General features: G+C 52.5%; 34 protein-coding genes (2 of these 34 cut by a window edge). 15 read left to right on the top strand and 19 right to left on the bottom strand.

The window, feature by feature from the left end:
* The 3 genes from speA to topA all read right to left on the bottom strand — a co-directional run.
* On the bottom strand, positions 1-1799 hold the 5' portion of the coding sequence (gene speA, locus BN4609_RS15305; RefSeq protein ID WP_068857360.1) for a biosynthetic arginine decarboxylase. The gene continues 94 nt to the left of window position 1, outside the view; only the first 1799 of its 1893 coding nucleotides appear in the window; it begins with the start codon at positions 1797-1799; the stop codon falls past the left edge of the window.
* Between the two features lie 101 nt (positions 1800-1900).
* Positions 1901-2431: a shikimate kinase gene (locus BN4609_RS15300; RefSeq protein WP_021992627.1), complete on the bottom strand. Its 531-nt coding sequence runs from the start codon at positions 2429-2431 to the stop codon at positions 1901-1903.
* Positions 2428-4764, bottom strand: a complete 2337-nt coding sequence (gene topA / locus BN4609_RS15295) for a type I DNA topoisomerase (RefSeq protein ID WP_068857359.1) — start codon at positions 4762-4764, stop codon at positions 2428-2430. Before topA ends, BN4609_RS15300 begins: the two co-directional genes overlap by 4 nt.
* A 1487-nt stretch (positions 4765-6251) precedes the next feature.
* Here topA and BN4609_RS16685 point away from each other — a divergent pair.
* The gene (locus BN4609_RS16685) at positions 6252-6500 is read left to right on the top strand and encodes a hypothetical protein (RefSeq protein WP_164071714.1); all 249 of its coding nucleotides are present in this window, start codon (positions 6252-6254) and stop codon (positions 6498-6500) included.
* Here the strand turns inward: BN4609_RS16685 and BN4609_RS17200 are convergent.
* The 3 genes from BN4609_RS17200 to BN4609_RS15280 form a co-directional block, all read right to left on the bottom strand.
* On the bottom strand, positions 6421-6603 hold the full coding sequence (locus tag BN4609_RS17200; RefSeq protein WP_438501692.1) for a transposase: 183 nt from the start codon (positions 6601-6603) through the stop codon (positions 6421-6423). The genes BN4609_RS16685 and BN4609_RS17200 overlap by 80 nt on opposite strands.
* 39 nt (positions 6604-6642) lie before the next feature.
* A complete protein-coding gene (locus BN4609_RS15285; RefSeq protein ID WP_068857357.1) occupies positions 6643-7635 on the bottom strand; it encodes an ISAon1 family transposase in 993 nt (330 codons plus the stop codon).
* Positions 7601-7990: an ISAon1 family transposase N-terminal region protein gene (locus tag BN4609_RS15280; protein WP_068857374.1), complete on the bottom strand. Its 390-nt coding sequence runs from the start codon at positions 7988-7990 to the stop codon at positions 7601-7603. The genes BN4609_RS15285 and BN4609_RS15280 overlap by 35 nt, the downstream gene beginning before the upstream one ends.
* 89 nt (positions 7991-8079) lie before the next feature.
* On the opposite strand from BN4609_RS15280, the gene BN4609_RS15275 reads away from it, so the two are divergent.
* The 8 genes from BN4609_RS15275 to BN4609_RS15240 all read left to right on the top strand — a co-directional run bounded on the left by BN4609_RS15275 (position 8080) and on the right by BN4609_RS15240 (position 27242).
* Positions 8080-9837: an exo-alpha-sialidase gene (locus BN4609_RS15275; RefSeq protein ID WP_068857356.1), complete on the top strand. Its 1758-nt coding sequence runs from the start codon at positions 8080-8082 to the stop codon at positions 9835-9837.
* A 927-nt stretch (positions 9838-10764) separates the two neighbouring features.
* Positions 10765-12567 (top strand): hypothetical protein, encoded by a 1803-nt coding sequence (locus BN4609_RS15270; RefSeq protein ID WP_068857355.1) that lies wholly within the window; start codon positions 10765-10767, stop codon positions 12565-12567.
* A 170-nt stretch (positions 12568-12737) separates the two neighbouring features.
* Entirely contained in the window at positions 12738-15875 is a 3138-nt protein-coding gene (locus BN4609_RS15265; protein WP_068857354.1) for a SusC/RagA family TonB-linked outer membrane protein, read from the top strand.
* Positions 15876-15893: 18 nt separating this feature from the next.
* On the top strand, positions 15894-17582 hold the full coding sequence (locus BN4609_RS15260) for a RagB/SusD family nutrient uptake outer membrane protein (RefSeq protein ID WP_068857353.1): 1689 nt from the start codon (positions 15894-15896) through the stop codon (positions 17580-17582).
* A gap of 47 nt (positions 17583-17629) precedes the next feature.
* Positions 17630-18613, top strand: a complete 984-nt coding sequence (locus BN4609_RS15255; RefSeq protein WP_068857373.1) for a hypothetical protein — start codon at positions 17630-17632, stop codon at positions 18611-18613.
* Positions 18614-18645: 32 nt separating this feature from the next.
* Positions 18646-20577 carry an exo-alpha-sialidase gene (locus BN4609_RS15250; RefSeq protein ID WP_068857352.1) on the top strand — a complete coding sequence of 644 codons (1932 nt, stop codon included), beginning with the start codon at positions 18646-18648 and terminating at the stop codon, positions 20575-20577.
* 111 nt (positions 20578-20688) lie between these two features.
* On the top strand, positions 20689-24735 hold the full coding sequence (locus tag BN4609_RS15245; protein ID WP_068857351.1) for a hybrid sensor histidine kinase/response regulator transcription factor: 4047 nt from the start codon (positions 20689-20691) through the stop codon (positions 24733-24735).
* A gap of 56 nt (positions 24736-24791) precedes the next feature.
* The gene (locus tag BN4609_RS15240) at positions 24792-27242 is read left to right on the top strand and encodes a family 43 glycosylhydrolase (RefSeq protein WP_068857350.1); all 2451 of its coding nucleotides are present in this window, start codon (positions 24792-24794) and stop codon (positions 27240-27242) included.
* 294 nt (positions 27243-27536) lie between these two features.
* On the opposite strand, the gene BN4609_RS15235 is transcribed toward BN4609_RS15240, so the two are convergent.
* Both BN4609_RS15235 and BN4609_RS15230 read right to left on the bottom strand, forming a co-directional pair.
* Positions 27537-29525, bottom strand: a complete 1989-nt coding sequence (locus BN4609_RS15235; RefSeq protein ID WP_021992640.1) for a glucosamine-6-phosphate deaminase — start codon at positions 29523-29525, stop codon at positions 27537-27539.
* Positions 29526-29584: 59 nt separating this feature from the next.
* Positions 29585-31753 carry a GH92 family glycosyl hydrolase gene (locus BN4609_RS15230; protein ID WP_068857349.1) on the bottom strand — a complete coding sequence of 723 codons (2169 nt, stop codon included), beginning with the start codon at positions 31751-31753 and terminating at the stop codon, positions 29585-29587.
* Positions 31754-32413: 660 nt separating this feature from the next.
* Here BN4609_RS15230 and BN4609_RS15225 point away from each other — a divergent pair.
* Positions 32414-32806, top strand: a complete 393-nt coding sequence (locus tag BN4609_RS15225) for a winged helix-turn-helix transcriptional regulator (protein WP_068857348.1) — start codon at positions 32414-32416, stop codon at positions 32804-32806.
* Positions 32807-33091: 285 nt separating this feature from the next.
* Positions 33092-33442 carry a cupin domain-containing protein gene (locus BN4609_RS15215; RefSeq protein WP_021992082.1) on the top strand — a complete coding sequence of 117 codons (351 nt, stop codon included), beginning with the start codon at positions 33092-33094 and terminating at the stop codon, positions 33440-33442.
* A gap of 90 nt (positions 33443-33532) precedes the next feature.
* On the opposite strand, the gene BN4609_RS15210 is transcribed toward BN4609_RS15215, so the two are convergent.
* From BN4609_RS15210 to ahpC, 5 genes are all read right to left on the bottom strand, one after another.
* Positions 33533-34912, bottom strand: coding sequence for an SGNH/GDSL hydrolase family protein (locus BN4609_RS15210; protein ID WP_068857346.1), 1380 nt, complete (start codon positions 34910-34912; stop codon positions 33533-33535).
* A 1862-nt stretch (positions 34913-36774) separates the two neighbouring features.
* Entirely contained in the window at positions 36775-39972 is a 3198-nt protein-coding gene (locus BN4609_RS15205) for a discoidin domain-containing protein (RefSeq protein ID WP_068857345.1), read from the bottom strand.
* 10 nt (positions 39973-39982) lie between these two features.
* On the bottom strand, positions 39983-40921 hold the full coding sequence (locus BN4609_RS15200; RefSeq protein ID WP_438501691.1) for an endo-beta-N-acetylglucosaminidase: 939 nt from the start codon (positions 40919-40921) through the stop codon (positions 39983-39985).
* A 724-nt stretch (positions 40922-41645) separates the two neighbouring features.
* Entirely contained in the window at positions 41646-43214 is a 1569-nt protein-coding gene (gene ahpF, locus BN4609_RS15195) for an alkyl hydroperoxide reductase subunit F (RefSeq protein ID WP_068857343.1), read from the bottom strand.
* 468 nt (positions 43215-43682) lie between these two features.
* Positions 43683-44249, bottom strand: a complete 567-nt coding sequence (gene ahpC / locus BN4609_RS15185) for an alkyl hydroperoxide reductase subunit C (RefSeq protein ID WP_068857341.1) — start codon at positions 44247-44249, stop codon at positions 43683-43685.
* 451 nt (positions 44250-44700) lie between these two features.
* On the opposite strand from ahpC, the gene BN4609_RS15180 reads away from it, so the two are divergent.
* Positions 44701-45627, top strand: coding sequence for a hydrogen peroxide-inducible genes activator (locus BN4609_RS15180; protein ID WP_068857340.1), 927 nt, complete (start codon positions 44701-44703; stop codon positions 45625-45627).
* A 19-nt stretch (positions 45628-45646) separates the two neighbouring features.
* A complete protein-coding gene (locus BN4609_RS16680; RefSeq protein WP_164071713.1) occupies positions 45647-45871 on the top strand; it encodes a hypothetical protein in 225 nt (74 codons plus the stop codon).
* A 68-nt stretch (positions 45872-45939) separates the two neighbouring features.
* Here BN4609_RS16680 and BN4609_RS15175 read toward each other — a convergent pair whose 3' ends face one another.
* From BN4609_RS15175 to BN4609_RS15160, 4 genes are all read right to left on the bottom strand, one after another.
* Entirely contained in the window at positions 45940-47811 is a 1872-nt protein-coding gene (locus BN4609_RS15175; protein WP_068857339.1) for a SusD/RagB family nutrient-binding outer membrane lipoprotein, read from the bottom strand.
* 88 nt (positions 47812-47899) lie between these two features.
* The gene (locus BN4609_RS15170) at positions 47900-51373 is read right to left on the bottom strand and encodes a SusC/RagA family TonB-linked outer membrane protein (RefSeq protein WP_068857338.1); all 3474 of its coding nucleotides are present in this window, start codon (positions 51371-51373) and stop codon (positions 47900-47902) included.
* 425 nt (positions 51374-51798) lie between these two features.
* Entirely contained in the window at positions 51799-52785 is a 987-nt protein-coding gene (locus tag BN4609_RS15165; protein ID WP_068857337.1) for a FecR family protein, read from the bottom strand.
* A 60-nt stretch (positions 52786-52845) separates the two neighbouring features.
* Positions 52846-53424, bottom strand: a complete 579-nt coding sequence (locus BN4609_RS15160) for an RNA polymerase sigma-70 factor (protein ID WP_068857336.1) — start codon at positions 53422-53424, stop codon at positions 52846-52848.
* Between the two features lie 1364 nt (positions 53425-54788).
* Between BN4609_RS15160 and BN4609_RS15150 the strand changes: the two genes are divergently transcribed.
* Complete coding sequence (locus tag BN4609_RS15150) at positions 54789-55349, top strand: sigma-70 family RNA polymerase sigma factor (protein WP_068857334.1); 561 nt, start codon at positions 54789-54791, stop codon at positions 55347-55349.
* A gap of 587 nt (positions 55350-55936) precedes the next feature.
* On the top strand, positions 55937-56164 hold the full coding sequence (locus tag BN4609_RS15145; RefSeq protein ID WP_164071712.1) for a hypothetical protein: 228 nt from the start codon (positions 55937-55939) through the stop codon (positions 56162-56164).
* Positions 56165-56417: 253 nt separating this feature from the next.
* Here BN4609_RS15145 and BN4609_RS15135 read toward each other — a convergent pair whose 3' ends face one another.
* A complete protein-coding gene (locus BN4609_RS15135; RefSeq protein ID WP_068857331.1) occupies positions 56418-57341 on the bottom strand; it encodes an endonuclease/exonuclease/phosphatase family protein in 924 nt (307 codons plus the stop codon).
* A 40-nt stretch (positions 57342-57381) separates the two neighbouring features.
* Positions 57382-57671 carry the final stretch of a GH92 family glycosyl hydrolase gene (locus BN4609_RS15130; RefSeq protein ID WP_068857330.1) on the bottom strand. Its footprint extends 1987 nt past the window's final position, so 290 of the gene's 2277 nt are visible here — the last part of the coding sequence; its start codon lies beyond the right edge, outside the window; the stop codon is at positions 57382-57384.

The raw sequence follows: 57671 nt of genomic DNA, 5'->3' as shown, positions 1-57671 counted from the left end.
TTCGTCACCCACGTCTCAAGCTGCCTCACCAGTTTCTTGGGATTGTACTGAACATAGTCGAGCACCTCCTCCACGGTCTCTCCGTCGAATATCTGGTCGATGTGATAGCCTTTGTCGTTCACGCTGATGTGCACCGCGTTAGTGTCACCGAAGAGATTGTGCAGGTCGCCGAGTATCTCCTGATAGGCTCCGATGAGGAAAACCCCGAGATAATAGCCCTCGTTTTTCTTCAGCACATGCACCGGGAGCACGTTAGATATGCTGCGGTTGGTCACGAAGTTGGCAATCTTTCCGTCAGAGTCGCACGTGATGTCCTGCAGCGTGGCGTTGCGTGTAGGACGCTCGTCGAGCCTCTGTATAGGCATGATGGGGAACAGCTGGTCTATCGCCCAAGAGTCAGGCAGCGACTGGAAGAGCGAGAAGTTGCAGAAATACTTGTCCGCAAGAATCTTGTCAAGACGCTTAAGCTCCTCCGGCATATGCTTGAGCGACTTTGAGATATTGTTCACCTCACGGCACACACTCCAGTACATGCTCTCTATCTCGGCACGTGTTCTCAGGTCGACAATGCCGTGCGAGAAGAGGTCGAGAGCCTCCTCGCGTATCTGTTCGGCATCGTGCCAGTCCTCAAGCATGGTACGGGGATTGAGGTTGTCCCATATTTCGTACAGGTCCTTCACAAGCTGATGGTCCTTCTCTCCCGGTTCGAAGTCATCCGACATTTCCGGAAGCGACGCCGTCTCGAGTACGTCTATGACGAGCACCGAGTGGTGCGCGGTGAGCGACCGACCGCTTTCGGTGATGATGTTGGGATGGTCTATGCCGTTCTTGTTTGCCGCATCGACAAACGTATATATACAGTCGTTGACATATTCCTGAATGGAATAATTGACCGAACTCTCGCTGCTGGGCGACCGTGTGCCGTCATAGTCCACCCCGAGACCGCCTCCGCAGTCCACGAAGTCGACGTTGTAGCCCATCTTATGCAGCTGCACATAGAACTGGGCAGCCTCGCGCAGAGCCGTCTGAATGTGCCTTATCTTGGTTATCTGACTGCCTATGTGGAAGTGTATGAGCCTCAGCGAGTCGTGCAGGTTCTTCTCGTCGAGAATCGTGAGAGCCTTGAGCAGCTCGCTCGACGTGAGTCCGAACTTGCTCGCGTCACCTCCGCTGTCCTCCCATTTGCCCGATCCGCTCGAGGCGAGTTTTATCCTTATGCCGAGGTTAGGCTTGACATTGAACTTCCGCGCCGCCTTGGCAATGATCTCGAGTTCGTTGAGTTTCTCGACGACAATGAAAATTCTCTTGCCCATCTTCTGCGCCAGCAGAGCCAGCTCTATGTAGTTCTGGTCCTTGTATCCGTTGCATATGATGAGCGAGTCGCACTGACACTGCAGCGCGATGACGGCATGCAGCTCAGGCTTCGAGCCCGCCTCGAGTCCCAGGTTGAACTTTCTTCCGTGCGAGATTATCTCCTCCACCACGGGCTGCATCTGGTTCACCTTTATCGGATAGATGATAAAGTTCTCTCCTTTGTAGTCATATTCCTTTGCGGCAATATTGAAGCAGTTCGCCGTTTTCTCGATTCTGTTGTCCAGGATGTCGGGAAAACGCAGCAACACAGGTGTCGTCACGTCGCGCAATGCAAGCTCGTCCATCACATCACGCAGGTCAATCTGCGTGTCGTCCTTGCACGGTGTGACGTAAACATCACCCTTTTCGTTGATGCCAAAATAAGACGTACCCCATCCGTTGATGTTGTACAACTCCTTCGCGTCTTCAATTGTCCATTTCTTCATTGCTGTCGTTTTTTTTCGTAATTCGGCTTTAGGATTATATCATTAATATTGTCTGTTATGTTCCGGCAGTCATTTCCGGCATGCCGTCACCAGCCCTCATGTCACATGCCAAGCATCTCACGAAGGCTTGCGACGGTGCTTTTTATCTTGTCAAAGCTGTCGAGCAGGCTCACGTCGAACGTATGCCTTGCCTGATTGTAGAACGGCTCTCGCTTTTCGAGCTGTTCTCTCACGAACACCCTAACCTCCTCCGGCGACTTGCCGAGGAGCAGCGGTCTGACGGTGCGTCCCATCTTCAGATGTTCGAAGAGCACCTCCGGCGTGGCTTTGAGATACACTGTCTCCGCGCGGCTGTTCATATATCCGATGTTGTCGAAGAAGCATGGCGTGCCACCGCCGCAGCTCACCACCACGTTCTCAAACTCCGCCACCTCATGCAGCATGTTGCGCTCTATGCGGCGGAATCCCTCCTCTCCCGACTCGTCAAATATTTGTCTGACGGTGCGGTGCATGCGTGTCTCGATGTACCAGTCAAGGTCGTAGAACCTTTTCCCTGTGTCCTGCGCGAACGCTTTTCCCACAGTGGTCTTGCCGGCACCCATGTATCCCAGGAATATAACGGGTCTGCTCATTTCCTGCGTCGTGTTGCCGGCTTCTTCTTCTCCGGTGTTGCGTTCACTATCTCCATACATTTCTCATACGTAAGTTCGGCAGCCTTGGGGTGCAGTTCCTTCGGAATGCGGTAGTTGTTGCCGTTGTATGATATGTACGGACCATATTTCCCGTTGCGCAGCTCGAGGTTGCCGTCCTCCTCAAACGACTTGATGTGCCTCTGCTCCTCCTGCTTTCTCTTCTCCTCTATCAGTCTGACGGCTGTCTCGAGCGTGACAGTGAGCGGATTCTCATCCTTCGGCAGCGACACATATTTCCTGTTGTGCATGACGTAAGGACCGAATCTGCCGCTTCCGATAACCACGGGCGAGCCCTCATACTCTCCCACCTCGCGCGGCAGTCTGAACAGTTCGAGAGCCTCCTCGAGCGTTATTGTCTCCATGCTCTTGTCGGCGGGGAGCTGCGCGAAGAGCGGTTTCTCCGAGTCAGCCGCCTGTCCTATCTGTATCACAGGACCGTATCTGCCTATCTTTACGAACACCGGATGCCCCGTTTTCGGGTCAGTCCCTATCTGTCTCTCGCCCGCCTTGTGCTCGCTGCGTGCGTTCATCACCTTCTCCACCGTAGGCTCGAACTCCTTGTCGAAGCGGTGCATCACATCCGTCCACATCACCTTGCCCTCGGCAATGCGGTCGAACTCCTGCTCCACTTTAGCCGTGAAGTTGTAGTCCATTATCACGGGGAAGTTGTCCATAAGGAAGTCGTTGACCACCATTCCTATGTCGGTGGGCAGCAGCTTGCCCTTGTCGTTGCCCGCCATCTCGGTCTTGCGCGTTGTGTTTACGACGAGTCCGCGCAGCGTGTCCACCGTGTATGGGCGTTCCTCACCCTTCTTGTCGCCCTTCACCACATAGTCGCGCTGCTGTATGGTGCTTATTGTGGGGGCATATGTGGACGGGCGTCCGATGCCCAGTTCCTCCAGTTTGTGTACGAGGCTCGCCTCAGTGTATCGCGCCGGACCCTGCGAATAACGCTCCGTGGAGGTTATCTCGCGCCGTGTGAGCACGCTTCCCTCCGTCAGTTCCGGCAGGGTGTGCTGTCCCTCTTCCTGACGGTTGTCATCGTCGTCAGCCGATTCGCGGTACACTTTAAGGAATCCGTCGAACTTCACAACCTCTCCGTTTGCCACGAACTTCTCCTCCGTTCCGCCCACACTTATCGTCGCTGTGGTCTTCTCTATGAGCGCGTCAGCCATCTGGCAAGCCGCCGTGCGCTTCCATATAAGGTCATACAGCCTGCGTTCCTGCATTGTCCCGTCCACCGTAGTGTTGTTCATATATGTGGGGCGGATGGCCTCATGAGCCTCCTGCGCGCCTTTTGAGTGCACGTGATACTGCCTCGGCTTGCTGTATTCCCCGCCATACTGCCGCGTTATCTCCTCCTTCGCGGCGTTTATGCACAGTGCCGAGAGGTTCACACTGTCGGTACGCATGTATGTGATATATCCGTTTTCGTAAAGCCGCTGTGCCACCATCATGGTCTGCGACACAGAGAATCCGAGCTTTCTGGCAGCCTCCTGCTGAAGCGTCGATGTGGTGAACGGAGCGGCTGGAGCGCGCTTGAGGGGCTTCTTTGCCACCGACTCCACCTTGAACTCCGCCTTTTTGCATATCTCGAGAAATGCCAACGCCTCGTCGCGTGTGGCGAACCGCTTGTCCAGCTCTGCCTTTACCTCCGACGCCGAACCGTCGGCATTGGTAGTGGCGAATATGGCGTTGACGCGATAGTAAGGCTCGCTCTTGAACCTGTGTATCTCACGCTCGCGCTCCACAATCAGCCTCACGGCGACGCTCTGCACACGTCCTGCCGAAAGCGCGGGCTTCACCTTGCGCCACAGCACGGGCGAGAGCTTGAAGCCGACGAGCCTGTCGAGCACGCGGCGCGCCTGCTGTGCGTTCACCAGATTCATGTCTATGCGCCTCGGCGACTTTATTGCCGCGAGTATGGCGGGCTTTGTTATCTCATGGAACACTATGCGGTTGGTCTCGTCCCTGTCCAGTCCGAGCACCTCACAAAGGTGCCACGAGATGGCTTCTCCCTCACGGTCTTCATCGGAAGCGAGCCACACCTTGCCTGCCGCCAAGGCGTTTTCTCTCAGTTTCCTGACAATCTCCTGCTTGTCCTTAGGTATCACGTAGTCGGGCGTAAGCGTCTTGTCGTCGATGCTCAGTTCCTTCTTCTTCAGGTCGCGGATGTGTCCGTAGGATGACATCACCTTATAATCCGAACCCAGAAACTTCTCTATCGTCTTCGCCTTTGCCGGGCTCTCCACAATGACTAAATTCTCTTGCATATCTTGGCTTTACACTTTATATATGGTGCAAAATTAGACAGAACTTTCTCTTATACCTTTTTATATGCCTAAAAAAATAGCTCATTTTTACAGATTTTAATTTTATTACATTTAATTTTAAATATTTTACCATTCCCGAGATACCAACATCATTTATCAACACACCACATGCCACACTCCCGCGCCCCACCGGCTCCGTCGCAGCCACACGTTTGCAGGAAAGCGTCTCGACCGCATCGCGCCTTTTACTCCATCCGAATGTCATGCGGACGCGGGGCACACCGGTCTGTGTTTTCTTCGGGGATGCGGCAAGCCACACCGTAAGAAAGCGTGAAAGAATATGACGCCGACCCATCGGAAGACAGATAAACAGCTGATGTAAAAGTGCGACCGGGCGACGCGCCCTCCGATGACGGACCCGCGGAAAAACGTTTTGCATATTTATACACAATCGTGCGAACAAATGCATATGCACCGGGTGTCAACTCCGCGAGAACGCTCTCCTGCCAAGCAAGGGCGCATTTGAAGGCAAATACGCGAGTTTTCGGGAGTTATTATAAGACATTGGTAATTAACAGGTTATACAAAACGACAAGTCTGGACATCCTTTTCCACATCACCGGAAAGCCCGTTCCGCATGTCCGAAAAGGCTTTTCCGCGACGCCATACAGGCTTTTCCGTGACCTGACAAAGGCTTTTCCGCAGTGCGAAAACTGCTTTTTAGAAGCGTAATACTCCTCACTCTACCCCGAAAAACAGTTTCTGTGGTGTCGTGAATGGCATTTTTCCGCATTTCATGACGCCTATATCAGACATTCCGTTTTCTGTTTCACGATTTTCAACTGTCAAGATTTTTTACTTCCGTTTTTGTATTTTTATGCATAAAACGGATTGCGCCCGGCTGCCTGAAAACAGGTTTTCATTGCCATAGCCTGCGTCGTTTCACACATGACATAATGTTGTATTATACGTGTACAATCCAAAGTAGAGACGCAAAATCTTGCGTCTCACAAGCAAGGATGTGCAATGAATTGGGATGGGTATATACCTGCCGTTGCTGCGTTTTTCCCTCGGGAGACGCAAAATTTTGCGTCTCTACAGGGCTGACGCCATTGATATGGCATGATGGATATGTTCGTTTTATATCTCTGCATGCAAAAAGTAGAGACGCAAAATCTTGCGTCTCACAAGCAACGAGGCGCAATGAATTGGGATAAGGATATGCCTGCCGTTGTTGCGTTTTTTCCTCGGGAGACGCAAGATTTTGCGTCTCTACTGGGCTGACGCCAGCATTGATTTGATATAAAAAACGCCAAATGACAAAATATAAATGACATTTTTCCGTTATTTTATCATATATATCCCGTCACCCGACGGATTATATACCGCACCCCACCGAAGCGATTACCACCACCGGCAAGCCCTATGGGCATGACAGCCGCACTCACACCGCAACTTAATACATAACTCATAAACAACCGTACACAATGCAAAAACTGTTACTTATCGTCTTTTTCATTCTTTCATCCACCTTATCCGCAGTGGCAGACAACGTGGCTCCATACAGCGGGTCGCGCATATTCTGGGACCAGTCCACACGCAAGACCGTTTTCCGTTCGGGCGGATACTCACGCATCATACAGGGTCAGTGGAAATTTAGTGGGGATAAGCATAAATCTTTGCAAGTCGATACAGAAAGAACTTTTCATCAACGATACCCCTTAGTGATGCTCTGAAGGCTTTGATTTTCGCATTAAAGGATTCAGCTGCAGCATTAGATGATCTATTTTTATAAAAGTTAAGAATATCATCGTAATGTTCATAGAATGTTGCAGCAATAACATTGAAAGAACGGAAGCCAGCNGGGTCAGTGGAAATTTAGTGGGGATAAGCATAAATCTTTGCAAGTCGATACAGAAAGAACTTTTCATCAACGATACCCCTTAGTGATGCTCTGAAGGCTTTGATTTTCGCATTAAAGGATTCAGCTGCAGCATTAGATGATCTATTTTTATAAAAGTTAAGAATATCATCGTAATGTTCATAGAATGTTGCAGCAATAACATTGAAAGAACGGAAGCCAGCTTCTTCCACTTTGTTGTACCATTTAGCCATAGAAAGTCTTGCGGCATCCTTAACTGTATTTTTTGAGAAAATCATTCTCAAAGAATGCGAGAGTCCATAAGCTGTCTTCAAATCTGGATATTCTCTAAATAGAATCTCTGCTCTCTTGCTTTGTGATAGTGTCCATTTCTCTCCTGATTTGAAAAGAAGATATCTACTCCTTGCTAGCAATTCCTTTTTCGTATCTCCGTTCTCATATCGATAAGGCACATATTCGCGTCCTTCAAGTTTTGCATTCTCCATGTCGTCATTGGCCTCTTGTATAGCATCCCAACGATGCTTAATGCGCATTTCCTGCACAGCATCGCAAGCAAGCTTCTGTATGTGAAATCTATCAATTACTCTCATTGCTTTTGGAAAGCATGTGCGAACAATCTTTCTCATGGAGTCTGACAAATCTAATGTAACCTCCTCAACGATATTCAGAAGTACTTCCGGTATATGCTTCAAGGCATTGATAACGTCCTCTGACTTAACACCCTTGACAATTGCAACCAGACATTGATCTTTTCCGTGTCTGTCCCTGTTGGTGACGATTGTGCGCAATTCACCGTTAGACATAGAGGTCTCGTCTATTGCCAAATTACGACCTACGTTGTCAGGAAAGACAAGCCATTCATCGGCATGTTCTAGTTCTGACCAGGTACGATAGTCACTCAAGACATCCTTGTATTGTTTATCCAACGTATTGGAGTTTACATGGTAATATAGCTCAAGCGTACGGCAGGTCGTCGGGGATATGTCCATACGTCTCTTTTAAAAAAGCCGCAAACTCTTTCGAGTAGCGGGTTCCTGATTCGGTAACACTAATACGGTCGACAAATGTTTCTCCTGTTTCTTTGTTTTTCCATCTACGACGACGAAGTACAAGAATCACTTTATGGTCACGAATCGGAAAATCAGTTATGCGTACAGCATCCATAAAACCTTTGGATTCGTAGTCCTCAGATTTTTGGAGATAAGCATTCATACGCTCGTCTAGATAGATGGTCATACTCATTGAGTCAATATCAGACTCATCTGTTTCTATCTTGACGATATCGAAATTGTCCAGTATTTCTTTGGGAAGAACTATACGGGCTAATTGTTCAAGCATGTTCATAATGCAAAGATACAAAATACTATGAAACAAAAAAAACATCCCCAGTACTTTTCCACTGAGCCATCATACAGCTGCACGACGGACGGCTGATGGCGGTTTGCGAGAGCAACGGCATCAACATAGCGTTCAGCGGCAATCTCGGAGCCACATGGAGCAGTCCGGTGAAGATTGTGACAAACACAAACAACACGCCCAACTGCGTGCCCGACCTCATACAGCTTGCAGACGGCACCATAATCGTGGCGTACAACCCGCGACCGGCGGAGCCTTACACGCAAGACCGCAAGTTCGGCATAAGATGCAAGCGCAGCACCGACAACGGTGTCACATGGAGCGACGAGATATTCATCTACGACGCCAAGCACACCTTTGCCGACGGATGCTGGGAGCCGTCAATGCTCGAGCTGCCCTCCGGCGAGCTACAGGTCTATTTCGCGGACGAGGGTCCCTACACCACCAGCAACGAACAGCAGATATCCATGTGCCGCTCGTACGACGGAGGACTCACGTGGAGCGGCACCAACCGCATATCGTTCCGCGCGGGCTACAGGGACGGCATGCCCTCGCCGGTGCTGCTCAACGACCGGCAGACCATAGTGGTGGCGATAGAGGACAACGGCTGGCAGGGCTACAACGACTTCTTCCCCACCACGGTGAGATGCACTCTGGAGCGCAACTGGAAACGCTTCTGCGTGACGGGCGACAGCGAGAACCGCGACCGCACGCTCGACCTGTCGTTCTGTCCTCCTGCCATCGGCGGCGCGCCTTACCTTAGGGTGCTGCCGTGGGGAGAGACGGTGCTGTCGTGGCAGTCGAAGTATAACCACGGCTCCACCAACACCATGTTCACCGCTGTGGGCGACGAACAGGCGCGCGGCTTCAAGGCAATGTCCAACCCGTTTGTGACGTCTCTCACCGACCAGGCACTGTGGAACTCGGTCGCAGTGATAGATACCGGCGTGGTGGTAGCCGTGGGCGGCATCAACGGACGGGTGGAGATGATTAAAGGTTATCCCGTACGCCTGTTGCAGGCTGCCTGTGGCAAGCCCGTCGTCGACGGTGTGGCGACAGAGGGCGAGGGCTACACGAGGAGCGACCCGTCGCAGATAATGCTCGGCACACAGACCGGCACGCAGACTCTGGCAGACTTCGCCTACGACGAGGACTCGCTCTACTTCATAGCGCGGACGGCAGACCCGACATTCGTAAGCAGGAGAGGCACGACGGACAACGTGAGGCTCATGATAGACGCAGACAACGTATCGTCAACCTCACCGCAGGAAGGCATGTACTGTTTCTCGTTCCGCCGCGACGCCGTGTGCAGGGCGTGGCACGGCGAGGACGGCAGCTGGAATGAGACAGACGCATCCATGATAAACATGAAAGTGACGTCCGGAGAGCAGTCATACACCGTGGAGGCTGCCATACCATGGAGCGCGCTGGGCAAGAGCGAGCCTCCTGTAGGGCAGCGCATGGCGGCTACGGTGGAGATAGAGAACGTGGGCGAGGATGCCACCACCACCGAACGCATACCCGACGCGCAGCGCAACGCGTCGTGGACATACATGGAGTTCCGTCTGGCAGGAGGCACCGTGACCGACGGCATAGACAAGACCACCGCGCAGGATGGCGACGGTGTGGACATGCGGGTGAGCGGCGGCACGCTCTACATAAGCAGTTCCAAGGCTGTGAGAGAGATGACCGTGTGCTCCGCCGACGGCAGGATAGTGGCAAGAAAGGAGAATCCCGGCACGCGCTTCAGCACGAGAATAGCACACAAGGGAATCGCCGTCATAAGGCTTACCCTCTCCGACGGCAGGAGCGTCAGCAGGAAAACGGCATTCTGAGAAATCCTGTCCGCAAAACAGTTATTATAGAATAGCCACGGCACTCACCACATGCCGTGGCTTTTACATGCATATACGCCCTGTCCGGCACATACTTGTCCGGCATCAGCCATCAGGTCACACACACGATGAAATGGCTTGTTTTACATTAAAACAATGATGGCGCCAGCCTTGTAGAGACGCAAAATCTTGCGTCTCCCGAGCAAAAAACGCAGTAACGGCAGTCATATCCTCACCTCCGTTTATTGCTCCTCCTTGCGTCTCCCGAGCAAAAAGCGCGGCAATGACATGCATATCCCCACCTCATTTTATTGCGTCTCGTTGCTTGTGAGACGCAAGATTTTGCGTCTCTACTTTGGATAGTACACGTATAATACAACGTCATGTCATGTGTGAAACAACGCAAGCAAGGGCAATGAAAACATGCTTTCATATTGCCGAATACAGCCTGTCTTACTTCAAAAAACGCCCATTTCATCGTACTACATACCTACTCGCAACGCATGAAAAACATAGGAAACACACACAATAATGCTCTGCGCCCCTCCTTGCACACATCACCCCGTCGTGCATCAGTCACCACACTACACCCGCGCTCACACCAAGCCGCACGTCCGGCACACATCCTTGCTCCGGCAGCCCCGGCAATACCTGTTCACCGGAAAACAGCCATGCGAAACAAAAAGACAGATAATAAAAACATTATTACCTTTTAATTATTTGTATCATAAATAAATTTGCCATCGCAGCACAAGGCATGCGAAAAACCACACCGGCACATCCGGCTCCTCATTATGGCGTCAGATTCACACCGGACACAACCGGCACGTGGCGGCGCACCAGACCGAAAAAACATCAGCCCGTGTACGGTTAACAACTCATAAGGCTGAATATAACAACAAATATTACTAACTAAAACTGACATTCATGAAAAAAGGACAAGTTTTACTACTCTCAGTCATGCTTTCATTAGCAGGCAATGCCAACGCGCAGGATTCGGGCGAGCTTATCGATCTGCTGCCTGAAGGAGTCACAGCCAACATCAATCCTGAACGCAAGTGGGACAAACAGAAGAACCTCGTGGTGGCTGGCTCGCCGGAGAAGGGATACAAAGCATTCTTCGCGGCTACCGACAGCGAGCACGGAGAGGAACTGTGGGTGACCGACGGAACAAAGGAGGGCACGCACATGGTAGCCGACCTCATACCCGGCTCCATAAGCTCAGAGCCGTGCTACATATCAAGGTTCAACGACAAAGTGCTCTTCTCGGCTTACACCGACGAGTACGGACGGGAGACATACATCTCTGACGGTACGGCGGAGGGAACAATTCTGCTTGCCGACACCTACATCCTCGGCGACGGAGACCCCAAGGCTTTCATACAGATGGACGAGAAACACGCTGTCTTCGCAGCCACCGACGACGAGAGCGCGGAATACGATCTCGTGCGAGGAGCGCAGCAGTGGCTGTGGATAACCGACGGTACGCCCGAGGGGACACACCGCCTCTACGAGTGCGACATGCGCTGGCCCGGACAGGACAACACCACACTGCACACGGCATACGTGCGTGTGGGACGCCGCGTGTTCTTCAAGGCAGACGACAAGGACGGCACGACGGGCGAGGAACTGTGGGTGACCGACGGAACGCCGGAGGGCACATACTGCGTCATGGACATCAATTGGGAACGCTACGGAGAGGGTCAGCCCGGATATGAAGAGGGCTACACGCGCAACAGCGGACTCGACAATCTGGAGAACTACAATAACGAGCGCGTGTTCTTTCAGGCGTGGACACCCGACTACGGCTCAGAACCGTGGACATCGGACGGACTTGCCGCCGAGGGTCTCAACGGTCCGGGCGAGAGCGGAACGGAGCATACCTACATGATATACGACGCCCACGCCGGAAAGAACGACGGAGGCATAGGCTTCAGCTCAAGCACGTTCGGAACGGGATGGGAGGTATACAAGGACCGCATATGGTTCCGCGCATGGAGCGCCGAGACCGGATATGAGTTCGGAGGCACCAACATGCAGAAAGGCGACTACCACGTATACGACATCTTCACACGCGAGCCGTCACGCGACAACAACTCCTATTCAGACCCGGGATGCATATTCGACGGTGTCTACATGTTCTGCGCCTCTGAAGGATTCGACGCCGCCCTCGGACAGACCGGAGGCGAGCTGCACTACTTCGACGGCGAGAAGGTTGTGTTGCAGTATGACTTCTGTCCGGGCACGAAGTGCGACTGGGTGAAGGAGCAGACCGTCGCCGGAGGCTCTATGTACTGGTGGAACGAGTCTAACGACGTAGCCGCAGGGTTCGGCACAGGGCTTTACCGCCTCGACGGCAAGGACGAGGTGCCGGTGGTATGCACCCACATCGTGCCTACAGGCGACTTCGTGCACTCGCTGCGCAACCTCGGAGGGACGATATGCTTCGCGTCAGACGCCACCAAGAAGGTGTATGTCTACAAATACACCAAACCGGGATGGGACGGCAAGAGCGACATGGGATATCTCGAGCCGGAATACCGCACACCGGCGGAGATTGCAGCCGGAACGGACGCCATAAAGGACATAGAGGCTGAGGACGGCTCCACTGTGGACGTATACACGCTCGACGGTGTGCTGCTGCGTGCCAAGGCGGATGCCGCGAAAGCCACCGAAGGTCTGGCAAAGGGCGTATACATTGTAGGAAAGAAGAAAGTCATAGTACGTTAACAAGTCAAGGACGGACATGCCTGACGCCTGCCGTCAGGCGTGTCTCCTGCTAAGGCAGACCGCCGGAAACCGGGCATGGCACGGCTTCAAGCCTGTCGCGGCGGCAGAATCCGGCGGTCCGCCCGTTTCTGACTCATGTATCACAGGGCGGGAACCTAAATCATATTCATATGCACAAACACATAATCACAAGACTTACGATGCTTCTTGTGGCGGCACTGTTCGCCATGACGGCATACGCACAGAAGATAAAGGTGACGGGAACTGTCACCGAGACAGAACAAAGAGCCTTGACAGGCGTCACCGTGAAGGAGAAGGGCGCGGGCAACGGTGCCATAACCGACATCAACGGCAACTACACCATAAGCGTTCCGGCTGACGCCACACTGCAGTTCACATGCATGGGATTCGTCATGCGGGAGATACCGGTGAACCGCCGCGCCAGAATAGACATAAGCATGGAGGCTGACTCGAAGATGCTCGACGAGCTTGTCGTCATAGGATACGGCGTGCAGCGCAAGAGCGATGTGACCGGATCGATATCGTCAATACAGGGAAAGGACATCAGCAGCCAGCCTGTGTCTTCCACCTTGCAGGCTCTTCAGGGCAGAGCGGCGGGCGTGAACATCATACAGAACACCGGCGCGCCGGGAAGCAACACCACTATAAAGATACGCGGAACAGGAACGGTGAACGACGCCGACCCGCTGTATGTGGTAGACGGATTCATTGTTGACAACATCGACTATATCAACCCCAACGACATAGAGAACGTAGAGATATTCAAGGACGCAGCCTCAAGCGCGGTGTACGGATCGCGTGCCGCCAACGGCGTAGTGGCTATAACGACTAAGGGAGGCAAGAGCGGCAAGACGAAAATAACCTACGACGGATATGCGGGAATATCATCACCGTGGAAGAAGATTGACGTGATGGGCACGGAGGACTATGCCCTGATGCTCGACTACATCAACGACCAGAAGGTGTATTCCACCGACGGCAGACTGTACATGTCGGCTGACGCGGACGGCGGCTATTACTACGACGAGCACAAAGCCTACCTCCTCGACACCATAATGACCAACTCGCCGAAGAGCTGGTGGGACGCCATCACACGCACAGGATTCAAGCAGTCGCACGGCGTGTCGGTGTCGGGAGGCTCGGAGAAGACACAGTATATGGCAAGCGCGGGCTATTACAACGAGAAGGGAATAGTGGAGACGTCGGAGTTCAGACGCTTCAACGCACGCCTCAACGTAAAGACACGGCTGGCAAGATGGCTCACCCTGAACGCCAACATGGCGTACACATACGAGAAACAGGCTGGTGTTCCGGAAGGCTCGTCGAGCATTCTGAAGCAGGCTCTCTACCAGTCGCCGATGACATACATGTATAACTCGAAAGGCTACTGGTCGTCATCACATCCTGTGGCAGTGCTCGCGCGCAACCATGAGCGGATGCACCGCAACCGTCTGGACATGAACATGAGTCTCGACGCAAGCATATGCAAGTATCTCACCTATCAGTTCAAGGCGTCATACTACATGGTACCGCAGACTGACGACAACTTCTACGAGGTGGGAAAACTGAACGAGGACTTCGGCATGACAGACCTCACAACCGTATACAAGAACCAGACGCGCACGGACAAGTGGGAGATAAACAACCTGCTCACGTTCATGTGGAACGACAGACACCACAACATCACCATACTGGCGGGACAGACAGCGGAGGGCTATAAGTATGACTACCAGCAGTCGCAACGCAAAGGCACGCCAAGCAACGAGTACAACTTCCACTTCCTTTCAAGCGCGTACACAGGCGACAAGACCTACGGACTGCCCAACGAATGGACCGCGATAGGTCTGATAGGACGCATAAACTACAGTCTGAACGACACCTATCTGCTACAGGCGAACATACGCGCGGACGGCTCTTCGAAGTTCTCCAAGGGCAACCGCTGGGGTATATTCCCGTCGGTATCGCTGGGATGGAAGTTCTCTAACGAGAAATTCATGCAGGGACTGAGGAAATGGCTGTCGCTCGGAAAACTGCGCGTGGGCTACGGCATACTCGGAAACAACCGCATAGACGTGCTCTCACGCTACACTTATCTGACATTCGGATATAACTATCCCTACGGACTGGGGCACCACACGCTGCAGAACGGAGCCACAGCGACCGCGCTCGGCAATGACGGCATAAAATGGGAGAGGAGCGAGAGCTTCAATATCGCAGCCGACCTCGGACTGTTCGACAACCGGCTGACGCTCACTATAGAATACTTCAACCGCAAGACGAGCGACATGCTTCTGCGAGTGCCCACCGTCAGCTCGGCAGGACTGGACACCGCACCGATGACAAACGCCGGAGCAGTGCGCAACTACGGATGGGAGTATGACGTGAAATGGCGCGACAACATAGGCAAGGACTGGCGCTACGAAGTGGGATTCAACCTGTCGTGGATAAAGAACAAGGTGGTGAGTCTCGGCACCGGCAACGAACCGATATACGGCTCTTATCTGAGCGAAAGCAGCATCGTGGACTATGTCACGAAGACCGCTGTGGGACAGCCGATAGGAAGTTTCTACGGATATGTGACTGACGGGATATTCAACACATATGAAGAGGTGAAGGCAAGCGCACAGTATGACGCCGGAAAGAACTACTGGGAGCAGTCCACCCTGCCCGGAGACTTCCGCTTCAAAGACCTGAACAACGACGGACGAATAACCGCTGAGGACCGCACTTATCTCGGTTCGCCGCTGCCCGACTTCATCTTCGGCATACCGGTGTCGGTGGGATACAGGAACTTCGACCTGAACATCTTCTTCCAGGGACAGACAGGCAACAAGATATTCAACGTGATGGACTACTATCTGTACAACGCTTCGAACGGCAACGTTTACGCGGACATACGCGGCAAACACTGGTCGGGACAGCTCGCCTCAGGACGTGAGTTCTTCCCTCTCAACCTGAACGCCAGCGTGCCTGACCTGCGCAACAACGACAACGCGCGCAACTTCAGGGCAAGCGACTTCTTCATTCAGGACGGCTCTTACCTTAGACTGAAGGAGCTGCGGCTCACCTACACCTTCCCGAAGAGCATCACCAGCAGGCTGAGACTGTCTGACCTCGCACTGTCGCTCACCGCATACAACCTGCTGACATTCACCGGATATGACGGTTTCGACCCTGAAGTGGGAAAGGTGGTGGGCACCGAAGGCAACAACCTTAGCATGGGAGTGGACCACGGAAACTATCCGCAGGCACGCTCGTTCACATTCGGTGTTAAATTTGGAATATAATATTAAAACGGTCATCTTATGAGAAATATATTTTGCAAGACACTTCTGGCAATATCCGCAATGACGGCATGCGGCTGCAGCGACTTCCTTGACAAGGACGTGGACGGGCATGCCACTGACAAGAACTATTACGACACGCAATATAAAATGCAGACTTCGCTCAACGCTGCATACGACATACTGCAGAGCGACTCGTACAATGATCAGGAGTGGAGGTTCGGAGAAGCGTGCGGCGACAACGTTCTCGGAACCGACGAGGGACTGTCGTCGCACATGGGACAACTGGTGAACTTCCGTTTCAACACGTCGAACTCATGGATTCTGCAACGCTGGAACGTAAACTATAAAGGCATACACCGTGCCAATCAGGTGATTCACAACATAGGCAAAGTGCGCATATCCACAAGCGAGTATGCGGCATATCAGGGGATAAGATGGATTCTCGGACAGGCTAAATTCCTGCGGGCGTTCTATTACTTCAATCTCGTGAAGACATTCGGAGGGGTGCCTGTCAGACCAGAGGACGAGAGTGTGAGGAAGCTTGTGATACCACGCAACACGCTGGAGGAATGCTATGCGTATATAGAGAAAGACCTGCGCGAGGCGGCGATGATTCTTCCTACGGTCTATCCTGCGGGCGAGACAGGCAAGGCAACGAAAGGTGCGGCTGTAGCTCTGCTTATGAAGGTGCTCATGTATCAGGCAAAGCCGGGAGTGCCTTCAGAGAAATGGAGAGAGATGAAACGCATGGGCGACTATTTCATAAAGGGAGAGCCGATGACCTGCGGAGAGATGCTGAAGTATGACGGGAAGGAAGACTGGGAGAAACTGAGGGAGAGGCTGTGGTTCAAGCCTGAGAGACTGAACACGCCGGGCGACCCGTATGAGACTCCGGAGACACCGCTCGACGCGCTGGACAACGTCTATTCACTGTCATATACCGACTATTACGGAGCACAGCTGCACAACGGCGACAAATGGGCTTATGTGTACCAGTGGTATGGCGACGGCGAGTTCTGCCGCGGATCGGTGTTCGAGGCGGTGTTCAAGGAGAGCGCGGACGGCACCGGAGGCGACACCAACGAAGGAGCGGGCATAGAGTTCTTCGATGTGGGTACGGTGAAGATGTATGCCACATCAGGCATTCTCGCAAGTCTGTTCGGCACCGACATACGCAAGGATTTCCTCATTCACCATCAGGGAAACACTCCCGACGGCGACATATGGCAGGGAGGTGAAGGACGCTACGTGTCTCTCAAATGGTACACTCCGAAGAAAGACAAGCCGCAATATGCCGGTGACAACGGCAGGAACCGCAGGATAATAAGGTTTGTGGAGGTGGTGCTCATGTATGCGGAGGCACTGAACGAATGCGGCGACCGTGAGAACGCGTTGGCGCAACTCAACAGATGCAAGGCGCAGGTGAACACCATCAACAACAGCAACAAGCTGTATGCGGCAGGAGGATACGGATGGCTGAGAGACCAGATATGGCAGGAACGGAGAATGGAACTCGCATACGAATGGGACAGATTCTTCGACATAGTAAGGCAGGGACGGGCTGCGGAGGTGCTGCACGCGTTCGGACGGAACAGACCCAACAGCCGTGGCATGTCTTTCGTAAAGGGAAAGAACGAACTGTTCCCTATACCACAGACAGAGATTGACGTGTCAAACAGCGTGGTGGAGCAGAATCCCGGATACTGAGAATGACGTTTCAGAACATGATAAAGGAAACCCAACATAAAATCAAAATGAAGAAATTATCGAACATTATAATACTTGCAATGATGGCAGTAATGCTTGCCGCATGCAGCGGTGAGAATCAGGAGGCACGCACTCCGGTAGCCAGCATTACGGTGAATGCCGACAGACTGGAAATCAACCAGTCGATGGAGATACGCTTCAACGGCGTGGCTGACCAGGTGGTGATATTCACCGGTGACAACGGACACGACTACGACCTGAGAAACGAGAGCAATACCGGATTTGTGATGAATAAGGGTCTTTTCACATACTCGTACTCAGTGCCGGGCAAATTCAAGGTGGTGTGCGTGGCGACGACCTACGACACGTATATGGGAGACAACATGAAGACAGACATAACCACCTTTGAGGTGACCGTGTCTGACGATGTGACGACAATAGACAAGGTGTCGTCGAGCATCACTCCCAACATATATTACGCAGAGCTTATAGACGACGTGAACTGGGTGATGAGGGTTCCGGCAAAACAGCTTTACAACAACCGCGAGATACCGCTGAACGCCACGCGGCAGAGACTGACGTTCGAGATAGCGTCGGACTCATCCAGAATATATGTCGACAACGAGCCTTACGCCATCAACAACTATTATGACCTGACAAAGGTGCATGACATCCGCGTTACGGCAAACTCCGGAGACAAGCGCGACTATAAGCTTTACACACTCATATATCCGGAGTTCAAAGCCATATCAATTAACGGAGAGAAGGCTACACTCACACGCAACGCATTCTATCAGAACCTGCAGACTTACACGTTCAGCCTGCCGCAGAATACTGATATAAGTAATGTGATACCGGAATTCAGACTGGATGACGACGTAAGGTTCTACGCCGGGGACACCGAAATAAAACCGGGGACAGCCATAGACCTGACGAAGACAGACGTGAAATATTCTCTTAGGAGAGCCCGGACGGATAATCCGGACATCAATGCCGTGTCTGATGTCATATTCAACATCACATATAAATGACTCTACATTATATATAAATAAATGTGAACATAATGCTCAAGACAATATTTATTGCTTTATTCCTCTTATCGGTCACATTCTCCGCGAGGGCGGAGGATGTGACTCCATACAGCGGCTCACGCATATTCTGGGACCTTTCAACACGAAAGACCGTGTTCAACGCGGGCGGATACTCACGCATGATACAGCTTCAGGACGGAAGACTGATGGCTGTCTGCGAGGGGAACGGCATAAACATAGCGTTCAGCAGCAATCTCGGCAACACGTGGAGCAGTCCGGTGAAAATAGTGACAAACACCAACAACACTCCCAACAGTGTGCCAGACCTCATACAGCTTAGGGACGGGACTATCATCGTGGCGTACAACCCGCGCCCGGCGGAGCCTTACACGCCAGACCGCAAGTTCGGCATAAGATGCAAGCGCAGCACCGACAACGGCATGACTTGGAGCGACGAGATATTCATCTACGACGCCAAGCACACATTCAACGACGGATGCTGGGAGCCGTCAATGCTCGAGCTGCCCTCCGGAGAGTTGCAAGTGTATTTCGCGGATGAGGGTCCTTACACCGGCAGCAACGAACAGCAGATATCCTTGTGCCGCTCGTATGACGGTGGAAAGACATGGGGCAAGGCAAGCGTTGTTTCGTTCAGGGCTGGCTACAGAGACGGCATGCCGTCACCGGTATTGCTCAAAGACAACAAGACGATAGTGGTGGCGATAGAAGACAACGGCTGGTCCGGATACAACGAATTCTTCCCCACGACAGTGAGATGTGGTCTGGAAACAAACTGGAACGGCTATTATGTGTCGGGGAACAGCAAGAACAGGGAAAAGACACTCGACCTTGCGTTCTGTCCTTTGGCTAAAGGCGGCGCGCCTTATCTGAGAGTGCTGCCATGGGGCGAGACGGTCCTGTCATGGCAGTCGGAATACAACCACGGCTCCAGTCTGACTATGTTCACGGCTGTAGGAGACGAGAATGCCCGCAACTTCAAGGCTATGTCGAATCCGTTCATCACATCCCTGTCTGATAAAGTCATGTGGAACTCGGTAGCGGTAATAGACACCGGGACTGTCGTAGCGGTAGGCGGAGTGAACGGAAAAATAGAAATGATAAAAGGATATCCTGTCAGAATGCTGTTGGCTCCGTACGGGAAGCCGCGCATAGACGGTGTAGTGTCGAGAGACGAAGGTTATCTCAGACCCACTTCATCGCAGATAATGCTTGGCACACAAACCGGAACAAGGGTGATATCCGATTTCGCTCACGACCGCGACTCGCTCTATTTCATCGCACGGATATCCGACCGCACTTTTGTAAAGAAAGGACGGAAGACCGACAATGTGCGCCTGATGATTGACGCGGATGATGTCTCTTCCACAACGCCCAAGAAGGGAGTGTACTGCTTTTCGTTCAGCCGCGACAGCGTATGTCAGGCATGGCAGGGCGATGAAGGCAACTGGAGAGTGTGCGACTCGTCGCCTGTCAACATGAAAGTGACGTCTTCAGGCACTTACTATGTAGTGGAGGCTGCCATACCATGGAGCGTCATCGGCAAGGACAAAGCTCCCGTCTCACAGCGCATGGCAGCCGCAATAGAGGTTGAGGACGTGGGAGAGACGTCCATGCAGACAGAGCGCATACCGGACGTAAGACGCAATGCCTCATGGACATACATGGAGTTCAGACTGAGCGGTGACAGCGAGACAAACGGCATAAGGGGAACGGTGGAAAACGGGAACAAGGAATGCTACATGCACATTAATGGCAACACTCTTTCTGTGGAAAGCCGGAAGGACATTGCCGGCATGACAATATATTCTGCCGACGGACGCGTTATCCTGGAATCATCACGTCCGGGCAGGAACGTAAGAATGAATCTTCCGCACAAAGGATTTGCCGTCATAAGCATTACATTTGCAGACGGAAATGTGCTGAACCGTAAAATCATGTTATGAGAGATTCTTATTTTGTGTATGGTTTCTGCATGATACGGAGGCGGATAAAGTCCGTTTCCGTATCTTGATTGTCATAAAAAGGAAAAGTAAACTTTAAAACAAGGGATATTCATGAAAACTGTTCTGCTGATTCTGTCGTTCTATATCATGACGTCGTGTCATGCAATGGCGGGCAACATGCACTTCTTTCACATAAGCAGCAAAGACGGTCTGCCCCACCAACAGATACAGGCTCTCGCCACAGACGCAGACGGGAACATATGGATAGGAACGCGGAACGGACTGTCACGATACGACGGATACAGCATAAAAACCTATTTCCACGAACAAGGTAATCCGCGTTCGCTTCTTCATAATTTCGTATACAAGCTGTTCGTAGACAGCAAAAAGAGAATCTGGATATGCACGCAGGAAGGACTGTGCAGATATCATCCGGCGACAGACGACTTTGAGACATACAGCGAACCGAGACACATTGTGTCGTCAATCATAGAGACCGGCAAAGGCAAGATAGTATGCGGAGGGGAGCAGCTCAGCGTATACAACGAACGGACAAACCGTTTCTCCAGCTATCCGGCACTGGAGTCAGGATACATTCTGTCGCTTGCCACCGACAGGAAAGACAATCTTTATGTAGCCACAAGCACATCCATATTCTATTACAACCCTGCCATGACAAGGATAACACACATAAACCGGTCATATTTCTCAGGGTTCATGACAGGCGGGGACGACATAATACAAATGCTGTTCGACTCGAAAGGAAGGCTGTGGATAGGACGCAACGGCAAAGGAGTGATGTATATCAATCCGAAAGACGGCACGCAGAAGATTTATCCTGCGTCCGAATTGTCTGACGGAACAGTGAGGGTCATAAACGAAGACAGAGCCGGGCGCGTATGGCTCGGTACGGAAAAAGGCGTGACCATAATCCATCCGGACGGTCATATTGAGATAATAAGGCACGACCCGTTCTCCCACGACTCTCTGAGCGACAACGCCATATACGCCATAATCAACGATATTAACAACAACATATGGATAGGTTCCTATTTCGGAGGCGTGGACGTGCTGTTCAACAACAACGCTACATTCACCTGCTTTGAACCGGGATATAGTCCGCAGAACATTAAAGGGAAGGTGCCGAGGACAATGACCGAGACAGAGAAAGGTGTCTACTGGATAGCGACTGAGGACAACGGAATAAACATATACGACTCCATCACCGGCACATTCCGGCTGTTTGACAGGATTCCGGGGCTTGGCACAAACATCCACAGCCTGTTATACGACAGCCGGAAGAAGGACATGTGGATAGGCACATTCCGTAACGGACTGTTCCGCTACAACATTAAGACAGGCAAATGGAAGAAATACGAATGCGACAAAGGCTCTTACGCAAGTTCCGTTTTCTCAATCACCAGACAACGCGACGGCAGGCTATGGCTCGCCACCACATTGGGACTGCGTTATTATGACGAGGCTTCCGACTGCTTCAAACGGTTCGGACACAATGTCCTCGGGAAAGTATTCATATACACAATGACCACCGATGACAAGGACAACATATGGGCTGGCACCGCGCACAACGGACTTTACAGAATCAACACAGACAACGGGAATGTGTCCGCATGGACAAAAGAGGATAAGAATTCGGGGCTGAAAGACAACTATGTGACGTGTCTTTTCCATGGAAGAGACGGACGTCTGTGGATTGGAACGAACAATTACGGACTGCAATATATGGACACCGGAAGCGGAAAGATAAAATCATTCAGCAACAATATATTCTCTCCAAGCTGCACAGTATGCAGCATCATCGCCGACAAAAAGGGCAATATATGGATAAGCACGAGCCTCGGACTCTTCCGGTATACGCCCAAGAACAACAGCACAGTGAAGTTTACGACAGAGAACGGACTGTCGACCAACCAGTTCAACTTCTCGTCTTCACTGATCACAACGGACGGAACTCTGATGTTCGGCACTGTCGACGGACTCGTAAGCTTCAATCCGGAAAGCATCAGGACGGGCATAAAACCGTTCACAGTGCATCTGAAGTCACTGACAATAAACAATGTCGAAATGAACGCCTCGACCAAAGACACTCCGCTCACCGGACTGCTGGACAAGACAGAAACAATAAAACTGTCCTACGAACAGGCACGTAATTTCAGCATTGAGTATGGAGTGATAATGCCGGGAAACACCAATTCGATAGAATACCAGCTGTATCTCGAAGGCATAGACAAGGACTGGCAGGACGTGGGCTCGGGCAGGAAGTTCTCCGGCTACAACCTTCCTCCCGGCAAATACGTACTTCACATACGTGCCAACAACTCCAATCAGGGATGGGAACGCAACCCTGAGAAGACTATAGAGATTATTGTGAAGCCTCCGTTCTGGCGTTCGGGATGGGCTTATATGATTTATACCATACTGTCGTTTGTAGTCATATTCACCGGATGGATTGTCTTTTCAATGAGGCTCAAGGAAAAAAACGAGGTCAAGAAGGCTAATATGGAGAAGAAGAAAATAGAAGAGATTGACCGCGCCAAGTTTGACTTCTTCACCACAGTGTCGCACGAACTGCGCACGCCGCTGTCTCTTATTGTCGCTCCGCTGAAAAGCATTCCGCGTAAAGAACTGAGCGAGGAGTCTGGCAAGAACCTCGATCTGGCAATAAAGAATGCCGGAAAGCTGGAGACACTCATAGGCGAACTGGTTACCTTCAATCAGATTGAGACAAACAACTTCCCGTTCTTCATGCAGCGCGGCAACCCTCTCATGTTCATCGAAAACCTTGTGGCGCCATACTGCCACATAGCCGAAGACATGAAGAAAACAATCACCAGCGACTGTGAGGACAACGGTGAGGATGTGTGGTTCTCGCCTTCCTACGTTGAAAGAATCATAAGCAACCTGCTTTCAAACGCAATGAAGTTCACTCCGCAGGGAGGCAGGATATCAGTGAAATCACTTATCGTGAACAAGGAAAACGATACAAACAGATATCTCAGGATAATTGTAGCCGACAACGGAATAGGCATAGCAAAGGAGGAACTCAGCAACATCTTCAACAAATATTACCAGACCAAGCGCGGCTACAACATGAACAGCAGCGGATGGGGCGTAGGTCTTGCCCTGATAAAACGCATGGCTGAGATACACAAAGGCAGCGTGCGCGTGGAGAGCGAGCCTGGTAAAGGCTCCACGTTCACGGTGGAGCTGAATGTTGAGGGGAACAATTTCGATGCCGGATGTCTTATAAGTGAGGACAAGGTGATAGTACCTCTGTCACAATACAAGCTGTCTGCCGTCAGAGAGACAGGCGAGGATGCGGACATTCGTAAGGACAACACCGCCGACGCGCATAAGATGTCTGTGCTTCTGGTTGATGACAACAAGGAGTTAATATCGTTCCTACAGGACTATTTCTCGAAAAAATATAATATCTTTACTGCCGCTAACGGAGCCGAGGCATTGGAGATAGCGCGAAACGAATCGGTACAGCTTGTCATATCAGACATCATGATGCCCGTTATGGACGGCATCCAACTGTGCCGCACTCTCAAAGGCGACATGGCGACATCTCATATTCCTGTCATCCTGCTTACGGCAAAAGGACAAAGCGACGACATAATGAACGGATATGAGAGCGGTGCCGAGGCGTATGTCCAGAAACCGTTCGACCCTATCATACTCGAGCTGCAGGTGAAGAACATAATATCACTGCAGAATGCCATGCGAAGCGAGATAGCAGAGTCGGACAGTGCAGACATAGAGTCGTCATCACTGAGTGTGCTTGACAAGGAGTTCATAGCCAAGATGAAGAAAATAGTGGAGGAAAACATCTCCAACAACGATTTCTCAGTCGGCGACATCACCTCCGGACTTGGCATAAGCCGGTCGCTGCTTCACATAAAAATGAAAAATCTCATGGGAATATCGACAGGCGACTACATCAGAAAGAAACGCCTCGACATGGCGTGCAGGCTGTTGAGAGACGGATACAATGTCTCCGAAACGGCTTACCGTAGCGGCTTCTCCGACCCCAATTATTTTTCAAAGACATTCAAGAAGCACTTCGGGACAAGCCCCACCGAATGGCTTGTAGCCGCAGAAAGGAATATGCCTGACCGCAAAGGAGACTCATGACCCCTGACCGCACACATATTATTATATGACTGTATGAATACAAAAGTTTACCTGACATGACAACAACTTATGCAAGACTATCCAGAGCATCGGCATCCGTGCTTGCGTCACTCTGCTTCACGGGTCTGTGCGCACAAAACCTGAGCAATCCAGTGCTCGAAGGCATCGCTGACGCGGGTGTGATGAGATATGCCGGGAAATATTATCTCGGCGGTGTGTCGACATATGGCGACTTCTTCGTGAGCGACAATCTCACAGAATGGAACAGACGCATACACGTGTTCGATCTCGACAACGACTGGACACGCGGCACAGGAGCGCGCAACAATCAGGTGCATGCCGACGACATCACTTACAGCGGAGGGCTTTTCCATCTGCTTTTCAGCGTCAATTACTGGGGCGACGACCGCCACATCGTGCACATCACACACGCCACGTCGCCTTCCATAAGCGGTCCGTTCGAGGAGGTGCGCAAGGATCAGTGGTTCGAGAACCGCATCGATCCGCAGGTGTTCTGCGACGAGGACGGACGGCTGTATCTGTATATGGTGAAGTTCACCGACGGCAACACGATATGGGCACGTCCCATGAACAGCGACTTCTCCTTTGCCGGTGACGCCGTACAGCAGTTCAGCTCACAGCCCGGAACATGGGAGACAATGGACAATCGCGTAGCAGAAGGTCCGTTCGTCATCAAATACCGGGGACGCTATTACATGATGTACAACGCCAACCACACCGCACCCGAATACGGCAACTACCGCCTCGGAGTGTGCGAGGCTGCCTCACCGATGGCATTCGGACCGGGTGGCAAATACCCGTGGCCCGTCGTAGGACCAGACACCGAAGCCCTCGATGACGACAATATAGACCTTATTGTTTATGGCGCGGACACTTTCCGTCCCGTCTCTCTCGATGCCGACACAATAAGGTTCCGCATCGACCGTGACCTGAACGGACATCCTTACATGAAGCTTGCGCAACGCGGTGGATGCGAGGTCGCGCTCAACGGGCATACAGTCAACCCCGACTCTAAATCCGACTACCGCCTCATCCCCATAGACCGCAGACTCATCAGAAAAGGCGAGAACGTCATCACTGTAAGGCGCAAGGGCAACAGCTCGCGGCTTGTGGGACTCGCTATCTACGACATGACAGACCACCGCGCCGGTGACCTGATGCTCACTCCCGGTCAGCCCAGCATCGTCCGCGGACCGAACGGGTGGGAATGGTGGCTCGTATACATGGCAAACAAGGCATGGAAACGCAACCAGCACATCGACCGCATCCATTTCACAGGCGGCAGACTGTATGTGGACGGCATCACATCGCCCTCCTCCAAAGGCTTCCATCCGGTTCCGGCAATGCCCCGCCATTCGGGGAAGAGCCTCGACGGAGTGACCGTAAGCGACTCCTATCTGCTCGAAGTGACGTTTGCCGCCCACAGTCCGGCACAGTCAGTAAGCATCGGAGGGAAGTCAGTAAGCCTGCCTCCGCAGATGAGCAGGGAAGCCGCCCACGTGTGGCGCATAGAGCGCAACCACGGCATGCTTACCGTATGGATAGACAATGTGCTTGTGTGCGACCACGAACATATAGACAAGGACAACCGTGCCGCGGACATATCGGGCAACGTGGAATATCTGTCCTACAACGAAGGATATGACGAGTATGCCCGTCACTTCAGCGGATGGGACGGACTGAAGGCGGACGACGGCGGACTGATACTCGGCAGGTCAGACGTGATGAAAGGCGATGCTGCGACAAGCTACGAACTGAGCGTGCAGTTCGACAACGCCACTCCCGACCGCGGACGCTACGGTCTTTATGCCGCATGGCAGGATGCCGACAACTATGTGCGCGTGACAATAGACGCCGCGCGACGCTCTCTCATCACCGAACACTGCGTGAAAGGCAGGACAACCACAAGCGAGACACCGCTGTCACACACCGCAGTGCATTATCCTGACATAAAATACACCGACAGCTTCGAGAAGCAATACCGCTTCGACAGCGACACTTACGTCAGCTCGATACTTCTTCCGAGGCTCGACGCCGACAACGACCCATACGCGCGGAGTCTCTCTCTTGACGAGCACGCACAGAGAAAATTCCGCGACGACATGGCTTCGCTGATGGACTTCAGCTGGCTCGACGGCGACACGTGGCGCAAGATTGAATATAAGACAGTCGGGTCCGGACATCCCGGCTGGCAGAAAATAACGTTCCCGATGGTACGCACACGCGCACTGAGAATGATAAACAGCAATCCTCACGACAACAACCGCAACATATACCGCATAAAGACCTGCCGCGACTTTGCTGCCACATGCCAGTTGCGAGTCGACCGTAGGGGAAAGACAATACACATATTCGCCGACAACCGCGAGTTTGCCACAGTAAGCCTTAAAAAGAATGTGCCTGCACGCACAGGTCTACACAGCGACGGCGCGGCAGACCTGCGTGCCGCCAATGTGCTCTACTACGTTGTCAGTGAAGCACGATAATCCCCAATCGTCATCAGGCTCCGGTCTGATTATGCGTTAATGTCGGGTGGGTTGCTTGCCGTTCCGACGAAGGCGTAGCGGGCTACACCGGGACGCAACGGTAAGAAAGACGCCGGCAGAAAAGCATAAGCTGACCGGAGAGTATGTGAAATAAAGACATATTCAAACATATACGTTATAATGACCGATTGGTGATAAACACAAAGTCCGCGGACTGCCGCTGCACAGTGCAGGGCGGTCCGCGGACCTGTCATACGGCAGCGGAGGCGTCACGTCTCCGCCCACATTATGCCGTCAGGGCTTGTATTCCACAAACGCCTCCATTGCCTCATAGCATGCCAGACCCAGCTTGTCGTACAGGCTCGCCGTCGCCCTGTTGCGGTCTTCGGCACGTTGCCAGAACAGACGTTCGTCGTCTCCGAGGAACGGCGCGCTCTCCATCTGCGACTGATGCTTAAGTATGCTGTTGCGCTTTGCGCGCAGTTCTTCCGGGCTCATGGGCACACACATCTCTATGTTCTCTATCTCCCACTCCGCCCACGCGCCGCGATACATCCACACACGGCAGTCTTTCAGCCACTCAGCTCCCGCTTCCTTCTCCATATCTATGGCGGCGAGGACCGCGTCCGTACACTTGCGGTGAGTGCCGTGCGGGTCGGCAAGGTCGCCCGCAACGTATATCTGGTGAGGCTTCACGTCGCTTATGAGCTTGCGCACGATGTTCACATCCTTCTCCGACATCGGCAGTTTCTCTATCTTTCCCGACTCATAGAACGGCAGGTCGAGGAAGTGCACATGGTCGAGAGGTATGTGGTTGTAGGTGCATGCGGTGCGTGCCTCGCCCCGGCGGATAAGTCCCTTGATGGTGAGGATGTCGCGCGTGTCGCTGTCGCCCTGCTTCTTGTTGGCGAGGAAAGCCTTTATCTCCTCATACTTTCTTTTTATCACTTGGTCAGACTCGTCGGCGAAGAGCTGGTTGAAACCGTTTATGAAGTGCATGAAGCGCGTCACCTCCTCGTCGCCTACGGCTATGTTTCCGCTCGTCTCATACGCCACATGCACGTCGTGACCCTGCTGCACGAGCCTGTTCACTGTGCCTCCCATCGATATTACGTCGTCGTCGGGATGCGGAGAGAACACTATCACGCGCTTGGGATAAGGGTTGGCACGCTCCGGACGGTAGGTGTCGTCGGCGTTGGGCTTGCCTCCGGGCCATCCTGTGATGGTGTGCTGAAGGTCGTTGAAAATCTTTATGTTGGCGTTGTATGCCGAGCCGAAGAGCGCGAGAAGCTCGCTCAGTCCGTTCTCGTTGTAGTCTTTGTTGGTGAGTTTGAGGATAGGTTTGCCCGTCACACCGCACAGCCACACCAGCGCAGAGCGTATAAGCTTGTCAGTCCACTCGCAGTTTGTCACAAGCCACGGGTGTATTATGCGTGTGAGCTTTGCGGCTGCGGCGAGGTCAGTCACCACCTTCGCGTCGTTGTGTGTCTGCAGGAACGATGCCGGAATGGCGTCGGTGATGTGTCCCTCCACGGTTTTCTGTATTATGTCCGCCTTGTCGTCGCCCCACGCCGTGAGGAATATCTTTCTTGCCGAAAGGATGGTGCTCACTCCCATCGTTATCGAACAGGGCGGCACAGGCTCCTGAGAGCCGAAGCTGAGGGTCATCTCCTCACGCGACGTCGAGTCGATAAGTATTATGCGCGATGTGGACGTGAGCGCGCTTCCCGGCTCGTTTGTGGCTATGTTGCCCATGCGTCCCACACCAAGGAGCATTATGTCCATGCCGCCCTTGTCCCTGATAAGCTGCTCGTAGTGGCGGCAGTGCTGCTGCACCTCGTCCTGCGCTATGGTTCCGTCGGGCGAGAATATGTTTTCCGGACTAATGTCCACATGGTCGAGAAAATATCCGCGCAGCTGCCTCAGACTGCTGTGCATGCTGTCAGGACGCAACGGGAAATACTCGTAGGCGTTGAACACCGTCACGTTGGCGAAGCTCAGCCCGCATTCCTTATGACGACGCACCAGCTCCGCATACACCGAGGCGAGCGACTGCCCCGTGCCCAGACCGAGCACACAGTTGCGTCCTTCCGCCTTGCAGCGTTTCATTTCAGCCTCCACGGTGTCGGCAATGAGCGTCACGCCTTCCTCTGACTTGGAGAATATCTCCGTGCTTATTTTCTCGCACCTCGTCATTTCCGAGCGTTCCACTGCCGTACGCGGACGGTAGAACTGTTTGGGTACGTTGTTCAGTACGATGTGCGAACTCAGATTCATTTTCATACTGCTGTCGTTTTATAATATGTCTTCATGTTGTTGTAGTCTTTGTTCCGGCAGCCGTCTCACGGACGGTCTGCCGTTTTGGTACCCCACTTTGAGGGTTTGCTGCCCATCACAAGCTCAAGTGTTCCGCCCGCCTTGATGTCGGCGAAGTCAATATACGACTTCTTGTATGCGCGTCCGTTGAGATATGCTTTCTGCACGTATATGTTGCGGTCGCTGTTGTTGCGCGCCACCACGCTGAACGTCTTGCCTCCGCCCACGTTGAGGTCGGCGCGGCTGAAGAGCGGAGAGCCTATGATGTAGCGTCCTCCTGACGGCTCCACCTGATACAGACCTACGGTGGAAAGGATATACCATGCCGACATCTGTCCCACGTCCTCGTTGCCGCACAGTCCGTCGGGCTCGTTGTAGTACATCTCGTTCATCATCTTACGGAGCAGTGGAGCAGCCTTCCACGGTTGTCCCACGTAGTTGTACATATATATCACGTGATGGCTCGGCTCGTTGCCGTGGGCATACTGTCCCACAAGTCCGCTGATGTCGGGAGATGCGTTCTCGCCGAGGTCGCCCTCCACAACGAAGAGCGAGTCGAGCTTGGTCACGAAGTTCTTCTCGCTGCCGAAGAGACTCACCAGACCGTGTACGTCGTGCGGCACGAGCCATGTGTACTGCCATGCGTTGCCCTCCGTGTAGTCGTTCACGCGGTGTGCAGCCTCTATGGGGTCGAAAGGTGTGCGGAACTTACCGTCAGACGACACTGCCCGCATGAATCCCGTCTGCCTGTCGAAATACTTCGCGTAAGAGCGGCTGCGCTTGTGGAAGTAGTTGTAGTCGTCGGTCTTGCCCAGCAGTCTGGCGGTCTTTGCCACACCGTCGTCTGCAAGACAGTATTCCAGAGCCTTCGCCACGGTCTCGTTTGTAGGCTCCTTGTCGTAAGGGATGTAGCCATACTGCTTGAGCAGTCCGAGCGACCGCTCGTCGAGCATGGCGGATGTCTTCATCGCCTCAAAAGCCCGTTCCTTGTCTTTCACGAATCCTTTGAGCACGAGGTCTGCCAGTACCGGGATGCCGGGGTTGCCCACCATGCAGTCGGTCTCGCATCCCATGAGATGCCATACGGGCAGCTTGCCCTGCTGGTCGAATATGTTCATGAATGTGGAGGCGAAGTCGCTCTGCATCTCCGGGAATATAAGTGTCATGAGAGGATGTGCCGCACGGTAGGTGTCCCATAGTGAGAAGGTGGTGTAGTTCTTGAATGCGCCCTTGCGCACCTTACAGTCCGCGCCCCTGTACGCGCCGTCCACATCGCAGAAGAGCGACGGAGCGGTCATCAGATGATACATCGCCGTGTAGAATATCTCCTTGCGCTTGTCGTTCCCGTCGGTCAGGACGATGCGTCCGAGCTGCCTGTTCCATGCGTCGTCGGCAGCCTTCACCGCGGCGTCAAAATCCCATCCGGGCATTTCGGCTTTCATGTTCTGCTTAGCCTTGTCTATGTCCACGGGCGAGAGAGCCACCTTCACCAGCAGCGGCTCACCTTTCTCCACAGAGAATATGGCTACGCCCGTACTGTCGCGGTTCTCCATCCTCACGGGCTTCGAGAAGTCCATGGAGAAGTATATGCGCTGGTCGCGCGACCATCCCTCGGAGCGTCTGTAGCCTGTGATGCGCGTGTCGCTTTCCTGTGTTATGAGGCAGTCGGTCATCTTGTCCCATCCGATGCCCTGCACGAGGTCGAGACGCATGAGAGCGCGTCCGGTGCCGCCGTCGAAGGTATAGCGGTGGAATCCCACACGCTCCGACGCCGTCAGCTCCACCTTCACGCCCGGGTCGGCGAGCTTCAGCGAGTAATATCCCGGCTTCACGCTCTCATCCTTGTGAGAGAAGATGAGCTGCCGCTGCGAGGCGTCAGATACGGGCAGCAGGGCGATGTCGCCCAAGTCGCCTATTCCGGTGCCGCTCAGATGCATGTGACCGAAGCCTATTAGCACCGAGTCGCTGTAGTGATAGCCCGAGCACCAGTCCCATCCGCGGGTTATCTGCGTGGGTCCGAGCTGTACGAGTCCGAAGGGGACATTGGCTCCCAGGAACACATGTCCGTGCCCTCCGGTACCGATATACTGATTGACGTAGCGCGTCAGACCGTCAGAGGCTGCACGCGCCATGCCTGCGGTTCCTATGAAGAACGCTGCAATGGCTGATAAGAGGAAAATAGATTTTGTTTTCATAACGTAGTTATTAATAACTGCAAATATAACAAATTAAACGGTGTTTTCGCTTAACGGAAACCATATTTTTTCGCAAAAAAAGTGCGGGTGAGTGGAAAGAAAGCATGATTGCAATTGCCGGAGTGCAGATATTGTCATACAAAACATCCCCCGGATGCCACCAACCATCMCCCTCCCGCCGCAACGGCGACAGCCATTCCAATGCTACGCATCCTAAAAGTAGAGACGCAAAATCTTGCGTCTCACGTTTAGGTCAGGGCAATGTGCATCTGCAATAATCAAATCATTATAATCATATTCGTTGCTTGTGAGACGCAAGATTTTGCGTCTTTACTTTTAGGATGCGACGTAATAAACCGGCTGTTGTTATTGTTTCATCGCAATGGCGCGAGCATGTAGAGACGCAAAATCTTGCGTCTCACGAGAAGGTAAGACCAATATGCATCTGCAATAATCAAATCATTATAATCGCGCTCGTTGCTTGTGAGACGCAAAATCTTGCGTCTCTACTTTTTGTATGCCGCGTAATAAAAACAAAATAATGGCACATTATCGTGATGAAAACACTATCTTTGCATAAGATATGATGCGGTTATAAAAATTGAAATTACCAATCATCCCGTCACATCTCCAACACCTCACACAACAACATAACCCACTATGACGAAAAAAAATACCTGCAACGCCATATACCCCGACTGTCCCATAAGGAACGTTCTGGCTCGTGTGAGCGACAAATGGTCCATGCTGGTGCTGCACGCACTGTCGAAGAAGTCGCCCATGCGTTTCACCGAGCTGCGCAACGCCATAGGCGACGCAACGCCCAAAATGCTGTCAGCATCGCTCAAGACGTTGGAAGAAGACGGGATTGTGTGCCGCAAGGCTTACCCGGAGATTCCTCCGAGAGTGGAGTATTCGCTCACCTCACGGGGCACGGAGATGCTCAAGGCAATGCAGCCGCTCACCGACTGGGCGATAAGAAACATGGAGGCGATACTGCGCGACCGTGAGTCAAGACAACGGCAGGGCGTCGCAAATCTTAATAATAAATAAAACCGGTCTGCATAAATGGCTGTTAACCAGCATTGGTTTCATAAAAGATACTTTGTTCCGTCGGCGTAACGTCTTGCAGGACAGCAACATGTTGCGTATCTTTGTACAAGATAAGCTGCACTCGGAAAATAAAGAGCAAGCTCTCTTTCCGCTCGTTTGCATTATCTTTGCATAAGATAAGCTGCACTCGGGAAATAAAGAGCAAGCTCTCTTTCCGCTCGTTTGCATTATCTTTGCAATAACTGACAATACAATAACATCAACATAACAAAAACTATTATTTTCATGGAGAAGTATCAGAAACTATCAACAGGCGACGCACCGAGAACAGAACTGCACGACAAACTGGGTCTTACGGGTGCGGAGATTTCAATCAACAGAATGCCGGCAGGGACTGCAGTGCCGTTCGTACACAGCCACAAGCAGAACGAGGAGATATACGGCATACTCGGCGGAAAGGGTGTCATGACGCTCGACGGAGAGAAGGTGGAACTGCGTGAAGGCGACTGGCTGCGCGTGGCACCGAGCGTGAGGAGACAGATGGCGGCAGCGGACGACAGTCAGTTGACATACATCTGCATACAGGTGAAAGAGGGTTCGCTGGAACAGATGACAGCTGCCGACGCGGTGATATAACTACGCGGCATACCCATACGGCAGGCGGGACATGAGGCAGGTGCACCATCTGAGGGGTGTGTCCGTCCGCATGTCCCGCCTTTTCTGTCCCTACTCCACCGCCACCAGCTCTATCCTGCGCTTCTGCGGACGGTTTATCTCGTATATGCGGTCAACAATCATGTCCATCTGACGGGTGTACATGTCGCGCACGTCCTTGTGTATCATCCTGCCGTAAAGGTCGCGCTTGGCAGCCACCCATCCGTCGCTCTTCTGCCCCTCACGGAATGCGCGCGCCGCCTTCTCGTCGTTCGCCTCAAGCATACCGCGCTTCATGAAGAAGTTGTACTGCAACCACGCATAGTCGCGGAAGCGGCGTTCTATCTCCCAACGTTCCTCGTTGAGAGCCATCACAGCCATCGCCTGACGGTATTGCGGCGTATGACGGTAAGCGGCGAGGTTCACTCCGGAGGCAAGCTCACCGGCGGTGAGGGTGTCGATAGGCTCGCCGTCGATTGTGAGCAGATGCTTTCCGGACAGTCCGCTGACGGTGAGCAGCTCACTGTTCATCTCGTCCATGAACTCTGGCACAATCTGCGTGATGCGCGACTGAGGACGTGTGCATCCCCATCCGTGGGCTATCGTGTCGAGAGGATAAGGCAGGGCGCGTGCCAGATAGTCGAAGCTGAGCCTGCCGTCCTCCGTCTTCAGCCGCGTCACCTTGCAGCCGGAGGCGGTCATAACCTTGCTCCGCGAGGCGTCGACAGCCACCTCTGCCACCTTCTTTCCTTCCATGCCCTGCGCCTTGAGGAACAGCCATGCCATCACCATATGACCGTCGTTGTCGGGGTGCACACGGTCACTGCCGCACAGGGTGAACGTGGAGTCGGCTGCCTGAAAGCGCGAGTTGATGGCGCACATGGGCGTGTTGAAGTCCACAAACTCCCATCCGTTTGCACGCGCGGCGGAGTCCTGAAAGACTATTATGCGGCGCATGGCGTCGTTCTTGCCCTTGAAGATGTTGTCGTTGAACCGCGACGTCTGGTCGTAGGGCGACGTGCCTATCATCACCTTACGCACCGACGTGTGCTCCTTCAGCTTCTTCTCTATCTCGAGAAAGTTACGGCGCGACTCCGCCACCTTACTGTCGGCGAAGGCGCCGGGGTTGTCGCCGTTATACTCGAAGTATCCGCTGTCGTTCATTCCGAACGTGAGGGTGAGCACGGTGGGACGCTTGGCAAACACGTCATGGTCTATACGGCGAAGTATCTCGAGCGAGGTGTCCCCGCCGATGCCGCAGTTGAACATCTGCATGCGTGCCTCCGGAAAGCGCGTCATGTAGTAGAGCCATATGTACGAGTGATAATGTCCGCCGTCGGTTATGCTGTTGCCGACGAATGCCACACGGTCGCCGCCCTTGAAAGGCGCCACCTTCTGCGCCGCCGCACATAGCGGGAGGAGCAGGAATAAGAGCAATAATGGTTTTCTCATATACAGTATCTGTTTTATTTTTCCTTCATGATTAAGCACGTGTTATGAACCAACCGCCATCATATTGTGTGACGTTCAGGCGATGCACTTCAACGTCTGAATAGGTAAGGCAGCATTATACACAACCTATGTGACTTTGAAATACTGCATTAAAGGCAATGCAAGCGAGGGCAAAGAGAGCTTGCTCGCGTTTTGCCGAGCGCAGCTTGACTTATTCAAAGGCAATGCAAGCAAGGGCAAAGAGAGCTTGCTCGCGTTTTGCCGAGCGCAGCTTGACTTATTAAAAGAACGGGCAGGATGACGGTAAAGACATGTACCACATATGGTATTTCATAATATCGAATAATTTTCGACATTCAATTATACTATACGGAAAGACAATCCTCACAGCCATATGCCTTACGCCATACCACTTCAGAGCCTGACAGGAATAACCGTCACGACATTTCGAGTTGCCTATATTACGGCAAAATTAATAAATTTATCCCAACACAACAACCGCACAACGCTATTTTTACGCCCACACAGCCCCACGACACCGCCATGACACAACACCAACTGCCAGTTCATTACGCCGCATACTAAAAGTAGAGACGCAAAATCTTGCGTCTCACAAGCAATAAACGCGATTACAACATGCCGATTATAACAGGAACAGCTTGCGCTGACTTCCTCGGGAGACGCAAGATTTTGCGTCTCTACAGGCATACGCCATTGTGATGAAACAATATCAATTGTTGCATATTACATCAAATACCGCACAATACAATAACATATTACACCCTCCAAAACATACATTTATGCTAATATGAGCCACACTCACACCAGCGCGCGCGACACGATTTTGAATGAATATCTACACACCCCGGTAAGTAAAAAATATTGACAAAATAATTTCGCAAAACAGGAACGGAAACGCTGCAAACCATCATCTGTGGAACATCATCATATGCCATGAATATCCGGAAATTTGGACACGCAACGCCGGAAAAGGCTTTTTGATGTACGGAAACAGCGTCACGCACTGACGGAAATGCCTGTCCCGCACCACGAAACGGTACATGTCATCACCCCAAACGGGCTTTTCCGCAACACAGGAGAGGCTTTTCCGTAAAGCGGAATCAGTCGTTTTACGACGTGCCAATATATAAGTCACTGACTGTCAAGCACATTCACAAAACACTCAAAACCCGTGTATTTTCACCGGAAATGCCGTTCGCGAAGAAATAAAGCGGTATCGTGAGGTTGTCATTGTTTAATTTGTCACATGCATTAATACGGAACGTATGTGACGGAATGTTCCATACGGCGATATCGGGCAACCTACGCGCCATACGATTTTTCATACTGTGGAGGCGCAAAGGATGCATATACAAAAAGCGCGGCATATAAAGTTATGCCCCAAAAACACAATACCAAAAAGCGCAACATATTAAGTAGAGACGCAAAATCTTGCGTCTCACAAGCAATAAACGCGATTACAACACGCTGATTATAACAGGGATAAATTGCGCTAACCACCTCGGGAGACGCAAGATATTGCGTCTCTACTGGCATACGCCATTGTGATGAAACAACATTATCCACCCTTTTATTACGCCGCATGCTAAAAGTAGAGACGCAAAATCTTGCGTCTCACAAGCAACAAACGCTATTACAACACGCTGATTATAACAGGAATAAATTGCACTAACCTCCTCATGAGACGCAAAATCTTGCGTCTCTACTGGCTGGCGCCGTCACTTTGCATGAATGAAAACAGGAACCACGCATATCGGCATGCGCGACACTACAAAAAAAGTGAGGGCATACGGACATGCCCCCACTTTGCCATAACTATTCTATATTGTGTTTTCCGACGGTCATCTTATTATCACCTTCTTTGTCGAACCGTTTTTATACCTGATGATGTTGATGCCTCTCTGCGGAGCGTTCAGTCTCATACCGTTGATGTTGTATATGCCCTGAATCTCGCCCGCACCCTCTTCGGTATCCACAGACACTATGCCCGTAGGAACGTAATAACCCTTCTTGGCGATGCCGAGGATTGTAGGATAGCTGCTGCTCTTCCTTGATGTGAACGTTACAGACTTTATCCTCTTGCTCTTGTCTGTCGGCATTGTGAATTCGTAGAGACGGAAATTATATCTCGTATCGATGTCGCCTGCTATATAGTTATCCGCGTTCTTGGTGATTATACGGCTTATGCCATACACTGCCTCGTCTCCTGAGGGGAACATACTGTACCAGTCGTCAGGCCTGAACTCTGATAGCTCGCTCTGCGTACCGTCCTCATAGTTTGCCACAGTCTCCAATTCCGACCTTCCGTTTGCGGATATCATGAGGAAGTAAAGCTCCTCGCAGTTTGCCGGTTCGTCGAACACGAGGTCCTTGCTTTCGTCAGCCGTCTTGAGCACAAGGGCGTTGTTCTGAGTGTAGTCGGCAAGTTTGAACTCGGTGCCTGCCGATGTCTTCACGATGCGGTCGTCTCCGGCAACGGCTCCTGTCTTGGCTACTGAAGTGCTGTAGAGCACCCATCCCTGGTCGTCGAGCGTTCCGTTGACTGATGATGACATATCCTTGCTCTCGGCAATGACGTCATGGCTCCATCCTGTCACGGCTACCGGACCGTTCAACGGAACAGCCTCGGGGAACTGCTCGAACGCCTCCACCTCGGCGAGTGTGGGATAGAAGTACGGATTGAGCGTGCATACTATGGCGAGATACTTGCAGCTCTTGTACTCGGGAAGGATATACTCAAGCTCGGAAACCTTGTCGAGACCGGCAAAAGTCTTCACTTCCGTGAGGTTGGTGAGGTCGTTGCCCATCATGATACTTATCTCGTTGTTGGCGGCTCCGCTCTTTCCGTTGTCGTTCTCAGCCTGGTTCTCGCCCGGGATATATATCTTCACCTTAGAGATGTTCCAGTTCTTGCCCTCCGGAGCGGTGAATATGGTCCAGAAGTCTTTCTTGAACATAGACGGTGTCTCTATCTCTCCGCAGCCCTCGTCAGTGGTGTTGCCGTCGGTGAGCGTGCCCGTCTTCAGCTCGTCATACTGAGCCTCGAACGAGTAATCTGCCTTGTAATGGCGCAGCGTCGCCTCTTTTCCGGCAAGCACGTTGGGCTGGCTCTCCGAGTCTATCAGCACGTTGACGGAGCGTTCCTTGTACATTCCGCCGTTGTCAACAGTGATTGTCAGCTTGTCGGCACCCATTATCTTATCGGCTGTCACAGGTATTGTGAACGTGCCTTCGGCGGTGTTCTCGGTGATGTCGCCCACCGTCACGTTGCCCTTCTCAGCCACGGCGCGGCAGGTGAACTTCTCGGAGCGTTCGTCGCCATTGAGGTCATACTTCACCACGATGTTACCCGTCTCCTCAGCGTTCAGTCTGAGTTCAGCGGGCGACACCTCCATAGTGAGATTGTTGTCGTCCTTTCCGAACACCTCGAACTCCCATATGCGGAGTGTTCCGCTCACATGCGGGGAGAGGCGTACGTAGCGAGCCTTGTATGGAGCGATGTAGTCTGTCTTGACTGACTCGCTCTCGCGGTCCTCCTCATCCACGACTGTTGTCCAGTGCTCACCGTCATTCGACAGTTCTATGGTGTATGAGCGAATCTGGTCTACTCCGCTTTCCGGACCAGCGTTTCCGTCGAATATCTTGAAGCCATAGATGCGGTAGGCACCCTCAAGGTCGAATATCACCCAGTTGTCCGCGCTCACGTTGCACCACTTGTCGCTTGTGCTGTAAGGACGCTCCACACCGTCGATAATCTTAGACGGCACCTCGGTAGAGTTGGTCGAGCCGCTGTAAGACACCACGGTCTTCTTCAGCACGACGTTATATACCTCTTTCTCCTCACCGGCTTCCATCACGTCGAGCACTTCCTTGGTTGTCGTTGATGTGCCGACACTGTTGGTTGCCTCCACAGTCACGCTATGGCGTCCTGCCTTCAAGCCTTTCACGGTTATCTTGCTGTCGGTCAGCGCGCCCTCCACAAGCTCCAGTCCTTCCGGAAGAGTCCACTTCCATGCTGTGGGCTTGCCTGTTCCCTTTGCGGTGATTGTGGCTGTCTCGCCCACGTTGATGTAGCTCTTGGAGAGTTTGAATGTCACGGTAGGAGCCGCAGCGGCAGGATATTTCACTTGCAGGGTCTGTGCCGGCTGCTGCCTCATGTCCTTCATCACGGGCACAACGAGCACATTGACATAAGCGTCATTGGCGTTGCGCGTGAACGGAGGAATATAAAATCCCTCGCCGCGGGTCTGTCCCACGAGCTTGCGTGTGCCGTCTGCTGTCTCGGTGTAGATGTCGAAGTGGTCGAAGTCGGAGTTATAGCTGTAGTCCCAAGTCACGCGGATGTCGCCCTTCTCCTCACCGAGCACGCTCGTCGTAGAGAGGTTGCTCACTGCCACTGCGGAAGGAGCGTAGGCTGCGGGAAGCACTGCGAGCTCGCCGAGCGACAGCACATAGTCTGCCACCTCTGTCTCAGACTTCATGTTGAGGGAAATCATGTAGACTGTCTTTCCGTTGAGCTGGGACAGGTCGTATTCTGCTATTGTCCAGCCGTTCTTGTCTGTCACGGTCGGATTGGAGAGCGTCACCATCTCTCCCTTTACCTTACTCTCCGTGGCGAGCCTTACCTCCACCGAGCCGGGAGTGCTTGTCTTGTATACCAGACGGAGTGTTCCGCCGGAGGTGACAGGTATCATGGTCTTGTAGAGACGCATCAGATGGTCGCCTGCCGTGAGCTTGCCATTTATCTTCAGAGAACTTCCGAAGTTGTAGGCATCGTCCCAGTCGATCGTCACGTCCAGACCTTCCTTGTTCTCAATCCAGTAACGCCACGTCGGCATGATGCTCTGCACGCCGCTGTGATACCAGTCCTGAGTGTTCTGTTTCTCACCCTCCACAAAGCGGTGCTTGCCAAGACCGACACAGAAGGATGTCTCGAAAGGCATGGAACTGATGACAGAACGCTCCAGCATACGTCCGGAAAGACCGGGCCAGCCGAAATCGTCGACGTAGGTAGGGTCGCCATACTGGTTCACCCACATGTCTCTTTCATTATAGAAANCGCCACGTCGGCATGATGCTCTGCACGCCGCTGTGATACCAGTCCTGAGTGTTCTGTTTCTCACCCTCCACAAAGCGGTGCTTGCCAAGACCGACACAGAAGGATGTCTCGAAAGGCATGGAACTGATGACAGAACGCTCCAGCATACGTCCGGAAAGACCGGGCCAGCCGAAATCGTCGACGTAGGTAGGGTCGCCATACTGGTTCACCCACATGTCTCTTTCATTATAGAAAGTACGTCTTTGTGCCGAATAGGCATTCTCTCCGCATTCGTCCTTTGTGCCGAGAAGGGTCTTTACGTTGTCCTTCCATATGCGCTCCTCAGGACAGAACAGGGCGAGTGAACCGCCGTGACCGTCGACAGGCATAGCCCAGTCGAGAGCATCGGTATAACCCGTATGTCCGCTGTTTACCACCTGCACACCGCCGTATATCTTTGAGAACGTCTCGGCTTCGGTGCATCCGAGGATGCCGGCATAGTTGCGGTAGTCGTCGGGCGAGCCGTACTCGAGGAACTGCGATGTGTTCTTGTGCGACGTCAGTATTGCCTCATTGGGGCTTCTGGATGCGTTGTACCACTGTATCTCCATCTGAGTGTCACCGTTCGCGTCGGCTATACCGTTGAACTCCTTGATGAAGTCCACCCACTCTGATGTGCTTCCGCCGCCTGACTCCTCATTGATGAACCATCCGTCGAAACCCATGTATTTGGCTATCTCATAGAGCTTGATGGCGTATATGTACTTGCCGTTCTCCTTCGTGAGCATCTGTCTCACCCACTCCTGTCTGCCTCCGAAAGCCGATGGAGGGAAAAATACCTGACCCAAGGACTTCACTCCGCTCTGGTGCGCGGCGTCCGTAGAGCCTGCGGGAGGAGGAATGATGATGCCCTCACTTGCCGAGCCTGCCCAGTAGACAAGCTTGTCCATGTACTGCCAGTAAGTGGGCTGGTAGCCGAGGAAGTTGTTCGCTCCCTGTGACGGACACATCGAACAGGTGGGGAAAAGAATCGTTGCGTTGCAGATTTGTCCCTCATAGAACTGGTGCTTGTTTGCCTTCATGAGCTCCGGTTCTTTGAATCTCTTCGCCATAGGAACCTTTGATCGGTTGAACTTCGCGTCCGGATCGGTCTCCGGCGACCAGTTCCTGATGTCCTCGGGATGCCAGCATCCGCCGTAAGGCTGCTGTGCATTGGCACCCGTTGCCGCCATAAGCGACAGGAAAGTCATTACAAGTAGTTTTTTGATCTTCATAAAAATAAAAGATTAGTTATAAGTTATTATGTTGTTAAAATGTTGGTCTTTATTCCCGGTCTTTAGCACTACGATGTGCGGAATGGGCTTTTCCGCCTTTTATTAACCTAAACAACGCCATATGGGAAAACACTTAACCCCATATGATATTTTTTTGAAAAGAATGCAAATTCATGCGTAAAACACCTTAAAAAGACTGTCCGGACAGCCGAAAAGCGGTTTTACGCACACGAGACGGAAGTGTGAGGAAACGAAAAAGGGGACCGCGCGCCGCCAAGGCGAACAGTCCCCGATGAATTGACTAAAAATGACAGGTTCTTTAACAACGCCTGCTTACGTTGTTTATCATTGCCGTATCATGACTCCGTAAACAAACGGGGCACACGGCAATCGTATTTCCTCACACCACAGGAAGGACTCCCCTGACACGGTCGTCGAACGCTGACAGGGCGGCTGTGGCACCGCTGCCCATGGCGATGACTATCTGCTTGAACGGCACGTCAGCCACATCACCGGCTGCATATACGCCCGGAACAGATGTCCTGCCGGCTCCGTCGGTGACTATCTCGCCGCGCCTGTTCACCTCCACGCTGTCCTTGAACGGTCCGGAGGCGGGCACAAGTCCTATCTGTACAAACACTCCGTCGAGACGGATGGTCGATTCCTCACCGGTGGTGAGGTCGCGCACGTCGATGGCTGTGACTTTATTGCCGTCGCCCACCACACGTACTGTCTGTCGCGACGTAAGTATCTCTACGTTGGAGAGGCTGCGCGCCTTCTCCTGAAGCACGGTGTCGGCACGCAGCTCGGACGCAAACTCGAGCACGGTGACACGGCTGCATATGCCGGCAAGGTCGATGGCGGCTTCTATTCCGGAGTTTCCGCCGCCGATGACGGCTACATGGCGGTCCTTATAGAACGGTCCGTCGCAATGAGGACAGAAGGCTACGCCATGACCGATGTGCTCCGCCTCGCCCTCGACACCGAGCCTGCGCCACGACGCTCCGGTGGCTATTATCACGGCTGGAGCGACAAACGACTCGCCACCCTTTGCCTCCACTACCTTCAGCGGACCAGAGAAGTCGGTGCCTTCTACGCTCCGGTTGGCATAGACATCTACCGGATAGGCTCCGAGATGCTCGCCAAGGGCTGCCGCAAGTGACGCTCCCGTGGTGGAGGGAACGGAGATAAGATTCTCTATACCCACCGTGTCGTTGACCTGACCTCCTATCCGTCCGGCGACAACAGCCACACGGAGACCCTTGCGGGCGGAGTAGATGGCTGCGGAAGCTCCTGCCGGACCGCCGCCCACAACAACGACGTCGTAACGGTGTTCCACCGGTTCGGCGGCTTCGACAGCCGAAGAACCATACTTGGACTCAAGCTCGTCGAGCAGCACACCGAGGTCTCCACGACCTACATGGAGCAACTGTCCGTCGGCATAAACAGCCGGAACGCCTTGTATGCCGAGCGATGACACTTCGTCCTGCCACAGTGCGCCGTCCACAATCTCGTGCTCCACATCGCCTCCGAGAAGCGTTATGACATTGAGAGCCTGCACCACATCGGGACAGTTTGTGCACGAGAGCGACATGTATGTGCGCAGTCTTACAGGTCCGTCCAATGCTTTTATGCGGGCGGCAATGGCTGCGTCGGGCAGGTTCTTGCCTTTTCCGTCCGCATTGAGAATGGCAAGCAGCAGCGACGTAAACTCATGTCCGCCGGGTATGCCGCGGAAGGTGATGCCGGTGTCGGCACCGTCTTTTACGATTGAAAACTCCAGTCTGCCTCCGTCCTCCGGCACTTTCTCCAGCTCAAGCATAGGAGAGGTCGAGCAGAAGTCGGCGAGAAACGAGCTCAGCTCATCCGCTTTCTCATGTCCGGACGACACCGTCGCGCGCAACACATAGTGCGACTTAAGTCCGGAAAACAGACTCTTCACCTGTTCAAGAATATCTTTGTCAAGCATTTTTTCATCCTTTCTATATACAGATGACGTTTTTGTCGGCAAGCCGTCAACGCTTTTCCGTGTCGTCATGCACATTTGGGCGTTCAACAGAAAAATGCGTCCTGACGGTCGTCAGCTTCAGAAACACATCGGGTTGACAGCCGACCTGCCATCTACATTATTATATTTATACGTTATATATATTGCCGGACACACAGTTATCGTGCCTGTGCCATGTCACAGAACCGTAACAGCCGGTGTGCCCGAAACCGCAGACTGCCGTACGGAAGAACATTGTGCCTCGCACCATATAGCCTCATCCACATCGGCATAAGGCATATCCGATGCATAGGAAATTCCCCGCCCGTCCGGTAAAAGGGCTTTTACAAATGGGAGCCTGAAGAGCCTTACGGCTCCAAAGGCTCCCATCGCTATGGCTTGAATACGCATAAGTGACCTCCACCGGAAGGGAGGCACGGCTGCACTCAATCAGAGTTTGCCCACGAGGTCGATACTCGGCTTGAGCGTCTCTCCGCCTTCTCTCCACTTGGCAGGGCACACCTCGCCTGCGTGAGTGGCTACAAACTGGGCAGCCTCAACCTTGCGCAGCAACTCGTCAGCGTTTCTGCCAATGCTGTTATCCTGTATCTCTGCTACCTTAACGAGTCCTTCCGGATTTACAAGGAACGTTCCGCGGTAAGCCACGCCCTCATCTTCCTTCATCACACCAAAGCCGCGGCTGAGCACGCCTGTGGGGTCGGCAAGCATCGTGTACTTTATTTTCTTGATGCTGTCGGAGGCGTCATGCCATGCCTTGTGCACGAAGTGGCTGTCTGTGCTTACCGAGAACACCTCTACGCCGAGCTCTTTCAGACGGTCGTATTTCTCTGCCAGGTCAACCAGCTCAGTCGGGCACACGAAAGTGAAGTCGGCTGGATAGAAGAAGAAAAGAGCCCACTTGCCTTTCAGGTCTTCACTGCTTACTGTCTTGAACTCTCCGTTCTGGAATGCCTGCACCTTGAACTCAGGCATCTGTGCGTTGATTATTGATTCCATATCGTATATGTTTTACTTGTTGATTATTATATTTATTTATTATCACTATGTTTTCTTTTTTACACTGCAAAGATAGTATCATGACTCATGAAAGGCAAACAGAATGTGTCTATCACACGATAGACAATATCAATATGTTATATATATATCATTGTGAATCAATGTATTAAAGACAGATACAGACAGTATTCAAAATTCTCTAAATTCCTCTGATGACATCGCGGTGTAATGACGGCAGACGTGTTTCCTTCAACAGAATACCCAAATGGCACACAACAGACCTGCAAATGAAAGCGCACGGATGTATGCGGGATGCCGGAACATGAATCGTGCGAAGTGGCATCATCATGGCGAAAAATGATTTTATGAGAATGAAAAAGGCGGTATGAGGCTCGATTGTCAGGCAGAATGAGTAAGTTTGCAGTAAAAACAAAACACAGCAACTACAAATATGACACTTCAACAGATGGAATACATTGTGGCAGTCTACCGTCTGCGACACTTCGCCAAGGCTGCCGAGCACTGCGGAGTAACACAACCTACACTCAGCTCAATGATACAGAAGCTTGAAGACGAACTGGGTCTGAGAATCTTCGACCGCAGCTCGCAGCCCGTATCGCCCACTCCGGCAGGCCGCCTCGTGGTGGAACAGGCATGGCGGGTACTGGTAAGAGCCAACAAGATAAAAGACATTGTGGCAGAGGCGAAAAGGTCTACAAGAGGTCAGTTCAGGCTTGGCATACTGCCGACAATAGCTCCTTATCTTCTCCCGAGATTCTTTCCGAGACTGCTCGCCGAGCATCCCGAGACCGACGTACGTATATCTGAGATGAAGACCGAAGCCGTAAAGGCGGCTCTGGCACGCGGTGAACTGGACGCAGCAATAGTAGCCGACATCGACGGACTGGACCATTTCGACATTACGGAACTTTATTTTGAGCAGTTCGTGGCGTATGTTTCGGCAAACGACGTGCTCGCATCCACAAGCCCGGTGCGCTCGTCCGACCTTACAGACAGCTTTCTCTGGCTCCTTGACGAGGGACATTGCTTCCGCGACCAGATAGTGAGATTCTGCGGAATAAAGGACGGACAGACCTCAAAGAATGTCTATTCGCTCGGCAGCATAGAGACCTTCATGCGCATGGTGGAGGGCGGACGGGGAATCACATTCATACCTGAGCTCGCACTGTATCAGCTCTCCGACAGCCAGCGAGCTCTCGTCCACCCGTTCGCTATACCCATACCGACGCGCAGGATAGTGCTTCTCACCACCCGCACCTTCGTGCGCCACTCCATGAAAAAGCTCATAACAGACTGCGTGAGGGCTTCCGTTCCGCAACAAATGCTGAAAATGAACAACACCGAACAGCGCGTGTGACGGCGCCAAACGGTAGAATATGCAATTAAACAAGGCTGGAACTGCCTCGTCAAACAGCAAAAACGACCACGCAAAACAGCAAAAGCGACTGTACCAAACGGCAAAAACGATCGCACCAAACAGCATGAGCCGTCACACCATAACAGCCATTCCGCAATACGGAAGAGAACCCGATACAATACAGAAACTCATGTCAGGCATGTCCGTTCATACCGGACGCCTGCATGAGAATACAAAAAAATGAGGGACAAACTTTCAAAACAAGCTCGTCCCTCCCGAATTAATAACACTAAAAGAACCGTACTATTACAATTACTTCATTATTGTTGATGATGTTGAAGCCGTTGTTCTGAAATTGTCAGGCTGCTGTCTGTTGCCGCTGCCGTCATTGGTATCGGCGACATCCCACCATAGTCTGGTGCCCTGAGTATTTGCTGCCTTGAGCCCGTCATGCTCATTGAAATACTTGTTAGAGCTCTCGCTGTTAGGATAAAGCAGACGTTTTATCATCTTACCCTCGGGCACATCGCCTCCCGACAGGTTGGTGAGCTGGTTTGCCAGAGCAGGATAGTCGGTGCGGCGGAAATCAGCCCAGCCCTCATTACCGTTGGGGAAGACAGCCATCCACTTCTGGGTGATGATGGCTTCGAGAATCTTCTCCCTGTCGCCGCTGCTGAAAGTGCCGTCGTTAAGAGCCTTCAGACCGCTGATGTACGACTGTGCCGCCTCCTTGCCTATCTCATAATAGTCCATCGAAGCCTGCACTCCCGCGCGGAAATATCCCTCGGCGTCCATTGTCAGATCCTGTCCTTTCCATCCGCGCAGAGCAGCCTCAGCCTTGAGGAAGAGCGACTCCGAATAGCCCAGCCATACGGTGGGACGCGCGTAGTTGAACCAGAAATCCCTGTTAAGAGTCTTTGAAGCAGGCTTCGGCTGTGTGCGAGTGATGCTGTAATTGAGTATGCCCATGTCGATAAGAGGAGCCAGCGCGCCACGCTTGCAGCCCGCGAAGTCCTCACGAAGGCTTTCCTCTCCGGCGGCGATTGACGTGGAAGTCATCTTCGCGCGATACCAGCACACGAGACATCTCGGGTCGATTGTCTTCTCCTCAAAGCCGTTACGTCCCTTCTTTATCTTATATGTGCCGCCTCCGGTACTTAGGTTACGGTACATCTGTTCGAGGTCCCATGACATCACACTCTCGCCTCCGTATGCCACAGAACACATCGCGAGGACATTCTCATCGCCTCCCGAGTCGTTGCCGCCCATTTCCGTCGGGGCATATCTCGGCACTGTCTGCATGTTGTCCGCGTTGCTCCGCATGAGTCCGTACTTGTTGTTCAGCGCGTTCTCAGCCTCCTGCCGCGCCCTTTCGGGAGCCACGTTCGATATGCGGAGAGCCATGCGCAGACGCAGCGTATTGGCAAAACGGAGCCACTTGTCCACATCTCCGAAGTAGCAGATGTCGTCGCGGTCTATCCTGTACTGCGACGCGTCGTCCGGCTTAATGCTGTCAACAGCCTGCTCGAGCATTCTGAACATGGCGTCGTAGACCTCCTCCTGAGAGTCGTACTTCACGTTGTTTGTCTCCGGAATACGTGCTTGCGCATATTCGCGGAAAGGCATCGCGCCGTATGTGTCGGTATTTGCCAGGGCGAGGAACACATAATATATACGTGTGATATAGAACATGTTCTTATATCGTCCCGGGTTGTCGTTGAACCGGTAAGCCCTCAACAGCGTGCGGTATTCAGAGCTTCTCTCGTTGTAGAAGTGCGCCCACCGCTGTCCCGACCATCCGTCGCCGTAGCTGTAGTCGGGCGTCTTCATGGAGTGCTTCGGCTGGTTGTTAGCCACATAACCGGCATAAATGTCATGGCTGAGGTTGGTTGTTATCTGGTAATCATTGTAATATCCCTCATAAAGGAAGTTACGGAATGTAGCCGGAGCATCAGCCAACGCGGTCTTGAGTGCGGCGGAGTCTTCCTTGCTCACGGTGAAGTTGATGTTCACATCGGCATATTTCGTGTTGTCCTCACCGGTATTATCCTTATCCCCTCCAGCACCTGTGTTGTCCTCTATTTCGTAAGGATTATGGCTCATTTCGTCGAGATCATAGCACGAGCATACCGTGCATGCCACGGCAAATGCCAGAAATCCGTTGAATATAGTATTGCGTTTCATTGTTGTTTTGAGTTTTAAGAATTGCTTTTTGCTTCTTTATTATGCATTGGTAAAGTGTATCGCCACAGACTAATGTCCTTCTCCACCGTCAGAATCCGAGGTTTACGGAGAATCCGAACGTGCGGGTGTAAGGCACAGCCATATAGTCGAGAGCCTGTGAGAACATTGTCGTGTCATATCCGCCGTCGGGGTTTCCCGGTGTGTGTTTCATAAGGAAGCACAGGTTGCGTGCCACGAACGACATCCTGAGCGACGTGAGCGGGGTGCGTCTGAGCACCGACTGCGGGAACGCATAGCCAACGGACAGCTCCTTGAGTTTTATGTACGACGCATCGTGTACGAACGCCTCGGCATATCCTCTCTGCGATTTGTACAGTCCGATGGTGGAATAATAAGACTGCGCACTTACCAGAATGTCGTTCGGCGTGCCGTCTTCCTTCACTCCGGGAACCACGAGCCAGTAGTCCTTGACACCGTTCACCTCCTTGAACTCGCCACGGTAAGCAGTGCGCTCCGACGTTCCCACAGCTGTAGCCATACCTTCCGACACCGACACCACATCACCTCCGAACTTCATGTCGAACATAGCCGTGATGCTGAAGCCCTTGTATGTGAGTGTTGGAGTGACAGACATGAGCAGGTCGGGCTGTATGTTTCCGATGGGATGGTCGAGCAGCCAGCGTTCCAGATTGCCGTTTCCGCTCTCCGGCTGCGGCAGACCGTCCGCTCCGACAACGATGTTTCCTTTTGCGTCACGCTTCATGAGGTTGTTGGCGTAGATGTCTCCGAGTTTTCCTCCAGCCACGGCTCCCACCTTTACAGGCATGTTCGGGTCGCCGTTGAAATAAACTCTGTTCACCCCGTCGGCAAGCTCTTTCACTGTAGAACGGTTGTGCGCGATGTTCATTGTCAGGTCGAACGTAAGGTCTTTCGTCTTCACCGGTGTGCCGTAAAGCATGAACTCCACGCCCGAGTTGGTTATCTTGCCCGCATTCACCCACTGCTGTGTCCACGGCGCGGAGGCGTCCACGAGCATCGCCTGGTTCTTCGTGCTGTTATAATAATATGTGAAGTCGAAGCCGAGACGGTTGTCCAGAAACTTCATGTCGAGTCCCGCCTCATACGAAGTCTTTATCTCCGGCTTGAGGTTACGGTTCATCATGATTGTGTTGACAACCGGTTTGCGTGTGCCCATGTCAAACTTGAACTTGCGCGTGTTGTACAGGCTGTATGGCGAGGGGTCCTTACCCACCTGTGCGGCAGACAGGCGCAGCTTGGCGAACGTGACCCACTTGGGCAGCGGTTTGCCTATGGAGCGCATGAAGTCGGAGAACACATAGCTCACGCTTGCCGACGGATAGAAGAACGAGTTGTTCTTCGCCGGCAGTGTGGACGACCAGTCGTTGCGCGCCGTGAGGTCGAGAGAGAGATACTCGTCGTATGCTATCTGCGCCGAGCCGAACACGGAATACATCGCGCGTTTGTGTCCGTCGTTGTCGCCGGAGACCAGGCGGTAGCCTGTGTTGAATATCCAGTTGTCCTTGTCGAGCATGTTCTCCACACCCACATTGAGCATTTCGTAGTTCAGATACATTATGTTCGAACCCACGGTATAGCCGAGACGCAGTTTAGGAGTTATAGGGGTGTCTCCCATGAAAAGAAACTGTATGTTGTGCTCGAAGTGGTTCTCCTCGCTGCGCTGCATGTTGTCGTTGGTCAGCATGTCCTGCCAGCTCTGCTCGGGAGTGCTTATCGCCTGGTCGCCCAGACCGAGATCGCTTGTCTGTATGCGCGTGCGGTAATAGTCGAAAGAATATTTGGCGTTGAACTTCAGCCAGTCTGTCAGATTGAGGTTCGCCGAATAATATCCGAACACTCTCCATCTCTCGTCAGAGTTACGGAACCGGTGACGGACGTAATACGGGTTGGAATACTGCTGGTCCGGACCGAACCAGTTCTGGTGAAGACGCTCTGCGGAGGTGTAGTTTGAGGCAAGGTCGCCCAGCCTTACGTTGCCCGGAATGAGCAGAAGTTGCGCCACCTCACCGTTAAGACCGGTGTAAGGGCGGTTCTCCGCCTTCATGTGTGAGAGCGATATCTTGCCGTCGAGCGACAGCCGGTCGTTTATCACCGCTCCGGCATTGAGGTCGGTTGTCAGCTTGTCGAGGGTCTCGTCCTTGAACAGACCGTTGTTTCCGTTGAAGCCTACAGACACGCGGAAGTGCGACTTCTCGGTGGTGTTGCCGAGCGCGACGGTGTGAAACTGCGAGAAACCTGTCTTGAAATAGTCCTTCAGTTTGTCTCCATAATATTTATAAGGTATCTTTTCGCCGAGCCACGACGGTTCGAGATGGCCGTCAAGAGCCGGACCGAAGGAAAGCTCGCCGGTAAGTGCCGTAGGGTTGTTTTCGTCATCATAGATGTATACAGTCTTCCCGTTAGAGCCCTGACCGTACTTTTTCTGCATCTTGATGGTCTCAGCCGCCTCACTCCAAGTGAAGTTGCCGCTGTATGATATGCCAAAGCCCTGCTTGTGGGAGCCCTTCTTCGTAGTGACGAGAATCACTCCGTTGCCCGCCCGCGAGCCGTATAGAGCCGCCGCGTTAGGACCTTTGAGCACAGACACAGACTCTATGTCCTCGGGGTTGATGTCGAACGATGTGCCTCCGCGGTCGTATCCTCCGTATGCCGAGGCGTCTGATGTCTGGTCGTCGGTGAACGGCACTCCGTCGACAATCCACAACGGCTGGTTGTTGTCAGTGAGCGAGGAGTTGCCTCGGATGGTTATCTTCGTAGAGCCGCCCAAGCCCGTGCTTGCCGTGTTCATCTGCAGACCTGCCACCTTACCTTCAAGCGCGCCCGTGACCGAAGGGTCTCCGGTGGTGTTGAGCGCGTCGCTCTTGATGTCCTGCACTGAATATCCCAGCATCTTCTTCTCGCGCTTTATGCCGAGCGCGGTCACCACAACCTCGTCGATGGACTGCGAGTCGAGCACCATCATGGCGTTCACCACGCTGTTCTTTCCAGCCACTATCTCCTGTGGCTTATAGCCGAGATAGGTGAACTGCGCCACCGGATTCTCCGCGTCGGTCATCACCGTGTAGTTTCCGTCCATGTCGGTCACGGCACGGTCTGTGGTGCCTTTTATCGTGACACTCGCGCCTATCAGCGGCTCGCCGTTCTCGTCGAGGATGCGTCCGGTTATCTTTCTTTTCTCCCCGCCGCGCCTTGTCTGCTGCCTGGGCAGCTGCGCCCGTTTGAGGTAAACCACCTTGTCGTCCACCTTGAACGTCACGCCCTTGTCCTTGAGCAGCTGCGCGAGCACCTTCTCGAGAGCCGCGTCCTTCACGTTGATTGCCTTCACGCGCATGTCGGAGAGGTCGTCGTCATAGAAGAACTTGAATTCCGACTGTGCCTGGATTTTCTTTATCACCACACCCAGAGTGGTGTTAGGGGTGTTCAGAGTAACCTGAGCAAACATTCCCTGCATAGGTACGGCTGCGAACATGAGTGTCATCACTCCCCGCGCCATACGCTTTCTCCACTGATTACTGTTGTCCATAAATAATTGTTCAGCTATTTTTTAGTTTTTAATTATCTTGTGGGAAGTCTTTGCATAAGACAAGATTCGGCTCGGCAGTATCAAGAACGGTAAAACTGCGTTTTCCCTTCTTGATGTTGCTCTCGCCTCGCGTTGCCTTTAAATAAGACAAACTTCGGCTCGGCAGTATCAAGAACGGCAAAACTGCGTTTTCCGTTCTTGCTGTTGCACTCGCCTCGCATTGCCTTTGGTATTAGAACAATGAATTTTGTAAAAACACTTAAACGTAATGTTGTTTTTTAAAAAAAAAATTATCCTACCGCCATTCTCCCGTCTCCGCAAGGCGCGCATAAACCGTCAGGACCGCCACAGCGGGGCTTGCTGTGACGGTCCTGAAGCGGTGTGTATGAGGTGCCGCGCGGCGCGTCTGCCGCCATGTGCCACCGTCAGTCGGGCACGATGTATATCTTTCCGTTCTTCTTATGATAGTTCACAGGTATGGTGTTTCTCAACGATTCCAGCACACTGTCTATGCTGTTCCTGTGTATTATCTGTCCCGAATAGGTGTGGCTGTCGTCTATGGCGTCGTCCACCACCACCCTGACTCCGTAAAGTTTCTCGAGCGTTTCGGCTATATGGCGCACGTCGGCATTATAGAAAGGTATGAGACGGTTGTGCCATACGGCGTCGAGACGCACGTCGGCGTTCCTCACGGTGATGTGTCCCGAACCGTAATCCACGAACGCCTTCTGTCCGGGAAGCAGCATTACCTTGCCCGAGGAGCAGTGTTCGGTCACCTCGACCGAGCCTTCCATGAGGCTCACCTCGGCTATGCTGCGGTCGCTGTTGACGTTGAAGTCGAACACGGTGCCCAGTACCTTCACGTCCACCGGACCACCCGACACCACGAAAGAACGGCTCCTGTCTTTCGCCACCTCGAAGTAGCCCTCGCCCTGAAGCTCCACCCGGCGTTCAGCCTTGTCGAACTTCTTAGGGTATCTGAGCGACGAGCCGGCGTTGAGCCATACCCGTGTGCTGTCGGCAAGCGTCACCTCGCGCGGCGTGCTCGCCGATGCCTTCGCCACGACATACTCCGTCACGCCCAGCCTTTCCATTCCGCCGCCAAGCAGCCACATGCCCGCGCCCATCATGACGAGAACAACCGCCGCGGCGGCATAGCGCATAAGGCGCGCCATGACCGCCCTGCGCGAACGGGCACGGTCTATCCGCGCGTGCACGCCGGAGAGTGCTTTCTCCACCTCCCTGCCCGACATGGAGAGCCCGCTCAGCCTCCGGTGCATCTCCTCAAGCCTGAACAGCTCGGCTGCATTTTCCTCAGAAGCACTGATCCAGTCCCTCACTTCCTCAAGCTCCTGGTCGGAACAGCACCCTGTCAGAAACCTCATTATCACATTCTCGTCCGGTCTTTTCATTATGATATATTCTTCTTAAATGTTCAGTAAAATATAAAGTCTCTCACTTTTATAACAACTCTATTCATAAAAACACCTAATGAAAAAGTGAAAAAATATTACTGCCGCCGTAAGACACTCGCCCAGACGCTCTCTCAGAAAGCGCAGCGCGCGGTACATGTGTGCCTCCACCGTGCGCACGGAGAGCTGCAGCTCCTCGGCTATGTCGTTGTTGTGCATGCCGTTGAGATAGCTCATCCGGAACACCTGCCGGCACTTTTCGGGCAGCATATTGATGGTGTCCTCTATCTTGCGGCGCAGTTCGGCATTCTCCATCCGGTGCAGCGGGTCGTCGTTAATGCCGCTGTAATACTCCATACGCATGTTGTTTATGTCCTCTATCGCGGCGAGACGCCCGGCATCCACGTTGCGGCGTTTCAACACATTAATCGACCTTGTGTACACGGCACGGTAGAGAAACCCTTCGATATTGTCTTCGAGGTCTATCTCGTCCATCCGTCTCCACAGTCCGGCGAACACTTCCTCCACCACGTCGTCGGCATCGCTCTCGTCGGAAAGCAGGCTGAGCGCGTAGAAATAGAGCCTGGAGTAAGTGCGGCGAAAGATGCTGTCAAACACTATGCTTTTGTTTTCACGCATGTCCACATCTCATTTTTATAATGCAAGAATTCTGCAAATATAAAAAAAAATGTATGACACCGCCAAAATGCCGGCATCTTTTTTTCCAGCCTCCGGCACTCTTCTCCAATTGCATATTTATGCGTCGCGGTGCATAAATATGCATCGCCACACGCTCATTTTGCGCGTATTTGCGGGCGAAGGCGTCTCTGCCGCCGTATACGCGAGTCTCACGCAGATGACGACAACCGCTTTATTGTCAGCCAATTACGCTACACCGACAGTCCTTACACGCCTCTCCCGCCTTACGGAAGAGCCCGTTTGGCGTCGCCGGAAAGGCTTTTCCGCACCGTCGCCGAGCCTCTTCCGTCATGCCGCGGAGGCTCTTCCGCAGCCCCGAAAGCATGCGGAACGGGCTTTTCCGCATGCCGCACGCTCTGCCGGACACCTTCCCGGAGGTCATGAAAGAGCGGAAAAGGGGCTTCCGGCGTTCTGTTTCGCGATTTTATTTTGTCAAAAACGAGTCATGCGGAAAGCGTATATTTATGCGTTTCCACCGCTCCCCGCGCATTTGCGGCGATGTGTCCGAGCCAGCCGTTCCGGAGCTACAGCCCGATGTCCGCCCTGCGGCATGAGCGCGGAAGGGCGGTGCGCGACCAATGAAACGGCACTGTCAAGGAAAGCGTTTGCCTGATGGAATCTTAAAACATGCCCATGGCAGGACAGCGGAACCATGTACGCAGCGACACCACTGTGACATGCAAATATACTAAAAAAACGCCTCTCAGAAAACATTCCGCCACATGCTTGTGCGGAAAAACAGTAATGACGGCAGGAAAAAGACACCAGTCAGACGTCTTTATTACACAATTCCGTTTTCCTCATACATTCATCTTAATTAACAACAAAATAACAACATTTACATAGTCTATGCCAAAAAACACATACATTTTCTTTGTTTTTAACTTTGATTTGTTTATCTTTGCTACCGATTCAGTTAGCCCGTAATGGGCTGGTGGGTTAATTTTGTCAGAAAAAAAGGACGTTTACGAACGCTGTCTTCTGCGTACAAACTTCGCAAACTTGCACGACAATCAGGAAGAGGCGGCAACGGAACGTCCACGACGGGTGTATTTTCACTCAATTGACACGGGCGTGAGCCCGTGTCGTGCGAGAGTAAATATATCACGACGTGGGCTAACTGCGTTGCTTATCCCTGATTAAGGCATTGCGAAGGCCGGTACGCAGGATAAGCAAGGAGTAGATTTTCCCACGTCTTTTTTGTTTCAGGCAATCTTTCTATCTCAAACTCTGATAACTTAACATATGCTGTCATGCACGGCAAAGGACAAACAACAGCCTAACTACAACAAAACATCTGAGATATGACACTGACGGACTACCATGCCACAAAAGACATCATCGACTGCGGTGACGAGCAATCCATGAGACTGCTTTTCATCACACTGAATCCTCGTCTTTGCAAATTCGCCGAAAAATTCGTGAGAGACGAAGATCTCGCAAAAGACCTCGTGCAGGACTGCTTCATGCAGATCTACGAGAAACGCGAGTCTCTTGACGGCATATCACTACATGCCATGCTGTTCACCATGGTGAGAAACCAGTGTCTGAACCACCTCAAGCACAAGACAGTGATAAAGAAATTCAAGCTCGACCTTATCAGACTGCGCAATGAAGAAAGGCTGTACAACATCAACTTCGGATGCAAAGAGGAAGTGGGACTCATCTCAGAGGAAGTGATAAACAGCATACAGACCGCCATAGACAGCCTTCCGGCGACAACCAGAATGGTTTACCGGATGTCGAGAGAAGAGAGACTTAAAAACAGGGAAATACAGGAAAAGACAGGCATGTCGGCATATCAGGTGATAAAACACATAAAAATCGCCAAGTCTGCAATAATAGAACAGCTCGCCGAGTTATAAGCGTGCGGGGGCTGGAAAAGGGTTTTATGGTGTACAACAATGTTAAATTTAGATAAAAACCACGAAAAAACGGCTGAAAATAACAAGAACAGCCTCGCTATGTTGTTATACATCCTTAATTCCGCAACACTATTATAAATTAAACTTTTTAAGTACCTGAGCAACAAAAAGTTGCTCAGGATTTTGCCATGTCGAAGAATTCACTTATCTTAGTGTTGCAAAAAATAAACAAGAAAATCCGACGATAGACATGGCAAAAATACAAATTAAATCTGAGAAACTCACTCCTTTTGGAGGAATATTTTCTATCATGGAGCAGTGCTGAATATCTATACCTGTAATAATGCTTACGCAGACATTTTTCAGACTGATTTTGGATAACGCCTACAACTTATGGGTATGATACTGCGTATTGCCTCAAGTCGCATTGTGGGGTAAGGGAATATTGAGGGTTGCAGTGGGGATTTCTACCTCAATTTATCTGCTAATTCAGTAAGAGAGGACATGTACACGCAAGAAGGACGTTGAAGGGCTTAGTTGAGGATTTGAGGATACATATAAAACTGAAAATGCAGCACGACCATCATATGAAAAAACTGGCTATACTCTACTTCGAGGGCAAGGCGACCGACGAGGAGGAGCTGAGACTGCTTGAATTCATAAAAGAATCGGCACGCAACAAAGCGGAGTTCGCGGAATGGGAGGAGGAATGGACACATTCGCACACGCCCGACGCGCGGACAGAGGCTGCGTGGGAGGAGCTGAAAGAAAAGATGAGAAGGAAGCGCGAAGAGCAGGACAGGACAGAAGGATAACGGCATACCGGATGCCATGAAAGAACAGGGCGCAGCGTCATGCATGACTTTTCATGACCGGAACGCATGCCGCCCGCACACAGACACACCACACACAGATTTCCGACATACCCGCATTCACGGGCAGACTGCACAGCTGCGTCATGCCGCACCGGCGCACGGGAGGTGACGGCGGACAAAAAACACCCGGACAGACATGGCACTATGGCTTGCCGATGTCCGCCCGGGAGCTATACGTGGCGTATGCCGGGAGCTACTTGCCGGCGTAGCGCATCTTTACAAGAACAGGATAATGGTCGGACGGCGTGCGGCGGTCGTACTTGCCGAAGCTTATCTCTCCGGGAGCGTCTTTGCCCTTGAGAGAATGGTCCTCGGAGCCTGCTCTCGGGGTCCAGTAGGCGTTTGTAAGCACGCCATAGCGGTCCACGTCGAACGAAGGAGACACAAACACGTGGTCGATGCGGCTGTCCGACTTCAGGTCGGAGTCGAATGAGTTGAACGTTCCGTTCTCTGCGAAGCGCAGACGACAGCACTCATAAGAGTCCTTAAGGATTCCCGACTTGGTGAAGATGGCGTATATCTCGTCATTCTGGTCTACATTGAAGTCGCCCGTAAGAATCACGGGAGCTCCCTTGGCTATCTCCTTTATCTTCCTTACCACAAGCTTCGCGCCCTCGCGGCGTGCCGTCACGCCCACGTGGTCCATGTGAAGATTGAAGTAATAGAACTTGAACTTCGTGTCCTTCTGCCTGAACTCGCCCCATGTGCATATGCGTATGCATGCGGCGTCCCATCCGAGCTTTGGCGTGTCGGGCGTCTCGTTGAGCCAGAAATTGCCCTTGCGCAGGAGCTTTATGCGGTCTTTCTTGTAGAAGATGGCGGAGTATTCGCCAGCCTGCTTGCCGTCGTCGCGACCCACACCTATATAGTCGTAGCCGTCGAGCGCGGCGGTGAGGTCGCCCAACTGGGCGTGAAGCACTTCCTGGGTTCCGAAGATGTCGGGGTCCTCAAAATTGATCTGGTCGCATATCACCTTACATCTCACGTTCCATACATTGCCCGCAGCGTCGTCACCGCTGTTGTGGTTGCGGATGTTGTAAGTGCCTACGAAGAGCGACTGGGCACACGCCAGTGAGGCGACTGCCATCAGCACGAGAAGAAAATAACTACGTTTCATAGTCTGATTATCATTTGTTTGTTTATAAAAAGATGTTGTCTTACTTTTCAGAACCCGTCATCTCATTGGTGAACGAGTAAGGGAAGTCAGCCTCCTGAGTGCCTCTGCTGCGGTTGGGTTCAGCCGACATGGCGCACACGATGCTGCCTCCCTTCATGATGTCAGCGTGTGTGAGATAGTTCTTTGTGTATGTCTTGCCGTTGAGGGTCATGCTGTCTATGTATCTGTTTGAGCGGCTGTTGCCCTCGGCTTTTATGGTCATGGTGTTGCCGTTCTCGAGGTGCAGCGTCACCTTATTGAAGTAAGGAGTGCCGAGCACATACTGGTTGG

This window comes from Leyella lascolaii, from assembly GCF_900079775.1.
Classification (GTDB): domain Bacteria; phylum Bacteroidota; class Bacteroidia; order Bacteroidales; family Bacteroidaceae; genus Prevotella; species Prevotella lascolaii.
This window is presented reverse-complemented; position numbering and strand designations above follow the sequence as displayed.

Bases quoted from the DNA above. Each gene is read 5' to 3' on its own strand.
- BN4609_RS15300 (WP_021992627.1), bottom strand. From the start codon at position 2,431: ATGAGCAGACCCGTTATATTCCTGGGATACATGGGTGCCGGCAAGACC.
- topA (WP_068857359.1), bottom strand. From the start codon at position 4,764: ATGCAAGAGAATTTAGTCATTGTGGAGAGCCCGGCAAAGGCGAAGACG.
- BN4609_RS16685 (WP_164071714.1), top strand. From the start codon at position 6,252: ATGCAAAAACTGTTACTTATCGTCTTTTTCATTCTTTCATCCACCTTA.
- BN4609_RS15285 (WP_068857357.1), bottom strand. From the start codon at position 7,635: ATGGACATATCCCCGACGACCTGCCGTACGCTTGAGCTATATTACCAT.
- BN4609_RS15280 (WP_068857374.1), bottom strand. From the start codon at position 7,990: ATGAACATGCTTGAACAATTAGCCCGTATAGTTCTTCCCAAAGAAATA.
- BN4609_RS15275 (WP_068857356.1), top strand. From the start codon at position 8,080: ATGGCGGTTTGCGAGAGCAACGGCATCAACATAGCGTTCAGCGGCAAT.
- BN4609_RS15270 (WP_068857355.1), top strand. From the start codon at position 10,765: ATGAAAAAAGGACAAGTTTTACTACTCTCAGTCATGCTTTCATTAGCA.
- BN4609_RS15265 (WP_068857354.1), top strand. From the start codon at position 12,738: ATGCACAAACACATAATCACAAGACTTACGATGCTTCTTGTGGCGGCA.
- BN4609_RS15260 (WP_068857353.1), top strand. From the start codon at position 15,894: ATGAGAAATATATTTTGCAAGACACTTCTGGCAATATCCGCAATGACG.
- BN4609_RS15255 (WP_068857373.1), top strand. From the start codon at position 17,630: ATGAAGAAATTATCGAACATTATAATACTTGCAATGATGGCAGTAATG.
- BN4609_RS15250 (WP_068857352.1), top strand. From the start codon at position 18,646: ATGCTCAAGACAATATTTATTGCTTTATTCCTCTTATCGGTCACATTC.
- BN4609_RS15245 (WP_068857351.1), top strand. From the start codon at position 20,689: ATGAAAACTGTTCTGCTGATTCTGTCGTTCTATATCATGACGTCGTGT.
- BN4609_RS15240 (WP_068857350.1), top strand. From the start codon at position 24,792: ATGACAACAACTTATGCAAGACTATCCAGAGCATCGGCATCCGTGCTT.
- BN4609_RS15235 (WP_021992640.1), bottom strand. From the start codon at position 29,525: ATGAAAATGAATCTGAGTTCGCACATCGTACTGAACAACGTACCCAAA.
- BN4609_RS15230 (WP_068857349.1), bottom strand. From the start codon at position 31,753: ATGAAAACAAAATCTATTTTCCTCTTATCAGCCATTGCAGCGTTCTTC.
- BN4609_RS15225 (WP_068857348.1), top strand. From the start codon at position 32,414: ATGACGAAAAAAAATACCTGCAACGCCATATACCCCGACTGTCCCATA.
- BN4609_RS15215 (WP_021992082.1), top strand. From the start codon at position 33,092: ATGGAGAAGTATCAGAAACTATCAACAGGCGACGCACCGAGAACAGAA.
- BN4609_RS15210 (WP_068857346.1), bottom strand. From the start codon at position 34,912: ATGAGAAAACCATTATTGCTCTTATTCCTGCTCCTCCCGCTATGTGCG.
- BN4609_RS15205 (WP_068857345.1), bottom strand. From the start codon at position 39,972: ATGTGGGTGAACCAGTATGGCGACCCTACCTACGTCGACGATTTCGGC.
- ahpF (WP_068857343.1), bottom strand. From the start codon at position 43,214: ATGCTTGACAAAGATATTCTTGAACAGGTGAAGAGTCTGTTTTCCGGA.
- ahpC (WP_068857341.1), bottom strand. From the start codon at position 44,249: ATGGAATCAATAATCAACGCACAGATGCCTGAGTTCAAGGTGCAGGCA.
- BN4609_RS15180 (WP_068857340.1), top strand. From the start codon at position 44,701: ATGACACTTCAACAGATGGAATACATTGTGGCAGTCTACCGTCTGCGA.
- BN4609_RS16680 (WP_164071713.1), top strand. From the start codon at position 45,647: ATGCAATTAAACAAGGCTGGAACTGCCTCGTCAAACAGCAAAAACGAC.
- BN4609_RS15175 (WP_068857339.1), bottom strand. From the start codon at position 47,811: ATGAAACGCAATACTATATTCAACGGATTTCTGGCATTTGCCGTGGCA.
- BN4609_RS15170 (WP_068857338.1), bottom strand. From the start codon at position 51,373: ATGGACAACAGTAATCAGTGGAGAAAGCGTATGGCGCGGGGAGTGATG.
- BN4609_RS15165 (WP_068857337.1), bottom strand. From the start codon at position 52,785: ATGAAAAGACCGGACGAGAATGTGATAATGAGGTTTCTGACAGGGTGC.
- BN4609_RS15160 (WP_068857336.1), bottom strand. From the start codon at position 53,424: ATGCGTGAAAACAAAAGCATAGTGTTTGACAGCATCTTTCGCCGCACT.
- BN4609_RS15150 (WP_068857334.1), top strand. From the start codon at position 54,789: ATGACACTGACGGACTACCATGCCACAAAAGACATCATCGACTGCGGT.
- BN4609_RS15145 (WP_164071712.1), top strand. From the start codon at position 55,937: ATGAAAAAACTGGCTATACTCTACTTCGAGGGCAAGGCGACCGACGAG.
- BN4609_RS15135 (WP_068857331.1), bottom strand. From the start codon at position 57,341: ATGAAACGTAGTTATTTTCTTCTCGTGCTGATGGCAGTCGCCTCACTG.